The 56,752-nt window shown below is 33.9% G+C and carries 64 protein-coding genes and 1 other annotated feature (1 of these 65 cut by a window edge); of the genes, 41 read left to right on the top strand and 23 right to left on the bottom strand.

Annotation, left to right across the window (positions count from 1 at the left end):
• Both FYJ58_RS02985 and spoIIID read left to right on the top strand, forming a co-directional pair.
• Nucleotides 1-940, top strand: partial view of a type I restriction endonuclease subunit R gene (locus FYJ58_RS02985; RefSeq protein WP_331464139.1) — the 3' portion only. It extends 1,445 nt beyond the left edge of the window; the window shows 940 of its 2,385 coding nt (coding positions 1,446-2,385); its start codon lies off the left edge, out of view; its stop codon occupies nt 938-940.
• A 96-nt stretch (nt 941-1,036) separates the two neighbouring features.
• On the top strand, nt 1,037-1,303 hold the full coding sequence (spoIIID, locus tag FYJ58_RS02980) for a sporulation transcriptional regulator SpoIIID (protein WP_154517026.1): 267 nt from the start codon (nt 1,037-1,039) through the stop codon (nt 1,301-1,303).
• Between the two features lie 103 nt (nt 1,304-1,406).
• On the opposite strand, the gene FYJ58_RS02975 is transcribed toward spoIIID, so the two are convergent.
• Together FYJ58_RS02975 and FYJ58_RS02970 are read right to left on the bottom strand one after the other, a co-directional pair.
• The gene (locus tag FYJ58_RS02975) at nt 1,407-2,000 is read right to left on the bottom strand and encodes a CHAP domain-containing protein (RefSeq protein ID WP_205839135.1); all 594 of its coding nucleotides are present in this window, start codon (nt 1,998-2,000) and stop codon (nt 1,407-1,409) included.
• 121 nt (nt 2,001-2,121) lie between these two features.
• Complete coding sequence (locus tag FYJ58_RS02970; RefSeq protein WP_154517020.1) at nt 2,122-2,709, bottom strand: restriction endonuclease; 588 nt, start codon at nt 2,707-2,709, stop codon at nt 2,122-2,124.
• 171 nt (nt 2,710-2,880) lie between these two features.
• On the opposite strand from FYJ58_RS02970, the gene FYJ58_RS02965 reads away from it, so the two are divergent.
• From FYJ58_RS02965 to FYJ58_RS02955, 3 genes are read left to right on the top strand one after another with little or no spacing between them, the layout of a single operon-like run.
• A complete protein-coding gene (locus tag FYJ58_RS02965) occupies nt 2,881-3,246 on the top strand; it encodes a NusG domain II-containing protein (protein WP_154517017.1) in 366 nt (121 codons plus the stop codon).
• Between the two features lie 48 nt (nt 3,247-3,294).
• Nucleotides 3,295-3,786: a Gx transporter family protein gene (locus FYJ58_RS02960; protein ID WP_154517014.1), complete on the top strand. Its 492-nt coding sequence runs from the start codon at nt 3,295-3,297 to the stop codon at nt 3,784-3,786.
• Nucleotides 3,787-3,807: 21 nt separating this feature from the next.
• A complete protein-coding gene (locus FYJ58_RS02955) occupies nt 3,808-5,394 on the top strand; it encodes a response regulator transcription factor (protein WP_154517011.1) in 1,587 nt (528 codons plus the stop codon).
• Nucleotides 5,395-5,479: 85 nt separating this feature from the next.
• Here FYJ58_RS02955 and FYJ58_RS02950 read toward each other — a convergent pair whose 3' ends face one another.
• From FYJ58_RS02950 to FYJ58_RS02935, 4 genes are all read right to left on the bottom strand, one after another.
• A complete protein-coding gene (locus FYJ58_RS02950) occupies nt 5,480-6,757 on the bottom strand; it encodes a hypothetical protein (protein ID WP_154517008.1) in 1,278 nt (425 codons plus the stop codon).
• Between the two features lie 203 nt (nt 6,758-6,960).
• Nucleotides 6,961-8,250 carry a leucine-rich repeat protein gene (locus tag FYJ58_RS02945; protein WP_154517005.1) on the bottom strand — a complete coding sequence of 430 codons (1,290 nt, stop codon included), beginning with the start codon at nt 8,248-8,250 and terminating at the stop codon, nt 6,961-6,963.
• 90 nt (nt 8,251-8,340) lie between these two features.
• On the bottom strand, nt 8,341-9,225 hold the full coding sequence (locus tag FYJ58_RS02940; RefSeq protein WP_154517002.1) for a hypothetical protein: 885 nt from the start codon (nt 9,223-9,225) through the stop codon (nt 8,341-8,343).
• Nucleotides 9,226-9,314: 89 nt separating this feature from the next.
• Nucleotides 9,315-9,662: a phage holin family protein gene (locus FYJ58_RS02935; RefSeq protein ID WP_154516999.1), complete on the bottom strand. Its 348-nt coding sequence runs from the start codon at nt 9,660-9,662 to the stop codon at nt 9,315-9,317.
• A 145-nt stretch (nt 9,663-9,807) separates the two neighbouring features.
• On the opposite strand from FYJ58_RS02935, the gene FYJ58_RS02930 reads away from it, so the two are divergent.
• Nucleotides 9,808-9,990 (top strand): hypothetical protein, encoded by a 183-nt coding sequence (locus FYJ58_RS02930; protein WP_154516996.1) that lies wholly within the window; start codon nt 9,808-9,810, stop codon nt 9,988-9,990.
• 196 nt (nt 9,991-10,186) lie between these two features.
• Here FYJ58_RS02930 and FYJ58_RS02925 read toward each other — a convergent pair whose 3' ends face one another.
• From FYJ58_RS02925 to FYJ58_RS02915, 3 genes are all read right to left on the bottom strand, one after another.
• The gene (locus tag FYJ58_RS02925; RefSeq protein WP_154516994.1) at nt 10,187-11,482 is read right to left on the bottom strand and encodes a leucine-rich repeat protein; all 1,296 of its coding nucleotides are present in this window, start codon (nt 11,480-11,482) and stop codon (nt 10,187-10,189) included.
• A gap of 284 nt (nt 11,483-11,766) precedes the next feature.
• The gene (locus FYJ58_RS02920) at nt 11,767-13,053 is read right to left on the bottom strand and encodes a leucine-rich repeat protein (RefSeq protein WP_154516991.1); all 1,287 of its coding nucleotides are present in this window, start codon (nt 13,051-13,053) and stop codon (nt 11,767-11,769) included.
• Between the two features lie 121 nt (nt 13,054-13,174).
• Nucleotides 13,175-14,470, bottom strand: a complete 1,296-nt coding sequence (locus tag FYJ58_RS02915) for a leucine-rich repeat protein (RefSeq protein WP_154516988.1) — start codon at nt 14,468-14,470, stop codon at nt 13,175-13,177.
• Nucleotides 14,471-14,755: 285 nt separating this feature from the next.
• On the opposite strand from FYJ58_RS02915, the gene FYJ58_RS02910 reads away from it, so the two are divergent.
• The 10 genes from FYJ58_RS02910 to FYJ58_RS02865 all read left to right on the top strand — a co-directional run bounded on the left by FYJ58_RS02910 (nt 14,756) and on the right by FYJ58_RS02865 (nt 20,959).
• Entirely contained in the window at nt 14,756-15,349 is a 594-nt protein-coding gene (locus tag FYJ58_RS02910) for a GNAT family N-acetyltransferase (protein ID WP_154516985.1), read from the top strand.
• Between the two features lie 357 nt (nt 15,350-15,706).
• On the top strand, nt 15,707-15,856 hold the full coding sequence (gene rpmG, locus FYJ58_RS02905; RefSeq protein WP_328597782.1) for a 50S ribosomal protein L33: 150 nt from the start codon (nt 15,707-15,709) through the stop codon (nt 15,854-15,856).
• Between the two features lie 33 nt (nt 15,857-15,889).
• A complete protein-coding gene (gene secE, locus FYJ58_RS02900; protein ID WP_154516979.1) occupies nt 15,890-16,105 on the top strand; it encodes a preprotein translocase subunit SecE in 216 nt (71 codons plus the stop codon).
• Between the two features lie 10 nt (nt 16,106-16,115).
• Nucleotides 16,116-16,631 carry a transcription termination/antitermination protein NusG gene (nusG, locus tag FYJ58_RS02895; RefSeq protein ID WP_154516976.1) on the top strand — a complete coding sequence of 172 codons (516 nt, stop codon included), beginning with the start codon at nt 16,116-16,118 and terminating at the stop codon, nt 16,629-16,631.
• A 69-nt stretch (nt 16,632-16,700) separates the two neighbouring features.
• Nucleotides 16,701-17,126, top strand: a complete 426-nt coding sequence (gene rplK / locus FYJ58_RS02890) for a 50S ribosomal protein L11 (RefSeq protein WP_154516974.1) — start codon at nt 16,701-16,703, stop codon at nt 17,124-17,126.
• 164 nt (nt 17,127-17,290) lie between these two features.
• On the top strand, nt 17,291-17,983 hold the full coding sequence (gene rplA, locus FYJ58_RS02885) for a 50S ribosomal protein L1 (RefSeq protein WP_154516971.1): 693 nt from the start codon (nt 17,291-17,293) through the stop codon (nt 17,981-17,983).
• Between the two features lie 131 nt (nt 17,984-18,114).
• The gene (locus FYJ58_RS02880) at nt 18,115-18,717 is read left to right on the top strand and encodes a hypothetical protein (RefSeq protein ID WP_154516968.1); all 603 of its coding nucleotides are present in this window, start codon (nt 18,115-18,117) and stop codon (nt 18,715-18,717) included.
• 268 nt (nt 18,718-18,985) lie between these two features.
• Nucleotides 18,986-19,115: a sequence feature (ribosomal protein L10 leader region), on the top strand.
• An 80-nt stretch (nt 19,116-19,195) separates the two neighbouring features.
• Nucleotides 19,196-19,696 (top strand): 50S ribosomal protein L10, encoded by a 501-nt coding sequence (gene rplJ, locus FYJ58_RS02875; protein WP_154516965.1) that lies wholly within the window; start codon nt 19,196-19,198, stop codon nt 19,694-19,696.
• Between the two features lie 119 nt (nt 19,697-19,815).
• On the top strand, nt 19,816-20,181 hold the full coding sequence (gene rplL, locus FYJ58_RS02870; RefSeq protein WP_154516962.1) for a 50S ribosomal protein L7/L12: 366 nt from the start codon (nt 19,816-19,818) through the stop codon (nt 20,179-20,181).
• A 412-nt stretch (nt 20,182-20,593) separates the two neighbouring features.
• Nucleotides 20,594-20,959, top strand: a complete 366-nt coding sequence (locus FYJ58_RS02865; RefSeq protein ID WP_154516959.1) for a hypothetical protein — start codon at nt 20,594-20,596, stop codon at nt 20,957-20,959.
• Nucleotides 20,960-21,169: 210 nt separating this feature from the next.
• On the opposite strand, the gene FYJ58_RS02860 is transcribed toward FYJ58_RS02865, so the two are convergent.
• Nucleotides 21,170-21,427 (bottom strand): YjfB family protein, encoded by a 258-nt coding sequence (locus FYJ58_RS02860; RefSeq protein WP_235912537.1) that lies wholly within the window; start codon nt 21,425-21,427, stop codon nt 21,170-21,172.
• Nucleotides 21,417-22,154 (bottom strand): DUF2089 domain-containing protein, encoded by a 738-nt coding sequence (locus FYJ58_RS02855; RefSeq protein ID WP_154516957.1) that lies wholly within the window; start codon nt 22,152-22,154, stop codon nt 21,417-21,419. The genes FYJ58_RS02860 and FYJ58_RS02855 overlap by 11 nt, the downstream gene beginning before the upstream one ends.
• 489 nt (nt 22,155-22,643) lie before the next feature.
• On the opposite strand from FYJ58_RS02855, the gene rpoB reads away from it, so the two are divergent.
• Both rpoB and rpoC read left to right on the top strand, forming a co-directional pair.
• A complete protein-coding gene (rpoB, locus tag FYJ58_RS02850; RefSeq protein WP_154516954.1) occupies nt 22,644-26,558 on the top strand; it encodes a DNA-directed RNA polymerase subunit beta in 3,915 nt (1,304 codons plus the stop codon).
• 20 nt (nt 26,559-26,578) lie between these two features.
• The gene (rpoC, locus tag FYJ58_RS02845; protein ID WP_154516951.1) at nt 26,579-30,238 is read left to right on the top strand and encodes a DNA-directed RNA polymerase subunit beta'; all 3,660 of its coding nucleotides are present in this window, start codon (nt 26,579-26,581) and stop codon (nt 30,236-30,238) included.
• 341 nt (nt 30,239-30,579) lie between these two features.
• On the opposite strand, the gene FYJ58_RS15345 is transcribed toward rpoC, so the two are convergent.
• From FYJ58_RS15345 to FYJ58_RS02830, 3 genes are all read right to left on the bottom strand, one after another.
• Nucleotides 30,580-30,876: a DUF2752 domain-containing protein gene (locus FYJ58_RS15345; RefSeq protein WP_408647361.1), complete on the bottom strand. Its 297-nt coding sequence runs from the start codon at nt 30,874-30,876 to the stop codon at nt 30,580-30,582.
• Between the two features lie 177 nt (nt 30,877-31,053).
• Nucleotides 31,054-31,407, bottom strand: a complete 354-nt coding sequence (locus FYJ58_RS02835; RefSeq protein ID WP_154516945.1) for a DUF4234 domain-containing protein — start codon at nt 31,405-31,407, stop codon at nt 31,054-31,056.
• Between the two features lie 39 nt (nt 31,408-31,446).
• Nucleotides 31,447-32,286, bottom strand: coding sequence for a DUF6612 family protein (locus tag FYJ58_RS02830; RefSeq protein ID WP_154516942.1), 840 nt, complete (start codon nt 32,284-32,286; stop codon nt 31,447-31,449).
• A gap of 275 nt (nt 32,287-32,561) precedes the next feature.
• On the opposite strand from FYJ58_RS02830, the gene FYJ58_RS02825 reads away from it, so the two are divergent.
• The 4 genes from FYJ58_RS02825 to FYJ58_RS02810 all read left to right on the top strand — a co-directional run bounded on the left by FYJ58_RS02825 (nt 32,562) and on the right by FYJ58_RS02810 (nt 35,813).
• Nucleotides 32,562-33,317 (top strand): hypothetical protein, encoded by a 756-nt coding sequence (locus FYJ58_RS02825; protein ID WP_154516939.1) that lies wholly within the window; start codon nt 32,562-32,564, stop codon nt 33,315-33,317.
• A gap of 190 nt (nt 33,318-33,507) precedes the next feature.
• Entirely contained in the window at nt 33,508-34,782 is a 1,275-nt protein-coding gene (locus FYJ58_RS02820; RefSeq protein WP_154516936.1) for a double-cubane-cluster-containing anaerobic reductase, read from the top strand.
• 1 nt (nt 34,783) lies between these two features.
• The gene (locus FYJ58_RS02815; protein ID WP_154516933.1) at nt 34,784-35,041 is read left to right on the top strand and encodes a DUF3343 domain-containing protein; all 258 of its coding nucleotides are present in this window, start codon (nt 34,784-34,786) and stop codon (nt 35,039-35,041) included.
• 16 nt (nt 35,042-35,057) lie between these two features.
• Nucleotides 35,058-35,813 carry an acyl-CoA dehydratase activase gene (locus FYJ58_RS02810; RefSeq protein WP_154516930.1) on the top strand — a complete coding sequence of 252 codons (756 nt, stop codon included), beginning with the start codon at nt 35,058-35,060 and terminating at the stop codon, nt 35,811-35,813.
• A 28-nt stretch (nt 35,814-35,841) separates the two neighbouring features.
• On the opposite strand, the gene FYJ58_RS02805 is transcribed toward FYJ58_RS02810, so the two are convergent.
• On the bottom strand, nt 35,842-36,114 hold the full coding sequence (locus FYJ58_RS02805) for a hypothetical protein (RefSeq protein ID WP_154516927.1): 273 nt from the start codon (nt 36,112-36,114) through the stop codon (nt 35,842-35,844).
• Nucleotides 36,115-36,657: 543 nt separating this feature from the next.
• Here FYJ58_RS02805 and rpsL point away from each other — a divergent pair.
• The 9 genes from rpsL to FYJ58_RS02760 all read left to right on the top strand — a co-directional run bounded on the left by rpsL (nt 36,658) and on the right by FYJ58_RS02760 (nt 43,658).
• Nucleotides 36,658-37,077, top strand: coding sequence for a 30S ribosomal protein S12 (gene rpsL / locus FYJ58_RS02800; protein WP_154516924.1), 420 nt, complete (start codon nt 36,658-36,660; stop codon nt 37,075-37,077).
• A 169-nt stretch (nt 37,078-37,246) separates the two neighbouring features.
• On the top strand, nt 37,247-37,717 hold the full coding sequence (rpsG, locus tag FYJ58_RS02795; protein ID WP_328597781.1) for a 30S ribosomal protein S7: 471 nt from the start codon (nt 37,247-37,249) through the stop codon (nt 37,715-37,717).
• Nucleotides 37,718-37,899: 182 nt separating this feature from the next.
• Nucleotides 37,900-40,017, top strand: a complete 2,118-nt coding sequence (fusA, locus tag FYJ58_RS02790; protein ID WP_154516918.1) for an elongation factor G — start codon at nt 37,900-37,902, stop codon at nt 40,015-40,017.
• Between the two features lie 173 nt (nt 40,018-40,190).
• Nucleotides 40,191-41,384, top strand: coding sequence for an elongation factor Tu (gene tuf / locus FYJ58_RS02785; protein WP_154516915.1), 1,194 nt, complete (start codon nt 40,191-40,193; stop codon nt 41,382-41,384).
• 304 nt (nt 41,385-41,688) lie between these two features.
• Nucleotides 41,689-42,258, top strand: coding sequence for a recombinase family protein (locus FYJ58_RS02780; protein ID WP_154516912.1), 570 nt, complete (start codon nt 41,689-41,691; stop codon nt 42,256-42,258).
• Nucleotides 42,259-42,446: 188 nt separating this feature from the next.
• Nucleotides 42,447-42,929, top strand: coding sequence for a J domain-containing protein (locus FYJ58_RS02775; protein ID WP_154516909.1), 483 nt, complete (start codon nt 42,447-42,449; stop codon nt 42,927-42,929).
• A gap of 16 nt (nt 42,930-42,945) precedes the next feature.
• Nucleotides 42,946-43,140, top strand: coding sequence for a hypothetical protein (locus FYJ58_RS02770; protein WP_154516906.1), 195 nt, complete (start codon nt 42,946-42,948; stop codon nt 43,138-43,140).
• Complete coding sequence (locus tag FYJ58_RS02765; protein WP_154516903.1) at nt 43,137-43,403, top strand: hypothetical protein; 267 nt, start codon at nt 43,137-43,139, stop codon at nt 43,401-43,403. The genes FYJ58_RS02770 and FYJ58_RS02765 overlap by 4 nt, the downstream gene beginning before the upstream one ends.
• A 3-nt stretch (nt 43,404-43,406) precedes the next feature.
• Nucleotides 43,407-43,658, top strand: a complete 252-nt coding sequence (locus FYJ58_RS02760) for a hypothetical protein (protein WP_154516901.1) — start codon at nt 43,407-43,409, stop codon at nt 43,656-43,658.
• Here the strand turns inward: FYJ58_RS02760 and FYJ58_RS02755 are convergent.
• Complete coding sequence (locus tag FYJ58_RS02755) at nt 43,653-43,973, bottom strand: helix-turn-helix domain-containing protein (RefSeq protein WP_154516898.1); 321 nt, start codon at nt 43,971-43,973, stop codon at nt 43,653-43,655. The two genes, FYJ58_RS02760 and FYJ58_RS02755, sit on opposite strands and share 6 nt — an antisense overlap.
• A gap of 138 nt (nt 43,974-44,111) precedes the next feature.
• Here FYJ58_RS02755 and FYJ58_RS02750 point away from each other — a divergent pair, with 138 nt between their 5' ends.
• From FYJ58_RS02750 to FYJ58_RS02740, 3 genes are read left to right on the top strand one after another with little or no spacing between them, the layout of a single operon-like run.
• The gene (locus tag FYJ58_RS02750; RefSeq protein ID WP_154516895.1) at nt 44,112-44,495 is read left to right on the top strand and encodes a hypothetical protein; all 384 of its coding nucleotides are present in this window, start codon (nt 44,112-44,114) and stop codon (nt 44,493-44,495) included.
• A 38-nt stretch (nt 44,496-44,533) separates the two neighbouring features.
• Complete coding sequence (locus FYJ58_RS02745; protein WP_154516892.1) at nt 44,534-45,532, top strand: hypothetical protein; 999 nt, start codon at nt 44,534-44,536, stop codon at nt 45,530-45,532.
• Nucleotides 45,533-45,562: 30 nt separating this feature from the next.
• On the top strand, nt 45,563-45,892 hold the full coding sequence (locus FYJ58_RS02740) for a hypothetical protein (RefSeq protein WP_154516889.1): 330 nt from the start codon (nt 45,563-45,565) through the stop codon (nt 45,890-45,892).
• A 203-nt stretch (nt 45,893-46,095) separates the two neighbouring features.
• Here the strand turns inward: FYJ58_RS02740 and FYJ58_RS02735 are convergent, their stop codons facing one another.
• Nucleotides 46,096-47,106, bottom strand: a complete 1,011-nt coding sequence (locus tag FYJ58_RS02735; RefSeq protein ID WP_154516886.1) for a hypothetical protein — start codon at nt 47,104-47,106, stop codon at nt 46,096-46,098.
• A gap of 143 nt (nt 47,107-47,249) precedes the next feature.
• Here FYJ58_RS02735 and FYJ58_RS02730 point away from each other — a divergent pair, with 143 nt between their 5' ends.
• The 6 genes from FYJ58_RS02730 (at nt 47,250) to FYJ58_RS15340 (ending at nt 50,832) form a co-directional block, all read left to right on the top strand.
• Nucleotides 47,250-47,441 (top strand): hypothetical protein, encoded by a 192-nt coding sequence (locus FYJ58_RS02730; protein ID WP_154516883.1) that lies wholly within the window; start codon nt 47,250-47,252, stop codon nt 47,439-47,441.
• A 176-nt stretch (nt 47,442-47,617) separates the two neighbouring features.
• Nucleotides 47,618-48,688 (top strand): hypothetical protein, encoded by a 1,071-nt coding sequence (locus FYJ58_RS02725; protein WP_154516880.1) that lies wholly within the window; start codon nt 47,618-47,620, stop codon nt 48,686-48,688.
• Nucleotides 48,689-48,698: 10 nt separating this feature from the next.
• Complete coding sequence (locus FYJ58_RS02720; RefSeq protein WP_154516877.1) at nt 48,699-48,902, top strand: hypothetical protein; 204 nt, start codon at nt 48,699-48,701, stop codon at nt 48,900-48,902.
• 177 nt (nt 48,903-49,079) lie between these two features.
• Nucleotides 49,080-49,289 (top strand): ICEBs1 excisionase, encoded by a 210-nt coding sequence (locus FYJ58_RS02715; RefSeq protein ID WP_154516874.1) that lies wholly within the window; start codon nt 49,080-49,082, stop codon nt 49,287-49,289.
• Nucleotides 49,290-49,322: 33 nt separating this feature from the next.
• Nucleotides 49,323-50,375, top strand: coding sequence for a site-specific integrase (locus tag FYJ58_RS02710; protein ID WP_154516870.1), 1,053 nt, complete (start codon nt 49,323-49,325; stop codon nt 50,373-50,375).
• 301 nt (nt 50,376-50,676) lie between these two features.
• Nucleotides 50,677-50,832: an Eco47II family restriction endonuclease gene (locus FYJ58_RS15340; RefSeq protein WP_408647360.1), complete on the top strand. Its 156-nt coding sequence runs from the start codon at nt 50,677-50,679 to the stop codon at nt 50,830-50,832.
• Between the two features lie 338 nt (nt 50,833-51,170).
• On the opposite strand, the gene FYJ58_RS02700 is transcribed toward FYJ58_RS15340, so the two are convergent.
• Both FYJ58_RS02700 and FYJ58_RS02695 read right to left on the bottom strand, forming a co-directional pair.
• Entirely contained in the window at nt 51,171-51,743 is a 573-nt protein-coding gene (locus tag FYJ58_RS02700) for a chromate transporter (protein WP_154516867.1), read from the bottom strand.
• Nucleotides 51,740-52,330: a chromate transporter gene (locus FYJ58_RS02695; RefSeq protein WP_154516864.1), complete on the bottom strand. Its 591-nt coding sequence runs from the start codon at nt 52,328-52,330 to the stop codon at nt 51,740-51,742. The genes FYJ58_RS02700 and FYJ58_RS02695 overlap by 4 nt, the downstream gene beginning before the upstream one ends.
• A 191-nt stretch (nt 52,331-52,521) precedes the next feature.
• On the opposite strand from FYJ58_RS02695, the gene FYJ58_RS02690 reads away from it, so the two are divergent.
• A complete protein-coding gene (locus FYJ58_RS02690) occupies nt 52,522-53,397 on the top strand; it encodes a LysR family transcriptional regulator (protein ID WP_154516861.1) in 876 nt (291 codons plus the stop codon).
• Nucleotides 53,398-53,451: 54 nt separating this feature from the next.
• On the opposite strand, the gene FYJ58_RS02685 is transcribed toward FYJ58_RS02690, so the two are convergent.
• The 4 genes from FYJ58_RS02685 to FYJ58_RS02670 form a co-directional block, all read right to left on the bottom strand.
• Entirely contained in the window at nt 53,452-54,030 is a 579-nt protein-coding gene (locus tag FYJ58_RS02685) for an ATP-binding cassette domain-containing protein (RefSeq protein ID WP_154516858.1), read from the bottom strand.
• Between the two features lie 2 nt (nt 54,031-54,032).
• Nucleotides 54,033-54,824, bottom strand: a complete 792-nt coding sequence (locus FYJ58_RS02680) for an ABC transporter permease (RefSeq protein ID WP_154516855.1) — start codon at nt 54,822-54,824, stop codon at nt 54,033-54,035.
• Nucleotides 54,802-55,860 (bottom strand): ABC transporter substrate-binding protein, encoded by a 1,059-nt coding sequence (locus FYJ58_RS02675; protein ID WP_154516852.1) that lies wholly within the window; start codon nt 55,858-55,860, stop codon nt 54,802-54,804. The genes FYJ58_RS02680 and FYJ58_RS02675 overlap by 23 nt, the downstream gene beginning before the upstream one ends.
• A gap of 92 nt (nt 55,861-55,952) precedes the next feature.
• Nucleotides 55,953-56,615: a Crp/Fnr family transcriptional regulator gene (locus FYJ58_RS02670; protein WP_154516850.1), complete on the bottom strand. Its 663-nt coding sequence runs from the start codon at nt 56,613-56,615 to the stop codon at nt 55,953-55,955.
• Nucleotides 56,616-56,752 lie beyond the last annotated feature (137 nt).

Here is a 56,752-nt window from a genome sequence, read left to right as displayed (position 1 = left end):
TGTAAAAGGGCATCTGCGATTTGTTGAAAAATATAAAGAATTATCTTCTTGGGACAATTTAGAATCTATTGAAATTGCAGAAATAAAAGAACATATTTCCCCACTTGTTACACCGGCAAAAGAGGATGAGTTAGTTCGAAGATTTGATTACTTAATTTATAGTGTGAGCTTAGCAATTTTACAGGGAAATAATGCTTCGCTGACGATAAACAGAATTATTAAAACAGCAGAAGAGCTGTCAAAACTTTATAATATTTCAGAGGTAAAGGAACAAAGGAATATCATCGAAAAAGTAATGACAGAAGAGTTTTGGGAGAATGTGAATCCATTAAACCTCGATTTCGTAAGAAAAGCACTCCGGGATTTGTTGAAGTTTATAGAAAAAGAAAGACAAAGAATCTACTATACGGATTTTAATGATGAAATTGTTGCCAGTTTGGAAGGAACACCATTAAAATTGGAAAATGATTTGAAAAATTATCGTAAAAAGGTAGAATTTTATTTAAAAGAGCATCAAGATAATCTTGCAGTTTATAAAATAAGAAATAATAAGCGATTGTCAGAAAGCGATTTAAAAGAATTAGAAAAAATTTTATGGAAAGAGTTGGGAACCCGAGAAGATTACGTGAAAGAATATGGCGATACACCAATTGGGGCGTTAATCAGAAAAATAGTTGGGGTCGACCGAACGGCAGTTAATGAGGCATTTAGCAAATTCCTTTCGGAGGAGAGGCTGAATAGTAATCAGATAAAATTTGTCCGTTTGATAATTGATTATATTGTAGCAAATGGAAATGTAGATGATAATGCAGTGTTTATGCAAGAACCATTTCGAAGTGTAGGAAGTATTACTTCATTATTTAAAAACGATTTGGGAACGGCAAAAGAAATTATGTTAGTTGTTGGTGAAATTAAGAAAAATTCAGAAGAAATTGCATAGCACTAGGATGACAAAGTCCAAAATTTTGATTATAGCTAATTCATATAAATCCGGGTTTGTGCATAAGATGTAAAAAACATATTTCGAGGGGATTTTTTGAAGGCATATATCGAAGAGCGGGCAGTTAGTATTGCTAATTATATTATTGAAAATAATGCTACTGTAAGGCAGACAGCAAAGCAATTTGGAATTAGCAAAAGTACTGTACATAAGGATGTTACAGAACGTTTATCCGTTATAAATCCTGCATTAGCAAAGAAGGCCAGAGCCGTGCTTGACTTAAACAAATCGGAACGTCATATTCGCGGGGGGTTGGCCACCAAGGAAAAATATCTTCACCAGAATACAATTCATGTTCCATAAGGAAAGAGAAGTTTACCAAAATGAAAAGGGAGGTATGCAAAAAAGGTAGCATCCTCCCTGGGTAAAATCGAATTCAAAATTGATTTTCTGTATAATTTATGTACTATTGATTTAAACGATAAAACTTTGCGCTTGCAACAGAAATACTGCGGTTAATTTTGCATAAAGTCTGACCGCCTTGGGACCATTTCCAATTCTGTTCGATTAGTGTAACCGTGTTATTATTATTAATTTTTTTTACAACAGCCCAATGGTTTGAACCGCTTGTACTAGAGCAGGCTACAACATCACCAACCTGAGGTTTTTTGACAGAACGAAAGTTTCCTTTGGAAGCGTTTGGTGTTCTTCCACCAAAAAGATTGTTGACAGAAACACCAAAATTTTCTTTATAGTAACGTTTAATATAAGCTGCACAAGAATAGGTTGCATTGCTTCCGTCGTTACCACCGGTGCGGTAAAGTGCCTCAACGCCGTTTAGTGTATCGGCTACAAAATTACTTCCTTTTATCGTAATTATTTGAGTTTTTAACAATTTATTATCTGAATCTCTATTATTCTCATCAATTTCTTTAACGGATTCTTGTTTTTTATCATCTTCTTCTGAAGCAGCATAAGCATGTATAGCTGGCATACTTCCAACTAAAAATGTAAAAGCCATTAATAAGATAGCAAGTTGCCGTCTCCCTCTATGTAACATTATGTATACCCCTCCTAAAACATTTTCCATTTACTAATATAGCAAAAAATTAATGAAAACGCAATAAAAAGTAATAAAAATGTAATAATTCGGAGAAGTTGACAAATTATTCTTAATAATGTTATAAAAATTCACTAAGATATCCGGTCATATTTTCGTGATTCATCATTTGAATTAAAACATCCCTATCCCATAAAATTACATTATTTGCAAAAGCCAGTTCTTCTGCATTTTTGCTGTAATAAGAATTCGTGACGACCAGACCACAGTCGGTATTATAATAAGCCATGGAGCCAATTACCTCTTGAACCGCTTTTACGCCAATGGTTCCCTGGTAGCGTTTTGCCTGAACGGATATTTTCCTCTTTTTATATTCTAGAATCAAATCTGCACCATAGTCATTTGAAGCTTTTGTCGTTTGGGCTTCACAGCCTAGAGATTTAAAATAGGTGAGTAAAAAATTTTCAAATTCAATTCCTGTCATTTTGTCTACTTTTTTTATAGAAAAGTGTAGAATTCGGAAGCGATTCCATTTTTTTATTTGAATTTTTATAATTAGAACAAGACAGAAGGAAATAATAAGAAGAACTATAATCCAATTTTGATTAATTGAAAGTGTTGTTTTAAGCAATAGGAAAGAAAGAATCACCAGAAATAATACAATGGATTCTATGAAAAAATAACTTAATTTTTTTATATAGTTTAACATAATGTACCTCTTGGACTATTTTTGTAAAAATATATTATGATACCAGTATTATAGGTAGAGGAGTAAAGAGCTGTCAAGAAAATTCGTCTATTTTTTACATGTTTCTATGCGTTTTATGTTATACTATATGAAATGGTATATTTTAAATCGTAAAAAAAGGAGAAAACGAATTTGAATCGAAATGATAAAATTTTAATTATAGTGTTATTAATAATTTCTATTTTCTCCCTTGGACTGCAAAAATGGATTGAGGAGCCGGGAAAACAAATTTTGGTTACAGTGAATGGAAAAAAGTATGGGCAGTATTCTTTAGATGAAAACCAGAGGATTATAATTCATTCAGCAAAAGAAAACGAAAATATTATTGTAATCAAAGATCATAGCGCGTATATGGAAGAGGCTTCCTGTCAGGATTTGGTCTGTGTTCATCAAAGGAAAGTTGGAAAGACAGGCGAAACGATTGTTTGTCTGCCGAATAAAGTCGTTGTTGAGGTTATTGGCGGGCAGGATGAAGAGGTTGATATAATAACAGGGTGATAGCTTTTGCTTCAAAAAAATAAATACAAAGAGAATGGAGAAAAAGAGATGACAGGAAGAATTGCACGAAATGGTATGATGATAGCATTGGCATTTATTTTTAGTTATATTGAGGCAATTATTCCATTTCATATAGGGATACCAGGTGTAAAATTGGGAATTGCCAATTTGGTAGTTGTTACCGCATTGTATCTTTTAGGAGAAAAAGAAGCATTTTACATTTCGATTGTTAGGATTGTTTTAGTAGGATTTACATTTAGCAATTTATTTAGTATGCTTTATAGTATAGCGGGTGGAATGTTAAGTTTTGGCGCGATGCTGCTAGGAAAAAGAATGAAAAAATTTTCTGTTATTGGAGTCAGTGTACTTGGAGGATTTTTTCATAATGTGGGGCAAATTGTAGTGGCTGGTTTCCTTGTTGGAACAGCACGAATTATATATTATTTTCCAATTCTTGCGATTTCAGGGATTGGAACCGGAATTATAATAGGTTATTTAGGAAAAGTGATAATCGAACGGATTAATAGGTCAGTTGAATAAAATTAGGGAAAGGAATTTAGTATGGAACGGATTATTATTGCAGATAATGATAAAGAGCATGCAAAAATAATTGAACAGATGATTAAAAAAAGGATAAAAGGAGTACATACGGTAATTTATGAAGATCATTTTTCTGGAATGATTGAATCCATTTATAAAGAAAAAGTAGCTGTTGTGATTATGGCTGTTAATGTATCTGGGATTAATGGTTTAGAGCTTGGAAAACAAATTCGGGGATTTTCTCCATTTACTCAATTTATTTTTATATCATCTTGTGATTATTTTGAGTTTGTTCGAGAGGCACTTCAGCTTTTAGCTGTAGATTATTTATTAAAACCTGTTAATGAAAATAGTTTAGTGGCAGCAATTGAGAGGGCAATGAGGCGGCACCGTTTGATTACAAGAGAGCAGGAAGTTGTAAAAGAACAGGGGATGCGGATTGACGAGGCAAATAAATATGTGGAGTATAGCTTCATTTATTCTACATTATTTAATAGTGATTTTAGTGGTTTAATGAATCGTTATCGTGATTTACTTGGTCTTGGCGATTCGGGTTATATTTTAAATATTGAGATTGATTCCCAAGAATCGAATAGTCCAATTAATTTAAAACGGGATGACGATATTTTATATCGGCATTTAAAAGAGATTATATCGCAACATAATGTATGTGTTGTCGGACCTAGGATTATTAACCGGATTTTAGTTTTAGTAAGCAATGATAAAGAAGAACTTTCGGAATCTTCCATGTCAGATATTAAATTGGCAGCACACATTATTGTTTCTTTAAAAGATACGTTTATGATTAACGTGTCAATTGGTGTTGGAAGTCAGCAAAAATTAAGAAATATTCATCATTCTTATGAAGAGGCTGTCCGGTGCTTGAGATATAAGGGTGTACATAATGTTGTCCGAATCCGGGATATTGAGCATGTTGATATTTCCCATGAAGAGTATATTAAGCTGGAAACAGAGGTGCTAAAAAATGTACGATTTGGAAATGCGAGTGCGGTTGATACATTTGCTGAGCTTTTAGACATGCTTCGTCCATTACAGGAGGAGGTGAGAAGAAATCGTATTTTTGAGCTTATTGTGCTGGCGGGACATGAAGCAAAGGTGGACGGAAGGGATTCTATCGATTACATCAATTATGGGAAAACATTTGAAGAGGTTAAAACGATTTCGCTTGATAAAATTGAGATGTGGGCATATCAGAAGTTTGAATTTATTATTAATTCTGTCCATTCCAATCGTATTGGGAAAAAATCCGAGGGTGTTCGAAATGCAATCCGATATATGGAAGAATACTATATGGAACCAATTAGCCTAGAGGAAATTTCAAGTTATGTTGGAGTGACACCACAGCATTTTAGTAAGGTTTTTAAAGAAGAAACAGGAAAAAATTATATCGAATGGCTGACCAATTACCGTATGGATGTGGCTAAGGGACTTCTTATGGAAGGAAAGCAGACGATTAAGGAAGTGTGCTTTAAGGTCGGTTATAATGATCCAAATTATTTTAGCCGAATTTTTAAGAAGATAGAGGGGTATTCCCCAAGTGAATTTTTGAATGTGGGAAAAAAAGAAAAGAAGAAAACGGACAAGTAAAGTTATCAGAAATAAATAAGACATAGGAATTTGTTTTATTTGAAATTCCTATGTCTTATCTTATGATTTTTAAATAACAAAAAAGTTAACAGTAATAATTAAATAATAATCCGCCGTAGATAGAAGAAGCATATGGGTGATTGATTCCGGGCTTTTGAAAGTTCGGATAAGTAATTAATGTTTTATCTACATAATCGATCGGATTAATTGTAATATAAGCCGATTTTTTCATTAATGATGAAACGAGGGAGGAGGCTTTAGAAAAAAGCTTCTGCATATCTCCTTCTTCAATCGCCTGTCTTGCTAAAGACTTATCAATTGTAAGTTGATTTTTTTCGTTCCATTCAATACCACAGGATTCTAAATCATTTTTGAATGGTGTAAGACTATGCTTTATTTCCTGAATCAATTTTCTGGACATTCCCTGGTGTGATGGATATTCCCTTGCAAGTTGAATGATATGATTGTATGTATCGGTAAATTGTTCTACCGAAGAAAGTATCTTTTTGCTGTCTGGAATATAACCAATTTTAACTGGTTCATCGGTTGGTGCAGAAAGATTAAGTTTTAGACAGCGATTTAATATGAGCTGGTTGTTTGTGGCTTCTTTTTTCTCACCATTAATTGAAAAAGAAGCATTTGAAGAATTCTGAACTATGTTATTTAATCCATAGTATTCTACAAGCCCAATTTGATTTGCAGGAGAATCCGTATCTCGTAACTCAAATAATTTTTCTCCCCAATCACCAGTTTCGTTTGAAGTTATATGAAGTTCTATGTGGGAGGAATCAACCTCGTGGATAAAAGAACTTAAACCGATGTCTGCTTTATTTATTAAATCTGATAAATTTGCAAGAATCTTTTGGTTATCATCATCGGGAGTTGCTTTAAATTGAAATTCATATTGTTCATCGTCTATTTTGGCAATAAAACGATAGGAACCAGACTTTGGCCGATAACCTTTTATTGGTACTTCAATACTGGAATTAATCTGGGATTTTGCCAGGTTAGCAATTTCCAATGTAAAAGATTCAGGTAAATTCTCGGTGTCGTCATTTAGCAGACTGACAGAGGCTATTTCAGGATTACTTGAGTGTGCATTGATTGCATCAAATGGGTTATTGTCAGGTTGTATGAAAGAAGACAGTACGTTATTTAACTCCATGGATGCTTCTTTTAGACCAATTGCAAATAGCTGACTATCATCAGACATGCTAATACGGTACAAAGGTGCATTTTTATTCACCTTAATTATATGATTATAAATTCTTCTGAGTTCGCTCCGTTTGTGTGTATTGTTCGAAGCAGCTGTCTGCTTTGGTGAATAGCAAGTAAGCAAATGATTATAAACAGCTTGTATCATGAAAAAACCTCCTTTCCTGATAATGACCTTAATACTAAAAAAAATTACAATATTCTATTCTCATTATATCGCAAGTGTTAAATCTTGTCGATAGGAAAAAAGGCGAGAAAATTTTTACAATTATCGTTTGCAAGGAATATTGTAACGTTTGTGGATTCAGAGGCTGTTGCACGAAGTACTTCGTGCAACAGCCCCTGAAAAAATTAAAATTTCTTATTTGTATCGACACTAATTGGGAACGATCCAATTTCATTTTTTGTTTTCCCCTTTTTCTCAGTAACAACAAAGACAGCATTCCCTTGTTTTTTTGCAGTTACTTTTAATGTTCCATTTTCTATTTTTGCGGTAGCAATAGAAGAATCGCTGCTTTCGATTTGGTAAGTTGCTTTTTCATTTCGATTGTACAACATAGCATCAACATTAAATTCTGTTGTACCTTTTTCCAACTGGTAAAGAGAAAAGTATGGATTTAAAGCAATTTCTCCTTTTTTTACGGTTACTTTTACTTGCTTTTCAAGATGACTTCCGTCTGTTGTCATAACGGTAATGGTAGTTTCACCTTTTTTCTTTCCATCAACTTTTCCGTTTTGATTCACTTCTGCAATGGAAGGGTCATCACTGATATAGGCTAGTTTTTGGTTGGTTGCATAAAATGGTTCTATAAATGGGAACAAAAGATAAGATTCGTGAGTCTCTACCGTAATTGATTTTGGCAGATTTGTAATTTGTGTTGCTTTTACTGTTTTGTTGGAAAGCAATTTTGTTTTTATTTTGTTTCTCTTCGCATACTTGTATGCATAGGAATCTTTTTCGCAATAGATGGTTAGTTTATCACAACCTGTAAAAACATTTTTTTCAATTGTTTTTACACTAGCAGGCAGGTATATTTTTGTAAGGTTTTTGCAATTTTTAAAAGCATTCTTTTGTATTGTTTTTACTTTATTTGGGATTTTTATTTCTTTCAAACTTGTACAAAGAATAAAAGCATCTTGACAAATTGTTTTAATATTGCTTGGAAGTTGGATTTGACTTAAATTTTCACAAAACCTAAAAGCGCCTTTTGAAATCATAGTTAGAGCATTTGATAAATAGATATTTTGAAATTGTGCTGATTCAAAAACGGTTATTTCTAAGTTTGTAACACTATCTGGAACATAGAATCCTTTACTTGGTACCGTATAGAACGATGGATCGTCTACAAGATAAAATAATCCGGTAACTGGTTTTCCAAAGATAGAATCTTCAATAATGAGAAAATCTTGCGATTTTTGACTGGAGGATGACTCTAAAAAACAATAAAAAGAGTCGTTTTCTGGGCGATATTCATAACGTCCGATTCCATTCACAGAAATTCTGCCCTGCTCGGTATCTCCGTACCACGTGTTGGAAGTATTGCCATCATACCAACCGCCCCAGTCTGCTTTCGCAATCGCTGGAACGGTTAGTATAAGGGTTAGTAATAATGCAAGTTTGGTTTTTACGCTTTTTTTCATTTTCTTGTTTACTCCTTTTCTATTATTTGTAATTAATAGTATAACAAATATGGTTGTTTATTACAAATAATAGAAAAGAAAGAGTAATTTCTACATTGCTGTCTTTTTTGTAACTTTTAAGATAGAATCATGATCTCCGTTTCCAACAATATTTGCCGCTACAATCATGTTTCCGTTGGAGTCAAAATCAAGAGATTCTAACTCATAACTAGTATGAGTTTTTTTCTTGACAACAAGAATTTCCTGTGGGTAAAAGTATTCCGGGTAAGAATCCTTAGCTATGTTTCCTTCCAACCCTTTTGTGACAGTATGTCTATTGCTTAAATCGACAACTAAAATAGCATTTTCTTTAATTGGAGATTTTGGGTCATTTGGATTCTCTCTTTTTCCTAAAATAATATACAGATTTCCATTGTGATAGCAGATATCTTGAGGAACTCTAAATAAGTTATCATACTTCGGATTAATTACTTTGATAGGTTTAGTACCATCAAAAGAATATTTTTTGTCTTTACCAAATGTAATTACTTTATATTCGATATATTTTTCGCCATTATAATTACCGCTACCCGTTTTAACAATAAATGTATCATCATGAAAGTGTGTTATTCCAGATACACTGACATCACCAGAAGAGGGAGCAAACGTATATCGTTTATAATTATCATTTAAATCAATTTTTACGATATTTTTCGTTCTAGTGGCAACCCATAAAGCATTGTTATAATAAGCAACACCATTTCCATGACCCAGTTTATTTTTAATTACTACTTGTTTAGGACTTACCTTTGTATTGGAATAATCTGAATAATAAAATAAATCGCTGCTTGTATTTGCTGTGTTTGTTTTAATACAGTATGCCTTCTTTCCATTGATTGCAATACAACCAAAGTTTGTTTCCTGTCCAACTTTTGTATCTCCCACATCTCTAATCTTTTGTAAAGTAAGTGTATATTGCTTAAATTTTTTATCCATTTTAAAAATCTCCTTTGTGTTTTGATTTCATTTGTTTTATATTCGCTAGCGTGCTTATAATATATCATAATGATATCACTATGTCAATACTATTTTTGTAACTTTTTTTTGATTTCTTCCAAAATAGAATTAGGAATCGTCACTCCAATTTTGTTTAAATTCTCGAAAATACTCAAAATCTCATTGATACTGAAGAAAAGTAAAATCACGGATCGAGTACAGATATCCCCATCATATAAGCGTAAAGAATCAATTTGACTGGATACAGCAATACAAAGTAACATTCCAACTTTTTTTATAATTCCTTTGTATCCAATATTGGAACGAAATTCTTTTTTATAGAGTGCAGTTAAAACACCGGATACATAGTCAAACACCATCAAAAGAAGTAAGATTTGAAACGAATTGTCCCATTCTCCAAATAATATGAGTTTCATAGAAGTCTCCTTTCGTTTTTTTGTTAATGATATATTAATGATATCACTAAAATATTACCAATGCAACCATTTTCTTCTTGACATAAAAACATATGTTCTATATAATGGTAGTACAATAAAATACATTTGGGAGGCTATAGGAAATATGATGAACATATTAAGTACAAAGGAGAAACAAGTGATTCAAGGATATATTAGGGAAATGTTAGAGTTGTTTCAGGAAGAAGATATGCTAAAAGAAGAGGATTCGATTTATTTGCCAATGGGGGAATTGAGCGTTAATAAAAATGAATTGCGCTTGTTAGAAAAAAAGGTGCAAAAATTGTAACGACAGACCTGTTCAGTTCATTTGCAAGTGAATTATCATCGGGTAGTCTTGAAAAAGCAGAGTCCAAAAAACTTTTAGTTTTTTGGACTCTGTTTTTAAAATAAGATATAGCCATGATAATGAACAAAAGTTTTGGAATCAATGTGGATTCAGGGGCTGTTGCATGAATTACTTCGTGCAACAGCCCCTGAAAAAATTAAAATTTCTTATTTGTATCGACACTAATTGGGAACGATCCAATTTCATTTTTTGTTTTCCCCTTTTTCTCAGTAACCACAAAGACAGCATTCCCTTGTTTTTTTGCAGTTACTTTTAATGTTCCTTTTTCTATTTTTGCAGTAGCAATCTTAGAATCACTACTTTCAATTTGGTAAGTTGCCTTCGGATTTCTATTATACAACATAGCATCTACATTAAACTCTGTTGTCCCTTTTTCCAACTGATAAAGAGAGAAGTATGGATTTAAGGCAATTTCTCCTTTTTTTACCGTTACTTTTACTTTCTTTTCAAGATGACTTCCGTCTGTTGTCATAACGGTAATGGTAGTTTCTCCTTTTTTCTTTCCCTCTACCTTTCCATTTTGATTTACTTCTGCAATCGAAGGATCTTCACTGATATAAGCAAGGTTCTGATTTGTTGCATAAAAGGGCTCTACAAATGGGAACAAAAGATATGTTTCCTGAGTCCCTACCGTAATTGATTTTGGAAGATTTGTAATTTGTGTTGCTTTTACTGTTTTGTTGGAAAGTAGTTTTGTTTTTATTTTGTTTTTCTTCGCATACTTGTATGCATAGGAATCTTTTTGGCAATAGATGGTTAGTTTATCACAACCTTTAAATGCATTCTTTTCAATTGTTTTTACACTAGCAGGCAGGTATATTTTTGTAAGGTTTTTGCAATTTTCAAATGCTTTTTTTTCGATTATGGTTACCTTCTCTGGTATTTTTATTTGTTTTAAATTTGTGCAGTAACTAAATGCTCCTTCATTTATTTTTTTAAGTTTATCTGGAAGTTGAAGCTGTTTTACATTTTTACATCCTGCAAAAGCATATTTAGGAATTTTAGTAAGTGCTTTTGATAAATAGACATTTTGAAAATCAGCCCACTGAAAAACAAGTGAATCCAAATCTGTGACACTATCCGGGACATAGAATCCTTTGCTTGATACGGCATAGAACGGATCATCGTCCGCCATTATAAGATAAAACAATTTAGTAACAGGTTTTCCCCAAATAGAATCTTCAATACTGAAAAAATCTTGCGATTTGGGGTTGGAGGATGACTCTAAAAAACAGTAAAAAGAGTCGTTTTCTGGTTGATATCCATAACGTCCGATTCCATTCACAGGAATTCCTGCCTGATAGGTATCTCCGTACCACGTGTTGGAAGTATTGCCATCATACCAACCGCCCCAGTCTGCTTTCGCAATCGCTGGAACGGTTAGTATAAGGGTTAGTAATAATGCAAGTTTGGTTTTTACGCTTTTTTTCATTTTCTTGTTTACTCCTTTTCTATTATTTGTAATGAATAGTATAACAAATATGGTTGTTTATTACAAATAATAGAAAAGAAAGAGTAATTTTTACATTGCTGTCTTTTTTGTAACTTTTAAGATAGAATCATGATTTCCGTTTCCAACAATATTTGCCGCTACAATCATGTTTCCGTTGAAGTCAAAATCAAGAGATTCTAACTCATAACTAGTTTTTTAAAATCATCTTTGGTTAAAATGATGTATAATTTTTGATTATGATAACAAATTAGTGTAGAGAGCTTTTATTTGCTTTCTACACTAATTGGAAACGAACCAATTTCAATTTTATTCTTACCATTTAGCTCATTTACTGTAAATATAGCGTTCCCGGTTTTTTTAGCAGTTACCTTTAAAGTTCCATCTACAATTTTAGCCGTTGCGATTGCTGAATTATTGCTTTCGATTTGATAAGTTGCTTTTTCATTTCGATTGTACAACATAGCATCAACATTAAATTCTGTTGTTCCCTTTAGCAATTGATAGAGGGAAAAATAAGGATTTATCGACGTTTTTCCCTGGTTTACGGTTACTTTTACTTTTTCTTGGAGATGACTGCCATCCGTAGTCATAACGGTGATCGTTGTGGTACCCTTTTTCTTTCCATCAACTTTTCCATTTTGATTGACTTCTGCAATGGAAGGGTCATCACTGATATAGGCTAGTTTTTGGTTGGTTGCATAAAATGGTTCTATAAATGGGAACAAAAGATAAGATTCGTGAGTCCCTACCGTAATTGATTTTGGCAGATTTGTAATTTGTGTTGCTTTTACTGTTTTGTTGGAAAGTAGTTTTGTTTTTATTTTGTTTTTCTTCGCATACTTGTATGCATATGAATCTTTTTCGCAATAGATGGTTAGTTTATCACAACCTTTAAATGCATTCTTTTCAATTTTTGTTACACTCACAGGTAAATATATTTTTGTAAGGTTTTTGCAATTTTCAAATGCTTTTTTTTCGATTATGGTTACCTTCTCTGGTATTTTTATTTGTTTTAAATTTGTGCAGTAAGCAAATGCTTTTTCATCTATTCTTTTAAGTTTATCTGGAAGTTGAAGTTGTTTTACATTTTCACATTCTATAAAAGCACATTTAGGAATTTTAGTAAGTGCTTTTGATAAATAGACATTTTGAAAATCAGCCCACCGAAAAACAAGTGAATCCAAATCTGTGACACTATCCGGGACATAGAATCCTTTGCTTGATACGGCATAGAACGGATCATCGGCCGCCATTATAAGATAAAGCAGTTTAGTAACAGGTTTTCCCCAAATAGAATCTTCAATACTGAAAAAATCTTGCGATTTGGGGTTGGAGGATGACTCTAAAAAACAGTAAAAAGAGTCGTTTTCTGGTTGATATCCATAACGTCCGATTCCATTCACAGGAATTCCTGCCTGATAGGTATCTCCGTACCACGTGTTGGAAGTATTGCCATCATACCAACCGCCCCAGTCTGCTTTCGCAATCGCTGGAACGGTTAGTATAAGGGTTAGTAATAATGCAAGTTTGGTTTTTACGCTTTTTTTCATTTTCTTGTTTACTCCTTTTCTATTATTTGTAATTAATAGTATAACAGGTATGGTTATTTATACAAATAGTGGATTCAGGGGCTGTTGCACGAATTACTTCGTGCAACAGCCCCTGAAAAAATTAAAATTTCTTATTTGTATCGACACTAATTGGGAACGATCCAATTTCATTTTTTGTTTTTCCCTTTTTCTCAGTAACAACAAAGACAGCATTTCCTTGTTTTTTTGCAGTTACTTTTAATGTTCCATTTTCTATTTTTGCGGTAGCAATAGAAGAATCGCTGCTTTCGATTTGATAAGTTGCTTTTTCATTTCGATTGTACAACATAGCATCAACATTAAATTCTGTTGTTCCCTTTAGCAATTGGTAGAGGGAAAAATAAGGATTTATCGACGTTTTTCCCTGGTTTACGGTTACTTTTACTTTTTCTTGGAGATGACTTCCGTCTGTTGTCATAACGGTAATGGTAGTCGTACCTTTTTTCTTTCCTTCTACTTTTCCATTTTGATTGACTTCTGCAATGGAAGGGTCATCACTGATATAGGCTAGTTTTTGGTTGGTTGCATAAAATGGTTCTATAAATGGGAACAAAAGATAAGATTCGTGAGTCCCTACCGTAATTGATTTTGGCAGATTTGTAATTTGTGTTGCTTTTACTGTTTTGTTGGAAAGCAATTTTGTTTTTATTTTGTTTTTCTTCGCATACTTGTATGCATATGAATCTTTTTCGCAATAGATGGTTAGTTTATCACAACTTGTAAAAACATTTTTTTCAATTGTTTTTACACTAGCAGGCAGGTATATTTTTGTAAGGTTTTTGCAATTTTCAAATGCTTTTTTTTCGATTATGGTTACCTTCTCTGGTATTTTTATTTGTTTTAAATTTGTGCAGTAACTAAATGCTTCTTCATTTATTTTTTTAAGTTTATCTGGAAGTTGAAGCTGTTTTACATTTTTACATCCTGTAAAAGCACATTTGGGGATTTTAGTAAGTGCTTTTGATAAATAGACATTTTGAAAATCAGCGTCCCAAAAAACAAATAAATCCAAATCTGTGACACTATCCGGGACATAGAATCCTTTGCTTGACACGGTATAGAACGGATCATCATCCATCATAATATAAAGCAGTTCAGTAACAGGTTTCCCTAAAATAGAATCTTCAATAATAACAAAATCTTGCGATTTTTGACTGGAGGATGACTCTAAAAAACAATAAAAAGAGTCGTTTTCTGGGCGATATTCATAACGTCCGATTCCATCCGCGGTAATTTTTCCTTGATAGGCGTCATCTCCGTACCACGTGTTGGAAGTATTGCCATCATACCAACCGCCCCAGTCTGCTTTCGCAATCGCTGGAACGGTTAGTATAAGGGTTAGTAATAATGCAAGTTTGGTTTTTACGCTTTTTTTCATTTTATTGTTTACTCCTTTTCTATTATTTGTAATGAATAGTATAACAGGTATGGTTGTTTATTACAAATAATAGAAAAGAAAGAGTAATTTTTACATTGCTGTCTTTTTTGTAATTTGTTATAAATATATGTTAGGGATAATAGAATTCGGTTCCTGAAATTGATGGAATTGTAATAATCAAACGCATTTTTTTGAAAGTGAAAAAAGTATAGAATTAAAAAAAGGAGAAAAATTAAATTGTTGCAACATAAACAAAATGGAAGATAAGGATTGGAAGGAGATTATATGAAAGAAAAAAGAAATATGGACAATATGAATTTAAAAGAGCGATTAGAAGGTATATTTCCTATCAGATATGAAAATGTTTATGTTGATAAAGTAAATGGGGAACAATTATTAGAATTTAAGAAGAATTGTAAGATATATGATAATTCAGAAATTACATGTAGACCATTAATAAAAAGAACCGATGAAGAAACTTTGGATTTATTCAATAATATGTTGATGAATGAAAACACTTTTTTACTTGGTATATATGAAGTAGACGAAGAAAATAATCGAAGTGATAGGATTATTGGACGTATATCATTATATGATTTTAATGTAAGAAATAGAAGTGTAGAGATAGGCTATTATATGGATAGTATCTATAGAAGTAAAGGGATTATGAAGAGAGTAATGAGAGAAGTATGTTTTATATTGATTAATGTAGCAAAAATTAATAAAGTTTATGCTCAAACAGCTAGTTTTAATATAAAGTCAATAGGTTTACTATTATCAATTGGATTTAAATTGGATGCTAGATTGCGAGAACATCATGAATTAAAAGGAAAATTATATGACGATTACATCTTTAGTATAATTGCTAGTGATTTCTAAAATTAATAATAGAATGAGAATAATAAATGGAAATTTTATTAAATTTTTATAATGATCTTGTTTGTAGAGAGCTTAGTAAATAGCTACAGTGATGATAGATGCGTATGATAAAAATTAAAAGCATAGCATGTATCCATATATTTCACAAGTTAATTTCTATGATTGGATTGAAGACAATAAAAAATCAGATTTTTAAATAAATTTTTGTAAATTTTTACATAATTTATCGCTGCAAAACATCTTGACGAAACTTTAATTCTATGTTATAGTAGACAAGCGAGATGAAATAGGTCTTTTTTTTATGCCTAAAAATTCGTGTAAAACTGAAATCATAATAATCAATTGGAGGTGGCAATCGTGCGTGTAAAAATCACATTAGCATGTACAGAGTGCAAGCAACGTAACTACAACATGACAAAGGAAAAGAAAACTCATCCTGACAGAATGGAAACAAAGAAGTATTGCAAATTCTGCAGAACACATACATTACACAAAGAAACTAAATAATTGTTCTGTAATGCATGAAAGGAAAGTGAAAATATGGGAGATACTGCAAAGACTAACGAAACAGCCCAGAAGAATAGCTTTTTTAAAGGTTTGAAGTCTGAATTCAAGAAAATTATATGGCCTGACAAAGAAGCCCTTACAAAACAGACTGCTGGCGTTGTTGTTGTTACTGTAGCGTTGGGCATTATAATTTCTATCATTGATTTAGGAATTAAATTCGGTTTTGATAAAATTCTTCAATTAGGATAAGGGTGATTATATGTCAGAAGCAAAATGGTATGTGGTTCATACTTATTCCGGTTATGAGAATAAAGTAAAAGCCAACATAGAAAAAACAATTGAAAATAGAAAACTTCAGGATCAGATATTAGAAGTATCCGTTCCAATGCAGAATGTTGTTGAAGTAAAAAATGGTGCTAAGAAACAGGTTCAGAAAAAGATGTTTCCAGCTTATGTACTCATTAACATGATTATGAATGATGATACATGGTATGTTGTTCGTAATACAAGAGGTGTTACGGGATTCGTAGGACCAGGGTCAAAACCAGTTCCACTTACAGAAGAGGAAATGCTTAGCATGGGTCTTCGTGAGGAAAAAATGGAAGGCGGGTTTGAAGTTGGAGATTCTGTTGTTGTTACTTCCGGTGTATGGGAGAATACAACAGGTATTATTACAGAAGTGAATAACCAAAGACAGTTTGTTACAATTAACATTGATATGTTTGGTCGTGAAACTCCTGTTGAAATTGGTTTCTTAGATATTAAAAAAGTATGATTAAGATAATAGAATTAAAATTGATATCTAGATAGTGGATTATGCCACAAACTTAGGAGGTATGCTATAATGGCAAAGAAAGTTGAAGGTTATATTAAATTACAAATCCCTGCTGGAAAGGCTACACCAGCTCCACCAGTTGGTCCAGCTCTTGGTCAGCACGGTGTTAATATTGTTCAGTTTACAAAAGAATTTAACGCAAGAACAGCAAATCAGGATGGAATGATTATTCCAGTTGTTATTACTGTATATGCAGACAGAAGTTTTAGCTTTGTTACTAAGACTCCACCAGCTGCAGTATTATTAAAGAAAGCATGTAACATCCAGTCCGGTTCTGGTGTTCCAAACAAAAACAAAGTAGCAACAATCAAAAAAGAAGAAATTCAGAAAATTGCTGAATTAAAAATGCCTGACTTAAATGCAGGAAGCCTTGAAGCAGCTATGAGCATGATCGCTGGTACTGCTAGAAGTATGGGTATTACAGTAGAAGAATAATTAAGATTGTAACGAGAAGACAATATTCAGTTTTATATTATAAATTTTCGCATATTAAAAAGGATTTATTTCAAGAGATCGTTTTAGTGGGAGGAATATCTCACTATGTGAGATTTTGAAAGCGAAAGCTTTATATCCCGATAATACCACAGGAGGTTAAAGAAATGAAAAGAGGAAAGAAATATACTGAAGCTGCTAAGCTTGTTGACAGAGCAGTTCAATATGATACAGAAGAAGCTATCAGCTTAGTTAAGAAAACAGCTGTTGCAAAATTCGATGAAACAGTAGAAGCACATATTAGACTTGGTGTAGACGGACGTCACGCAGATCAGCAGGTTCGTGGTGCGGTTGTATTACCACACGGAACAGGTAAAACAGTTCGTGTACTTGTATTTGCAAAAGGCGAAAAATTAGATGAAGCAAAAGCTGCTGGTGCAGACTTCGTAGGTGGAGATGAATTAATTCCAAGAATCCAGAACGAAGGCTGGTTTGATTTTGACGTTGTAGTAGCAACTCCAGATATGATGGGCGTTGTTGGTCGTTTAGGACGTGTGCTTGGACCAAAAGGCTTAATGCCAAACCCAAAAGCTGGTACTGTAACAATGGATGTTACAAAAGCTGTTCAAGATATTAAAGCAGGTAAGATCGAATATAGATTAGATAAAACAAATATTATCCATGTTCCAGTTGGAAAGGCTTCTTTCTCTGAAGAACAATTAAAGGATAACTTTACAACACTTATGGATGCAATTGTAAAAGCTAGACCAGCTGCTGCAAAAGGTCAGTATTTAAAGAGTGTAACTCTTACTAATACAATGGGACCTGGTATCCGTATTAATACAACTAAATTTGCTTAAGAATTAAGAATTGCTAATTAAGCAGGGTTATTTTTAAGCATTGAAATAAAAGTGGAATTTTCGTTTGAAAATTCCACTTTTTTGGTTTTTACAATATTCATTGAAAAATAAACTGATGGGGAGAAAAACAGATGAAAGCGTTTGAGTATAAAATGGATATAGAAGATTCTTTTAATGAAAACAGGTATGATGATTTTGAAAATAAGGATTTTGAGTCTGTAAAACTTTCTGAACTTATAAAACTTTGTGATTCGTATTGTTTTTATTTTACTTTAACAGAGCAGACAGTATTTTTATATAATGGTTTACAGTATAAAAAGTTAATGGAAAGATTAGAGCCATATTTAGTAACATCATTTTTAACAAAAGAGTGGTATTCCTATTTTACTTCGGATGAAAATAAATTGAAAATATCAGTATACTATTTAAATGAACAGACAAAGGATATACTTTTGAATATGTTTTATGATATGTTTATGAAGCCGAAATTAGGATTTAATAATCCAAATGAATCTTTACCCGAGGATCTTTGCTTTTTCAGAAAAGATAAATCTTTATTTTTTGGAAGTGTATCCCATGAATCCATAGCACGCTTTTATGTAACAGAAGCAGAGCTGGAAAGCTGTGAAATCCCAGGAACATTTAAAGAACTTCCTTATGAGACAATTTCTACTTATAGTGGGGAAAAATTATGTTTATGGAATAACTATGATGTTACTTTTTCAGATAAATAAAATAAAAGGGAACGCAATCAGTAATTTTAGTCTTTATAAAATGTAGTCGATATCCTTTTTTAAAGCTTTTTATAGTGTGTTAATCTGATTTAAAATCATCGGTAGATGTTTTATATAAGAATAAACCTTCACTTGCTATTATACCTCTTTTTTAAAATATTGGCTATTTTTGTAAACAACAATTACTGAAATTTTATTGTGACGGGTATTGACAAGTACTGACGCATATGTTATAATTCAATAGTTCTGTGTAAAAGTGATTTTGGACAGAACTTTTAAATAGCTGCCGAAGACAGTAGGTGTCTTTTCGAAGACGTAAGTTGATCGCCTACCGAGGAAGAGTATAGAATGACTTTTCGCCCTCGCTGTCTTGCAGTGGGGGCTTTTCGGTATTATAAAGAGCAGAATGCTCGAACCGGAGTTAGCTGGGAATCGTATCTTAGCTATTCGGGAAAATCTATAAGGAGGTAAATCAGAAATGGCAAAGGTAGAAATCAAACAACCTATCGTTGATGAAATCAAAGGATATGTTGCAGATGCAAAATCAGCAGTATTAGTTGATTACCGTGGATTAACAGTTGCAGAAGATACTGCACTTCGTAAAGAGTTAAGAGAAGCTGGTGTTGTATACAAAGTATACAAAAACACACTTATGAAACGTGCTTTCGAAGGAACAGATTATGAGCAGTTATTCCAGCACTTAGATGGTCCTACAGCAGTTGCATTCGGTATTGAAGATGCTACAGCACCTGCAAGAATTTTAGCAAAACATGCAAAAACAGTAGAAGCTTTAGAATTCAAAGGTGCAGTTGTAGAAGGTACTTACTACGACGTAGATGGAGTAAAGGTAATCGCTTCTATTCCATCCAGGGAAGAACTTATTTCCAAATTACTTGGAAGTTTACAGTCCCCTATTACAAACCTTGCTCGTGTGCTTAACCAGATCGCTGAAAAAGGCGGAAATGAAGCAGCTGAGTAATTAGAATCAGGCATAGCTTGACGACAAAAAAGATGATCTGTGATTTATAAATTATATGAATCAGGTGAAATCTTTTATACAAAGATAAACGAAAATAAAAATTTATGGAGGTATTTAAAATGACAACTCAAGAATTTATCGATGCTATCAAAGGCATGACAGTTTTAGAATTAAATGATTTAGTAAAAGCATGTGAAGAAGAATTTGGTGTATCTGCAGCAGCTGGTGTTGTAGTTGCAGCAGCTGGAGCTGGTGAAGCAGCTGGAGAAGAAAAATCTGAATTCGATGTTGAATTAACAGATGTTGGTGCTAACAAAGTTAAAGTTATCAAAGTAGTTCGTGAAGTTACAGGCTTAGGCTTAAAAGAAGCTAAAGAAGTAGTTGACGGAGCTCCTAAGGTAGTTAAAGAAGGCGCTAGCAAAGAAGAAGCTGAAGACATCAAAGCTAAATTAGAAGCTGAAGGTGCTAAAGTTACATTAAAATAATTATTTCTGATTTATCATCTCCCAAGTGTTTTTAAACATTTGGGAGATTTTAAATTTGAGTGAAAGAACGCAGAAAGACGCTTGTATGCAGAAGTTCGAATTGCTGTATGTAGGCGTTTTTTGTGTATAAATTATTAAAATAATAAATAATTATGCAAAGCATGCCAAAAAATGACCAACTATGCCAACTTTATTGACAGAAAGGAATTGGAATGATACGGTAAAAGAGATGATTGTAAAACATATTTATACAGGTGCCAATTAATCCTTTTCATACAGAAGTGATTAAAAAAGTATGGTTGTAAACTTAAAAAAATCTGACAACTTTGATTTTACGAGTCAATGATGGTATTATGAAACCATCTAATCCAGTTTACATACCAGGAGATTGAATTATGAAAGGAGACTATATATGTTTTTCAGCTTTATGACCTTAGACGAATTAGTAAAAATTTTGGATATTACTGCCCATAAATGGGATTTGGTGCTAAATAAAGAGTCAGTACATATAGATCATCCGTTTGGAACAACAAAAGAAGGATATATTTTACAAAATACGGAAGGAATGTTAGACCCTGTACAAAAAGTATTATGCAATGTTTTTGAGAATGATAAGAAGATAGACTTTCTTAAAGTTGTTCATGACGGTGTACATGGTACTTTGTCAGTTCAAGCGTTTGGAATTGGATCAAAAGTCTTATTAGATTATTATATATGTGCGAGTGAAACAGAAGAGGAAAATGAGATAAAGAAATTTATTGACATGATAATCGCATGAAGGTTCCTCTTTTCTGTTAAATTTTATTTTAATCCTTTTTTAAGAAAAGTCTGTGAAGTTTTAAAGGGATTAAATTTTGATATGTCAGGGAGTAGTTCTTCTACGTGGTATGCACGTAAACCAGTAAGAGGTGGTTTGGTAATCAGGTTTATTAAAGGGCTGTTGCAAATTTATTCACAATTTGCAACAGCCCTGCTTCTTGGTCAAATACTATAAACGAATATCAATATTTGTTCCAAGGTTTGGAGTTACGGATTGCTCCATCATTTGAATCATACTTTCACTGATTGCTTCAGTAGTATCCATTGACTTTGCCAACATAGCTGTGCTGAAATCATTCATTACTTTTGTCTGGGCAAGTGCCATCGATAATCCGGCAATATCCATACTAATTCCTCCATTCCAAATTGTATTATGTAAGATATCATTTATTATATCGACGATTGCATTAATTTTTTTAATGTTCAATCAATTCAATATATCCATAGCCATTGATACAGAGTCCGGTCCATTCTAAAATTGCTGCTACAGTGGAAATCATTCTAAGACATGAATCTCCTTTTTGTGCGTGGTAAGTATTTGCAGCGATATAACCTTCAACGGAATCGAATGGAAGGTCATTGCTTCCTAATTTCCCTTTCATGGCATTTCCTTTTATAGCACGACCGTTTTTTTGCTGTAACAGGGTAATTGTCTGGTCAAAAACACTCCAATGCAGAATTCGGTTAGAAGGAAGGTTGGTGGCACAAAGACCATTTCCATATTCTTCATAATAAATATAAAAGTCTGTTCCTTTAGGAAGTGTCAGTTTAACAAGACCATTAGCCATATTTAACTGACTTTTGATTTTTTGTATAACAAGACTATCATTTTTATAAATTGGAAGTTCGCGTATTGCCGGTTCCGGAAGATTAGGTGTATCCACTGGTGGTTTTAATCCTAGAGTGACTTGAATTACATGAAGTCTCTTTTTAACAGCAGGATAGGAAAGTTTTAGTTGCTTTTGGAGTTCTTTTAAATTGCCATTATATTGAATAAATAACTCAATAAAAAGTAAATCTTCTTCTTTTAAAAAGGAAAATTTGTTTAAAGAAAATTCATTTGATAATTCTAATCCACATGTTCGGCAGGAAAGCTTTGTAGCGATGAGCTTTTCATTGCAGACCGGACAATATCCGATAATATGTTGAGCCATAAATACCTCCGTATATATATCTGTAAAAATAATTTATTTTACCTTATTGTAACGGAGCTTAGAATAAAAAGTCAATGAAGTGATACCTTTTTATATAGAAGAAATGCAAAAAAAATTAAAAAACTAAAAATTAATAATTTAAAAAACTAAAAAAGATAGAATTAAATTTTTTAAAAGGAATTTTAATTAGTAGGAAAGAAAAATAATTACTAAGTTTAAAAAAAAGGAAATATAAAAAAGATTTGTCAAGAAAATAAAATTGGACAACAAAAAAACACCCCGAAATAGTGGTTGACATCTGGGATATGTTATGATAAGATGAAAAATGCACTATTGTGGTGTTGTATGCTCAAATTCAATATCTAAAGAGATTATAGCATATAAAAATCACATAGTAAAGAACTTTTCATAAATTTTGTAAATCTGTATAAGATTTTTAAGAATGATAAAAATCTTATACTTAAATAAAATAAAGGGGTGAAAACATCAATGGAAAAAAACAGAATTCGACCAGTAAAAGTTGGTAACGGTGTAAGAATGAGTTTTTCTCGCCAAAAAGAAGTTTTAGAGATGCCAAATCTGATTGAAGTTCAGACAGATTCTTACAAATGGTTCTTAGAAGAAGGACTTAATGAAGTTTTCAGAGACATTTCTCCAATTGAAGATTATAGTGAGCACCTAAGCTTAGAATTTGTAAGCTTTGTATTGTGTGAGGATGATGTAAAGTATTCAATTGAAGAATGTAAGGAACGAGATGCTACTTATGCAGCTCCATTGAAGGTTAAGGTAAGACTTCGCAACAAAGAAACAGAAGAAATTACTGAGCATGATATTTTCATGGGTGACCTTCCATTAATGACCGCTACAGGAACATTTATTATCAATGGTGCAGAACGTGTTATCGTTAGCCAGTTGGTACGTTCTCCTGGTATTTACTATGCAATTGGTCATGATAAAATCGGTAAGAAATTATATTCCTCAACGGTTATTCCAAACCGTGGTGCCTGGTTAGAATATGAAACAGATTCCAATGATGTTTTCTTTGTACGTGTAGATAGAAACAGAAAGGTGCCTGTTACAGTTTTAATCCGTGCATTGGATCACAGTGTATATGATTATAGTGCAGACCCTAATAAAGGCTGGAATATTGACGAAGAAATCCGTAGTGCGACAAACAGTCAGATTACAGAGTTCTTTGGTGAAGAACCAAAGATTTTAGCAAGTATTCAAAAAGACTCTTCTGACAATTATCAAGATGGTCTTCTTGAATTATATAAAAAGCTTCGTCCGGGTGAACCACTTTCTGTAGATAGTGCTGAAAGTTTAATCCGCAGCATGTTCTTTGATGCAAGAAGATATGACCTTGCTAAGGTTGGAAGATACAAATTTAATAAGAAATTGGCCTTAAAGAATCGTATTGCAGGTTTCCGTCTTGCAGAAGATGTTATTGATATGGAAACCGGAGAAGTTGTAGCAGAAGAAGGCACTATGATATCAGAAGAACTTGCTACAAAGATTCAGAATACAGGTACTGCTTTTGTGTGGATTGAAACAGAAGATAGAAAAGTAAAAGTTGTTTCAAACCGTATGGTAGATATCGAAAGCTTTATGGATGTAAAGAGAGAAGAACTCGGTATTACAGAAGATGTTTATTACTTTGCATTAAAATATATTTTAGATAACTATGCTACACTAGAAGAGCAGAAAGAAGCAGTTAAGCAGAATATTAATAAGTTAATTCCAAAGCATATTACAACTTGGGACATTTTTGCTTCCATTAATTATAATATGCATTTAGAATACGGAGTTGGTTTTGATGATGATATTGACCACTTAGGAAACAGAAGAATTCGTGCAGTTGGTGAATTATTACAAAATCAATATAGAATCGGTCTTTCCAGAATGGAACGTGTTGTACGTGAGCGTATGACAACACAGGATATCGAGGGTATTTCTCCTCAATCCTTGATTAATATTAAGCCGGTTACAGCTGCGGTAAAGGAATTCTTTGGAAGTTCCCAGTTATCTCAGTTCATGGATCAGAACAACCCTCTTAGTGAATTGACACATAAGAGACGTTTATCTGCATTGGGACCAGGTGGTTTGTCCAGAGATAGAGCCGGATTCGAGGTTCGTGACGTACATTATTCTCACTATGGAAGAATGTGTCCGGTAGAAACTCCTGAAGGTCCTAACATCGGTCTTATTAACTCTTTAGCATCTTATGCAAGAATTAATGAATATGGATTTATTGAAGCACCTTATCGTACATTAGATAAGTCTGACCCATTAAATCCAAGGGTAACTGATGACGTCGTATATTTGACAGCAGATGAAGAAGATAAATATGTTGTAGCACAGGCCAATGAGCCTTTAGATGAGAGTGGATACTTTGTTCATACAAATGTATCCGGACGTTTTAGAGAAGAAACCTCCGAATTCGAGAAGAAGAAAATTGATTTAATGGACGTATCTCCTAAGATGGTATTCTCTGTTGCGACAGCGATGATTCCATTCCTTGAAAACGATGATGCGAACCGTGCGTTAATGGGTTCCAACATGCAGCGTCAGGCGGTACCTCTTCTTGTAACAGAAGCACCGGTTGTTGGTACAGGTATGGAGATGAAAGCGGCAGTTGACTCTGGTAACTGTGTGCTTGCAAAAGCAGATGGTGTTGTAGAGCGTTCTGCTTCTAACGAAATTATTATTAAGAATGAAGATGGTTCTAAGACTACTTATAAATTAGAGAAATTTGTAAGAAGTAACCAGGGAACATGTATGAACCAAAGACCAATTGTAATCCGTGGCGATAAGGTTAAGAAAGGTCAGGTAATCGCAGATGGACCTTCTACTTCCGGCGGTGAGATTGCACTTGGTAAAAACCCATTAATTGGATTTATGACATGGGAAGGTTATAACTACGAGGATGCTGTACTTCTTAGTGAACGTCTTGTTCAAGAAGACGTATATACATCTGTTCATATAAATGAATATGAAGCAGAAGCTCGTGATACAAAACTTGGACCAGAAGAAATTACAAGAGATGTTCCTGGTGTTGGCGATGACGCATTAAAGGATTTGGACGAAAGAGGTATTATCCGTATCGGAGCAGAAGTTCGTGCCGGTGATATTTTAGTTGGTAAAGTAACACCTAAGGGAGAAACAGAACTTACAGCAGAAGAACGTTTACTTCGTGCTATTTTCGGTGAAAAAGCCCGTGAAGTAAGAGATACTTCCCTTCGTGTACCTCATGGTGAATTTGGTATTATTGTAGATGCAAAAGTATTTACAAGAGAAAATGGAGATGAATTATCTCCGGGAGTAAATCAGTCTGTTCGTATTTATATTGCTCAGAAGAGAAAGATTCAAGTAGGAGATAAGATGGCTGGTCGTCATGGTAACAAGGGTGTTGTTTCCAGAGTTCTTCCAGTTGAAGATATGCCATTCCTTCCAAACGGAAGACCTTTGGATATCGTGCTTAACCCTCTGGGTGTACCTTCTCGTATGAACATTGGACAGGTACTTGAGATTCACCTTTCCTTAGCTTCTAAGGTATTAGGATTTAATGTTGCGACACCGGTATTTGACGGTGCAAATGAGTACGACATTATGGATACATTAGAGCTTGCAAATGATTATGTAAATACTCCATTAGAAGAGTTTGAAGCAAAATATAAAGATGTTCTTGATCCAGAGCTTATGAAATATTTATTGGAAAACCAAGAATACAGAAAACAATGGGAAGGCGTACCAATTAACCGTGATGGTAAGGTAAGACTTCGTGATGGTAGAACAGGAGAATATTTCGATGGTGCAGTAACAGTCGGCTTCATGCACTACTTGAAACTTCACCACTTAGTAGATGATAAGATTCATGCTCGTTCCACTGGTCCTTACTCCCTTGTAACACAACAGCCATTAGGTGGTAAAGCACAGTTCGGTGGTCAGCGTTTCGGAGAAATGGAAGTTTGGGCATTGGAAGCATATGGTGCTGCTTATACCCTTCAAGAAATTTTAACAGTAAAATCCGATGATGTTGTTGGACGTGTTAAAACTTACGAAGCAATTATTAAAGGTGATAACATTTCTGAACCTGGTATTCCGGAATCCTTCAAGGTATTATTGAAAGAGCTTCAATCTCTTGCATTAGATGTAACTGTTCTTGATGAAAATGGAGAAGAAATTCCAATGACAGAAAGCATTGATTACGGTGATGAAGAATTAACTCCATTAATTGAAGGTGATGACAACTTTGGATTTGGAAATGAATCCTTTGAAGGTGCTGGCTTTACAGAGAAAGCAGCAGAAGAATTAAATGATGAGCAAGTATTTGGCGGCTTTGAAGGTTTTGAAGATAGCGATGAGAATATAGAAATCGCAGAAGAAGCGGACGATTTTGAATAATATAGAAGGGAGCGCCTAAGATGTCAGAAATCAACAGTGTGAATGAAGAGCAAAATTTAACCTATGATGCAATTAGAATCAGACTGGCTTCCCCTGAAAAGATTAGAGAATGGTCTAGGGGTGAAGTAAAGAAGCCTGAAACTATCAACTATAGAACATTAAAACCTGAAAAAGACGGGCTTTTCTGTGAAAAGATTTTTGGACCACAAAAAGACTGGGAGTGTCATTGTGGTAAATATAAAAAAATTAGATATAAAGGTGTCGTTTGTGACCGATGTGGTGTCGAAGTAACAAAAGCAAGTGTTCGTCGTGAAAGAATGGGACACATTGAGCTTGCTGCTCCCGTTTCCCACATTTGGTATTTTAAAGGAATTCCTAGTAGAATGGGTCTGATTTTAGACCTTTCTCCTAGAACCTTGGAAAAAGTATTATATTTTGCTTCTTATATTGTATTGGATAAAGGGAATTCTGACCTTCAATACAAACAGGTATTAAATGAAAAAGAATACCAGGAAGCAAGAGAAAAATTCGGTGATGCATTTCGTGTAGGTATGGGTGCAGAGTCAATTCAAGAGTTATTGAAAAATATTGATCTTGAAAAAGAGTCAAGAGAATTAAAGAAGGAATTAAAAGATTCTACAGGCCAAAAGAGAGCAAGAATTATTAAACGTCTTGAAGTAGTAGAAGCATTTAGAGAATCAGGAAACCGTCCGGAGTGGATGATTCTTACGGTTGTTCCAGTAATTCCACCAGATATTCGTCCTATGGTTCAGTTAGACGGTGGTCGTTTTGCTACTTCGGATATGAATGATTTATATCGTAGAATCATCAACAGAAATAATCGTTTAAAACGTTTGTTAGATCTTGGTGCACCAGATATTATCGTTCGTAATGAAAAAAGAATGCTTCAGGAAGCTGTCGATGCATTAATCGATAACGGAAGAAGAGGAAGACCAGTTACAGGTCCTGGTAATCGTGCATTAAAATCTCTTTCTGATATGTTAAAAGGTAAACAGGGACGTTTCCGTCAGAACTTACTTGGTAAGCGTGTTGACTATTCCGGACGTTCTGTTATCGTAGTAGGACCAGAACTTAAGATTTACCAGTGTGGTCTTCCAAAAGAGATGGCAATTGAATTATTTAAGCCATTTGTTATGAAAGAATTAGTAGCAAAGGGAATTGCCCATAATATTAAATCTGCTAAGAAAATGGTAGAACGTCTTCAGTCAGAAGTATGGGATGTATTAGAAGAAGTAATCAGAGAACATCCTGTTATGTTAAACCGTGCTCCGACTCTTCACAGACTTGGTATTCAGGCATTTGAGCCAACATTAGTAGAGGGTAAAGCAATCAAGCTTCATCCACTTGTATGTACTGCATTTAATGCCGATTTCGATGGTGACCAGATGGCTGTCCATCTTCCACTTTCCGTTGAAGCACAGGCAGAGTGCCGTTTCTTACTTTTGTCACCAAATAACTTACTGAAACCATCTGATGGTGGTCCTGTAGCCGTTCCTTCACAGGATATGGTGCTTGGTATTTATTATTTAACACAGGAAAGACCGGGTGCAAAAGGAGAAGGACGTTACTTTAAGAATGTAAATGAAGCGATTCTTGCATATGAAAATGAAGGAATTACTTTGCATGCTAAAATTAAAGTAAGAAGATTTGGTATTAATGCAGACGGAGTAGAAGAGTCAAGAATTATCGAATCTACATTGGGACGTTTTATCTTTAATGAAATTATTAGTCAGGATTTAGGATTTGTCGACAGAAGCAATCCAGATAATTTCTTAAAACCTGAAATTGATTTCCATGTAGGTAAAAAACAATTAAAACAGATTTTGGAAAAATGCATCAATACACATGGAGCTACAAAAACAGCTGAAACATTAGATGCAATTAAATCCTTAGGATATAAATATTCCACAAGAGCTGCCATGACGGTATCTATTTCTGACATGACAGTACCACCAAGAAAGAAAGAAATTATTGCTGAAGCAGAAGCAACAGTAGCTAAGATTTCAAAAGATTTCCGCCGTGGTCTTACAACCGAAGAAGAGCGTTATAAGGCAGTTATTGAAACTTGGAAAGAAGCCGATGATGAAATCACAGAGGCACTTCTTACCGGTCTTGATAAATACAATAACATTTACATGATGGCTGACTCCGGAGCCCGTGGTTCTGACAAGCAGATTAAACAGCTTGCCGGTATGCGTGGTCTGATGGCGGATACATCAGGTAGAACAATCGAACTTCCTATTAAGTCAAACTTCCGTGAAGGTCTTGACGTACTGGAATACTTTATTTCTGCCCATGGTGCTCGTAAAGGTCTTTCTGATACAGCTCTTCGTACAGCCGATTCAGGTTACCTGACACGTCGTCTTGTTGATGTATCACAAGATTTGATTATTCGTGAAACAGACTGTACAGAGGGAACCGGTCGTGAAATTCCAGGTATGTGGATTAAAGCATTTACAGATGGAAAAGAAATGATTGAAAGCCTGGAAGAAAGAATGACAGGAAGATATTCCTGTGAAACAATTTATGATGACAATGGTGAGATTATCGTTAAAGCAAATCATATGATTACACCAAAACGTGCTGCAAGAATTGTTAATACAAAAGCATTTATTGAAGCAGGTGACAAGGCTAAGATTAAGATTCGTACAATTCTTACATGTCGTTCCCATATTGGTGTATGTGCAAAATGTTATGGTGCGAACATGGCTACAGGTGAGGCAGTACAGGTTGGTGAAGCAGTTGGTATCATCGCTGCCCAGTCTATCGGTGAACCAGGTACACAGCTTACAATGCGTACATTCCATACAGGTGGTGTAGCCGGTGACGATATCACACAAGGTCTTCCTCGTGTCGAAGAGCTTTTTGAAGCAAGAAAACCAAAGGGTCTTGCTATTATCGCAGAGTTCGGTGGAACAGTAACAATTAATGATACAAAGAAAAAACGTGAAGTTATTGTAACAAATAAAGAAACAGCAGAATCGAAAGCTTATTTAATTCCTTATGGATCCAGAATTAAAGTATTAGATGGTCAGGAATTAGAAGCTGGTGATGAACTGACAGAAGGTAGTGTAAATCCACATGATATCTTGAAGATTAAAGGTGTTCGTGCAGTACAGGATTACATGATTCAAGAAGTTCAAAGAGTTTATCGCCTTCAAGGTGTAGAAATCAATGATAAGCATATCGAAGTAATTGTACGTCAGATGCTTAAGAAAATCCGTATTGAAAATAATGGAGATTCTGAGTTCTTACCGGGAACACTAGTAGATACACTTGAATTTGATGACGAAGTAGAACGTTTGGAAGCAGAAGGAAAACAGGTGCCAGAAGGTAAACAGGTAATGCTTGGTATTACAAAGGCATCCTTAGCAACAAACTCATTCTTGTCTGCCGCTTCTTTCCAGGAAACTACAAAAGTTCTTACAGAAGCAGCAATTAAAGGAAAAGTTGACCCATTGATTGGTCTGAAAGAAAATGTAATTATCGGTAAATTAATTCCAGCTGGTACTGGTATGAAGAGATATCGCAATATTCAGTTGAATACAGATGCTCATGAAGAAATTACAATTTCAGAAGAAGATATCAATGAGAATGCTAATAGCGAAGCTACTTCTCAAGAAGAAGGACAGCAAATTACTGTAGATACAGAAGAATAAGAAGATAAATAAAGAACGGGGTTGTCGCTTCGAACGAATGAAATTTCGTGAGGCGGCATCCTCGTTTTTTCGAATATAATAGGTATTATAAAAGTTTTTGAGTTGCACGAATGAAGGTAAAGTTGTCTTCTAAGTAATTCAGTTATCATACAAAATTCCATCTATTACTTTTATTTGTTTTAAGTTGGAGCTTTTGAGGCATTTCCCATTTTGAACAGTTAGAGTTCACAATATAAACAGAGCCGTCAGAATGTTGGTAGATTTGTGTTTCTTTAACAGGTTAATTATATCTAGATATTTACAATCCTTTCAAGGGATGTTTTTGGCAATTTTAGTAGATCTTAGCTATAAATTGGTGCTAAAAAAGAAAATGACGGAAGATTTCTTAAAATTCCGAAAATAATTAAAAAGATTATAAATAGAATAAAACAATTGTTCATTTTTTTATTAACGTCCATTGTACCTTTTTTTACATATTGAATCATTAAAATGACAATGAAAACAGTGAGAATTGGTATAAGAAAAAAAAGGAGACGATTATAGTAAAATGCAGATTTAATATTTCCATGGAGTAGTTGGATTAGCATTCTTGTCATACCACAGCCGGGGCAGTATAGACCTGTGATTTTATAGAACATGCATGGTAGATAAAGACCGGTTTGCTCTCCCCAGATGTAATAAAGTATTCCAACTACAAGAATAAAAAGACTGAGATAACAAATTTCTTTTAAGCGTTTTTTCATTTTATTGTTCACTTCTTTTCAAAAAAGCGGGTATAAAATTAGTTTACACTTTTTTATTCCCGCTTCATTATATTAATAATTTACTTGTTCGTTTGAAAATTTATTTAGCTCATTTTGGATGACGGCAAATGAGATGATTGCACCAAAAAGGTATAGGATTAGGTATAATATACCACTGTTGCCTGATGGATAACCCTGGCGTAATTTAACGTTATCTAATTTCTCACCGCATTTGTATGCCCAATAGAGTCCGTAAATTCCACAAGTGATTATTGTTAGGATAAGTGCTAAGCCACCAGATGGACCAGGTTCTTTTGATATTGTATTTACATCATCGGTCAGACAAACAAACCAATATAAACTGTAAATGCCACAAGTAATAATTGAAAAAATAATACAAAGTGCAATATTTCTTTGTTTTAGCATAAATTTTTCCCTCCTTCAACTTTTATAAAAATGAATTATCTATTGCTGTAATTCTTGTGCGTCTTTTGCTTCTTTAGGAAGTTCAAAGTTTTCAGCATTGTTATAACCAGTATATGTTATATTCATAGTACAGTTGTCAATGGAAATCTTCTGAGATTCGTTACCGGAATCTTTTGTAGTTTCTTTTAGCATCTTGTTCATCATATCTTTCATATCTAATGATATTTTGTAAACATGATAGCTGTCTTTCTCAATAAAAGAAACAATTTTTAAATCTCCCAAATTATCATAGACGGATACATCTGTTCCGGTAGCAGAAAGCTGATCCTTTAAATTGGTGGAGTCAATTAATTTCTTCATTGCGTCTCCAGTGATTGTTCCTTCTACTTTATAATAGCTTTTTCCATCTTCTTTTGTTTCTTCAAATTGAAGTTTGTCTTTACATTCCAGTAAAGCGTCTGTATAAGCGGAATTATTATATCCGTTTATTGTCTGTTCAAAGATTTCTTTGTCTATACTTTGCTTGTACCATTCACCATCAATTTTTGTATAAGTGGCATAAGAGTTATTATCGCTCATTAAATAGAGTTCACTGTCTTGTTTCCCTAAATCCCCTAAGTCAAGTGACATATTAATTTTGGCTTTATAAGGGTTTGTAAATACAACCATATTCATCTCAGTATTCATGTCAACGGATTGTTCATTAGAAGACATTTTCATATTCATAGTTCCGGTTGCAGATACATTCTCTACTTTTTTGGCATTTTCTTGTGCTTTTGTCAGTACGCTAATAGCATTTTCCTTTTTTTGGCATCCTGCAAGTGCTAATATACAGATAAGTATTAGAGCAAAAGCGAATTGTTTTTTTCTTATTTTCATGTTAACTCCTCTCTTAATAATTTTCAGTTTTTTGCGTGCAAATTTACACACATTTACAATTATTATATCAGAGGAGAATGTGCATGACAATAAGAGAATATGCCTAAAATACGATAGGTACGAAAAAAATAATAAACAACAAAAGTAAAAAAAAACCAAACTGATGCAAAGTATGCCAAAAAAGTGCATACTATGCCAAACCTATTGATAAAAAATTGAATTTGGCTTAAAGTAAAGATAATAAAATGAGTAGTAAAAGGTGATGGGGAAAAATTATGATGTTGGAGAATTTAAGTAAGGTTTGGCGAACCGATTATCAAAAGCAAGATCTAGCTGGTCAAAGTAATTTAATAAGTGAGGATGAAGACTTTGAACTGCATCAAGAGATTAAAGATAACTTTGAAAGTATGGAATTGAAGATTGAAATTTCGAAGTTATTGTACAGGGAGCATTATGATATGGCAGCTTTAAAGTTAGAGCGGTTGCGGGAATTGATTGATTGCAGAGAAGGTGCGAATTATCAATATGTTATTTATACCAAAGCAATTATTGATTATTCAATGGGACGAATTAACCAGCAGGAATATTTGGCGGAATTATATTATGCAATACATATTTCAAATCCTTCTTATAAGCCGGAAAAAAGGTTAAAAGGAATATTAACAAGACAGGAAACTTTAATTATAATTAATATAGCACTTTATTACAGAAGAACAAGGCAGAAAGAGATGGCATTAAAAATTCTTTCTCAACTTGCATCTTATTATAGAAAGAACAGCATTAATTTTGAACAAAATGCGGCCGCATTGGTGTGGATTAATATGTCTGAGTTACTGGAAGAAATGGGAGAATATAAGATTGGAGCAAAGATAGCAGAAGAAGGAATTAATTTAGAGTTAAAATATGCAAAGGGAACTTTTTTAGACCGACTTCGGACAAATGTTCGAAATAATGTGAAATATTTGGAAAAGGGAATTAATATACAGGATAATAAAACAGTATGTTTAAAGCATTTGTATGAGATTTTGTAGCGTTTAACCTAGAAATCAATTCTAAATAGAAGATTTCTAGGTTTTTTGCGTTGTCAGAAAAGAAATTAGTGTAGTTATTTAGAATGTGAATGAATCAAACAGGATTATTTGAAATAGAAATGAATGGTGTGTCTTTTTTATGATAGGATAGAGAGGTAAATAATACAATTAGAGAAGAAGGAGTTTTAATATGGCTGATTATAATGAGATGTGGAAAGAACTGGGGATGAATTTGGAGGAGCATGATAAGCTTTGTGAAGTGCTTCCGCAAGCATTTGGAGATGTATTTTTAACGCAGGAGAATCGTCCTGAAGCAATGGATTATTATAATTTTGTGATTGCAGAAATACATGGAGTGCGGCCAAAGGAATTAATCGAGCATAAAAAAAACGGGGGAAAAGTGTTTGGAACATTTTGCATCTATGTTCCAGATGAAATTATATTTGCAGCGGATGCAATTGCTACCGGATTATGCGGTGGTTCTCAATTCTGGGTTCCGGGAGGCGAAAAAGTGTTGCCGGTGAATACCTGTCCACTGATTAAGGCTTCCGTAGGGGCAAGACTTGATAAAACTTGTCCATTTTTTAGAATTGCTGATATGTATATTGGAGAAACGACTTGTGACGGAAAGAAAAAGGCATGGGAGATTCTTGCAGAAGATGTGCCTTTTTATGTAATGGATCTTCCTCAAATGAAAAGGAGAAAGGATGTCACAGCGTGGAAAGAAGAGATAGAAGACTTAAAGAAGAAAGTAGAGGAATTTACAGGAAACAGGATAACGGAAGAATCTTTAAAAAAGGCTATTTCGCTAATAAATGAAAAGAGAAAAGCACTAATGAGATTGTATAATTGCAGAAAACAAAAAGTGCTTCCAATTAGTGGAAGAGATGCATTGGTTATTATGCAGATTGCTTTTTATGATGATCCGGAACGATTCACACAGATGACAAATAAATTATGTGACGAGTTAGAACAGCGGATTGAACAGGGAATTTCTGTAGTAAAAGAAGGAACAAAAAGAATACTTGTTACGGGAACGCCGCTTGCTGTACCTAATTGGAAGCTTCATAATATTATTGAAACAAGCGGAGGTGTTGTTGTCTGTGAAGAAATGTGTACAGGAACAAGATATTTTGAACAGCTTGTGGATGAAACGAAGGTTACATTAGATGAACAGATTGAAGCACTTGCTAATCGCTATATGCAGATTAATTGTGCATGTTTTACACCAAATGAAGCAAGAATTGATGATATCATTCGCCTTGCAAAGGAATATAAGGCAGATGGAATTATTAACCTTAATTTAAAATTCTGCAACTTATATGCAACGGAAACATATAAAGTAGAACGGGAACTTAGAAAAGAAGGAATTCCGGTACTTAGTATAGAAACGGATTATACAGACTCTGATTCCGAACAGTTAAGAACAAGAATTGGAGCTTTCATCGAAATGTTGGGAGAGTAATATGGAGCTTGATTGGTATGTACTTTTTCCAAATCATGAGAATGGTTTAAAGCTTTATAATATTTTAAAAGAACATCAAATCTATGCAGTTATTGCTCCGACACCACGTGCATTAAGTAAAAGCTGTGGTATTTCTTTAAAAATTAAAGAAGCTGAAAAAGAAATTGTAGAACAGTATGCAAATCAGCAACAGGTTCGTTATATTGGAATTGAGTGTTTAAAAAAGAAAGAAAATTCGAGAAGAGACAAATATTGTTAGGAAAGTAGGAAAAAGTATGAATTACGTTGGAATTGATATAGGATCAACAGCCTCTAAAGTAGTTGTTTTGGGGGACAGGTCGACTTCTTTTACAATTCCTACCGGCTGGAGCAGCATAGAAACGGCAAGACTAATCCGGGAGCAGTTAGAACAAAGAGATATTTCCTTAGATAAAAATCAGACAAAAGTAGCCGCAACCGGTTATGGGAGAATAGCGGTTTCTTATGCGGATAAGGTTATTACTGAGATAACTTGTCACGGGAGGGGTGGGAGAGAACTTGCCGGTGATGATTGCATTGTTATTGATGTAGGAGGGCAGGATACAAAAGTTATCTTTGCAAATAATAATGGGGTGTCCGATTTTTTAATGAACGATAAATGTTCTGCAGGTACTGGAAAATTTGTAGAGATAATGGCAAATCGATTGGAAGTGACAATTGATGGACTATTTGACTTAGCAAAGAAAGGAACAGCGGTGCCAATTAGCTCATTATGTACCGTGTTTGCAGAATCAGAGATTATAAATTATATTGGCGAGGGGAGAAAAAAAGAGGATATTGCAGCCGGAATTATAGAATCGGTTGCGGTAAAAGTTTCTCAGCTGTGTCAAAAAAGGGAGTTGAAAGGTAAAATTATTTTGACCGGAGGATTGAGCCATATTGATTATTTTGCGGAAACACTGTCTAAACTGTTAAAAACCACAGTGACCCCATTAAAAGACGGACGATATGCAGGAGCATTAGGTGCTGCACTATTGATAAAAGAACGCTAATATAATTTGCAGCACCCTTTAAATAGGATTAAAATAAATTTCGAAGTTCATCAATCGAAGGTCTTTTTTTGGAATTTTGTCTTATTACGATTTGGTCATCAAAAGATTTGATTTGTAATTCTTCCTGCGTCAATGCATTGTATTGTTGGAGTAATTGGTTTAGCTGTGCTACTTCATTGTTTATTTTCAGAATTAAAGCCTTTTCTTCGTTTGATGTAGAACCCTTTGTCTTTTTTTCAAATTCAAGACACTCTTTGGCAGAATCAAAGGAGTGGCTGAGATCATTTGTACAATATTTCATGCAGAAAAACCGCCTTTCATGGATGTATTTGCCATTAAAATAAGTATAATGTTACCATAGCACAATTTATTTTTGAAATCAATATATAGGTATATTTTACTATAAAAAAATGAAATTTTGGAATAAATCCACAAAAAAAGAAAACGTTGGTAATGTGTATTTTGGCAGTATCTGGTACAAAAGCACAAGAAGCGAAAAAATTATATACTAATCACTGATTATGGGGTTCTCGTTAAGTGTACAGGGATCCATTCTAAAATAACCATTCCTAAGATGGTTACTTATGTTTGTCAAAATGTATTTAAAAATAATTTGACACTTCGGACGATAATACAGTACTGTCCAATATAGTATTAGTTTGATATGGTACTTTCAGAGCCTGTAGTAATTTATCAAAAATAAATTTTTATATATGACATAAAAAACAATTGACAAGTAAAAGATACAACGATATAATAACAGATGCGTGCATTTTAATAAATGTATGCGATGTGTATAGCAGATACATTGAAAATGTAAATTAATTTCAGGAGGTGAAAATTAATGCCAACTTTTAACCAATTAGTAAGAAAAGGTAGAAAGAGTGTAGAAAAGAAATCTAATTCTCCAGCTCTTCAAAAAGGATTTAACTCTCTTAACAAAAAAGCAACAAATGCTTCTTCACCACAGAAGAGAGGTGTTTGTACTGCAGTAAGAACAGCGACTCCTAAGAAGCCTAACTCAGCTCTTCGTAAGATCGCCAGAGTTCGTCTTTCTAACGGTATCGAAGTAACAAGCTATATCCCAGGTGAAGGACATAACTTACAGGAACATAGCGTAGTTCTTATCCGTGGTGGTAGAGTAAAAGACTTACCAGGTACTCGTTACCACATCGTTAGAGGTACACTTGATACAGCAGGTGTTGCTAACAGAAGACAAGCTCGTTCTAAATATGGTGCTAAGAGACCAAAAGACAAAAAATAATTTTTGAAAACAGAAAACTATTTTTTAAAAGAAGAATTTTCACTAATTAAAGAAAGTGCCGGATTAATTTTCGCTTTAAACGATTTTAGAGATAGATAATATAATTCTGGCGCGAACACTTTATAAAGTGAGTACCTATGAATTAATTATTATTAAGGAGGGAAGCAACGTGCCACGTAAAGGACATATACAGAAAAGAGATGTATTAGCAGATCCAGTTTACAACAGCAAGGTTGTAACAAAACTTATCAATAACATCATGTTAGATGGTAAGAAAGGTGTTGCTCAGAAAATTGTATACGGTGCGTTTGAAAGAGTTGCTGAAAAGACTGGCAAAGATGCAGTTGAAGCTTTTGAAGAAGCTATGAACAATGTAATGCCTGTTCTTGAAGTAAAAGCAAGACGTATCGGTGGTGCAACATACCAAGTACCAATCGATGTTAGACCAGATAGAAGACAAGCGTTAGCTCTTCGTTGGATTACACTTTATTCTCGTAAAAGAGGAGAAAAGACAATGGAAGAAAGATTAGCAAATGAAATCTTAGACGCTATTAACAATACTGGTGCATCTGTTAAGAAAAAAGAAGATATGCACAAAATGGCAGAAGCAAACAAAGCATTTGCACATTACCGTTGGTAATCGCTATAAAGCTTATTTCTGTCTATTATATGAATACTTATCAAAGGATTTTGCCCTCTTTCGAAGGCAGAATCCTATTGGTAATATAGGAAAAGTTTATTTACCTGATTTATAGATTCAGATTAAATGATAATAGAGAACAGGTAACAGTTTTTATAGAAGAAATTAAGGAGGAATTATCCTTGGCTGGAAGAGAATATCCATTAGATAGAACTAGAAACATTGGTATTATGGCTCATATCGATGCTGGTAAGACTACAACAACAGAACGTATTCTTTACTATACCGGTGTTAACTATAAAATTGGTGATACACATGATGGTACAGCTACTATGGACTGGATGGAACAGGAGCAGGAACGTGGTATCACAATCACATCAGCCGCTACAACATGTCATTGGACATTACAGGAGCAAAACAAACCTAAAAAAGGTGCGTTAGAGCATCGTATCAATATTATTGATACTCCTGGACACGTTGACTTTACAGTTGAAGTTGAGCGTTCCCTTCGTGTACTTGATGGTGCTGTAGGTGTATTCTGCGCTAAAGGTGGTGTAGAACCTCAATCTGAAAACGTATGGCGTCAGGCTGATACTTACAACGTACCTAGAATGGCATTTATCAACAAAATGGACATTTTAGGAGCTGACTTCTACGGAGCAGTAGACCAAATTAAGACTCGTTTAGGTAAAAATGCAATTTGTCTTCAATTACCAATTGGTAAAGAAGATGAATTTAAAGGAATTATTGACTTATTTGAAATGCAGGCTTATATCTACAATGATGATAAAGGCGATGACATTTCTATCGTTGAGATTCCAGAAGATATGAAAGAAGATGCAGAATTATATCATACAGAATTAGTCGAGAAAATCTGCGAATTAGATGACGATTTAATGATGGAATATTTAGAAGGCAACGAGCCATCTATTGATGCTTTAAAAGCTGCTTTAAGAAAAGCAACATGTAATTGTGAAGCAATTCCAGTATGCTGTGGTACTGCTTATCGAAATAAAGGTGTTCAGAAATTATTGGATGCAATTATTGAATTTATGCCATCTCCATTAGATATACCAGCAATTAAAGGTGTTGATATGGATGGTAACGAAGTAGAGAGACATTCTTCTGATGAAGAGCCTTTCTCAGCATTAGCATTTAAGATTATGGCTGACCCATTTGTTGGTAAGTTAGCATTCTTCCGTGTTTATTCCGGAACAATGAACTCTGGTTCTTATGTATTAAACGCTACTAAGAATAAGAAAGAACGTGTTGGTCGTATCCTTCAGATGCATGCTAATAAGAGAGAAGAATTAGACAAAGTATATTCTGGAGATATCGCTGCTGCTGTAGGTTTCAAATTTACAGGAACAGGTGATACAATCTGTGATGAACAGAACCCAGTTATCTTAGAGTCTATGGAATTCCCTGAACCAGTTATTGAGTTGGCAATTGAGCCTAAGACAAAAGCTGGTCAAGGTAAGTTAGGGGAAGCTTTAGCAAAACTTGCTGAAGAAGATCCAACATTCCGTGCTCATACCGATCAGGAAACTGGTCAGACAATTATCGCAGGTATGGGTGAGCTTCACCTTGAAATTATCGTAGACAGACTTCTTCGTGAATTCAAAGTAGAAGCAAATGTAGGTGCACCTCAGGTTGCTTACAAAGAAACATTTACAAAAGCAGTTGAAGTTGATTCTAAGTACGCAAAACAGTCTGGTGGACGTGGTCAGTACGGTCACTGTAAAGTTAAATTCGAGCCAATGGATGCGAATGCAGAAGAAACATTCAAATTCGAATCTACAGTTGTTGGTGGTGCTATTCCTAAGGAATACATTCCAGCAGTTGGTGAAGGTATCGAAGAAGCAGCTCAGGCTGGTATCCTTGGTGGATTCCCAGTACTTGGTGTTCATGCTACTGTATACGATGGTTCTTACCATGAAGTCGATTCATCTGAAATGGCATTCCACATTGCTGGTTCCATGGCGTTCAAAGATGCTATGCAAAAAGCAGGTGCTGTATTACTTGAGCCAATCATGAGAGTTGAAGTAACTATGCCAGAAGAATACATGGGAGACGTTATTGGTGACATTAACGCTCGTCGTGGTCGTATCGAAGGTATGGAAGATATCGGTGGCGGTAAGATGGTTAAAGGATTTGTTCCATTGTCCGAAATGTTCGGATATGCAACAGACCTTCGTTCCAGAACACAGGGACGTGGTAACTACTCTATGTTCTTTGAAAAATATGAGCCAGTACCAAAATCTGTTCAAGAAAAAATTCTTGCTAACCGCAACAAATAATTGAATTAATAACAGTTACAACGCAATTATAAAAATTGCTTGAAAAATATTCTAATTTGCAATATAATTAGGCATATACGGCGGAAAGCCGCTGCGGAATAATGTAACAAATACCTCAGAGAGAGGAAATATATTGCCCATTAGGGGTGTAATTAAAAGGAGGACTTTTTAAAATGGCTAAAGCTAAGTTTGAAAGAACGAAACCACATTGTAACATTGGTACAATCGGACACGTTGACCATGGTAAAACAACTACAACAGCTGCTATTACAAAAGTATTAGCTGAAAGAGTTCCAGGAAATCAAAAAGTAGATTTCGAGAACATTGATAAAGCTCCAGAAGAAAGAGAACGTGGTATCACAATTTCTACAGCTCACGTTGAATATGAAACAGAAAACAGACACTACGCTCACGTTGACTGCCCAGGACATGCTGACTACGTTAAGAACATGATTACTGGTGCTGCTCAGATGGATGGTGCTATCCTTATCGTAGCTGCTACAGATGGTGTTATGGCTCAGACAAGAGAACATATCTTACTTTCTCGTCAGGTAGGTGTTCCTTATATTGTAGTATTCATGAACAAATGTGATATGGTTGATGATCCAGAATTACTTGAATTAGTAGAAATGGAAATCAGAGACTTATTAACAGAATATGAATTCCCTGGTGATGACACACCAGTTATCCAAGGTTCCGCTCTTAAAGCTCTTGAAGATCCAAACGGAGAATGGGGCGATAAAATCATGGAACTTATGGATGCAGTTGACAGCTGGATTCCAGATCCACAACGTGCTACAGATCAACCATTCTTAATGCCTGTAGAAGACGTATTCTCTATCACAGGTCGTGGTACAGTTGCTACTGGTAGAGTAGAACGTGGTGTACTTCACGTATCTGATGAAGTTGAAATCGTTGGTGTTAAAGAAGAATCCCGTAAAGTAGTTGTAACAGGAATCGAAATGTTCCGTAAACTTCTTGATGAAGCTCAAGCTGGTGATAACATCGGTGCACTTCTTCGTGGTGTTCAGAGAACAGAAATCGTTAGAGGACAGGTTCTTTCTGCTCCAGGTAGCGTAAAATGCCACAAGAAATTTACAGCTCAGGTTTACGTATTAACAAAAGACGAAGGTGGACGTCATACTCCATTCTTCAACAACTACAGACCACAGTTCTACTTCAGAACAACAGATATCACAGGTGTTGTAAATCTTCCAGAAGGAACAGAAATGTGCATGCCTGGTGATAACGTAGAAATGACAATCGAATTAATTCACCCAATCGCTATGGAACAAGGTTTAACTTTCGCTATTCGTGAAGGTGGTAGAACAGTAGGTTCTGGTCGTGTTGCTACTATCATTGAGTAATCTATAAAAACGTTGATTTTATGGGGCTTTCCAATAATGGAGAGCCTCTTTTTTTATGCGTAAAAATAGAATAACATGGACTTGTGACGCTATTTTGACGTTATTATTTGGAATGTGACCTTATTTGTGAGAAAAGATTATCCATATTTAAGCAAGAAAGATATATTGAATTGAATTTAATATTTGTAACCAAAACTTTTAAGATTTGACACCGTTTTAAGGTCTGCGTAAATGCAGGCTTTGAGCGGTGTCATTTCTTATGGTCAAAAGTAAATATCAAATATAGTAAAGGAGTGTAATCAAAATGAAATATGGATATGCAAGAGTAAGTACAAAAGGGCAATTAGATGGTAACAGTATTGAAGAACAGACCACAGCAATTAAAAATCTGTATTCCGATGCTGAAATTGTTGTTGAAAGTTATTCGGGAGCAAAGGAAAGACCGTTGTTTAATCAAATACTGGAAAAAGCACAGCAAGATGATTATGTGATTGTAACCAAATTAGACCGTTTTTGTCGTTCTACAAAAGAGGGATTAGAGTATATAGACCTGTTGATGAATAAGGGTGTTAAAATCCATATTCTGAACATGGGATTGATTGAAAATACCCCAATGGGAAGATTGATTGTTACAAATCTGTTAGCATTTGCGGAGTTTGAAAGAGCTATGATTATTGAACGTACACAAGGCGGTAAGCAGATAGCTAAGCAAAGAGCAGACTTTAAAGAGGGCAGACCTAAAAAGTATAATGCAAAGAAAATAGCTCATGCATTAGAATTATTGCAATCCTATTCTTATCGGCAGGTAGAGGAAATGACAGGTATTAGCAAATCAACGCTTGTCAGAGCAAAAAGAAATCAATCTATATTATAAATCCCCATTAGTGGGGAAAAATATATAAAATTTTGAGAGCCAGTCGGTCAATGGTTCTTGAAAATAAAATGAAGTTGCGAACCCAGCCGTCCTATATATAAGGTTCAAACTTCACGACCTAGACAAGTCGTTAAACTATCTTTTTTTGTTGCCTAAAAATATGTGCTGATGAAAGGAGAAGATGAAGCATGAGAAAATGGTTTAAAGATGTAGCAACGATTGAGCAATTACGAAAGAGGTACAGAGAGCTATTGAAGTCGTACCACCCTGACAATGAAAACGGAAGTGTTGAAATTACGCAGGAAATCAATGCGGAATATGACCTTGTATTTTCGATTTTGAGCACAGAAGAACATTCAGACAGTCAATCTTATACACAAGAAGAAAGAGCCGAAAATGAAGCATTTAAAGAGGTTATAAAGAAGATTATTCATATTAACGCAGACATTGAAATTGTTGGTGAATGGATATGGATTGAAAAAGGTGCTTATGAATACAGAGAGTTATTAAAGTCTGTTGGTTTCCGTTATGCTCCACGTAAAAAAGCGTGGTATTGGCATTTTGGAGAATTTCGAAAAAGAAGTAATAAGGAAATCAGCTTAGATGAAATTAAGGAGAAATACGGCTGTCAAAAAGTAAATCATAGAACTAAACAATATGCTTTGGATTAGAAAAGGAGTGTTTATTATGTGTTATTTTCAAGGGCAGGCAGTAGGGGAATATTGCTCCTGTTGTCGTGAATGTAATTGTTATTTATCTGTATGTGTTCCAGTGGTAGCTTATGGCGGTTATGTATCGGCAGAGTGTGATTTCAATTTCTGCGATTACTGCCCACATTATTCAGAATGTAAAGAAATATGGGGAAAGGCGGTGTCAGAATGAAGTTATTGAATTATGACAGTAAATACTTAATTTTGAGTAATCTTCGTACTGTCGACAATCAGCCAATGCCAAGCAGTCACACCAAAGCACAATATGAAATATTATGCAATTTGATTATTCGGAAGAAAATTTCCCGAAAGTTCTTTGAGTTTATAGTATTTGAATTGTTTGGAGTAAATGACTGGAAACAACTGGATTATGCACAGACATATCAATTAATCCACGTTCTGACATTTTATAATTATGCGAAAGTGAGGGAATGATATATGAATGAATTGTTAAAGAAAATCTATGAAAAAGTTATAAGCCAAGAAGAAGATATTTTTCAGATGGATAAGCGTATCAATGATTGCATGGAAGAATACATATCACGCTACAAAGAAGATTTTTCAGAAAAGGATATGGAACGTATACGGGATTGTGTGTATTATGCGGTTTTGACAAGCCAAATAGAAGCATTTCAAATGGGAATGAAGTATACAGTTAAAACGCTGTTATCTATATTGGCAGATTTATAAAATTTCAATCATTTTTAAAATTTTTTCTTTCTTTTCGCTATCGCAGGTTCTTAGTGCCCGTAATACCTCATTATCCAGTGCCAACGAGGAATTTTCGTACTGGTCAGATAAAAGGTAATCTATTGAGGTATTGAGGGCATTAGCGATAGCCAGTAAAACGTTTAAACTAACTTTTGTATGATTATTCTCGATATTGGAGATATGCGAAGTGTTACAGCTAACCATTTCGGCTAAGGTATCTTGTGTAAGACCCCTGCTAATGCGTATCTCTTTTATTTTTAATCCAAGTTTTTTGTAATTGATTTCCTGTTGCAATTAGAACACTCCTTTGCCTATATAAGTACTTTTATGCTCTAATTGTAATGTCTACTGTTTTATGATAGAATAATCTATAAAAGTTAAAAATACTCATATAGACAATATAAAGAAATGAGGTAGAAAGGTGGAATAGATATGGATTATGACCCAAGAGATGGTGTTTTTCATCAAAAGTTAAGAGAAGATTTTGAAATGCCTTGTAAAAGGTGCGGAGCAACTATTGTTGAAGCTGACCCTCAATGCTGGAAATGTGGTATTAAATTTCCGGGAATATATAGTGCATGTCCAGAGTGTCAGTCTACAAATTTTGAAATCAAAAGAAAAGGGGCAAATTTAGTAAGGGGTGTTGCGAGTGGTTTATTTTTGGGTCCAGTTGGTTTTTTAATAGGCTCATGCTTAGGGAGTGCGGATATCGAATGTGTATGTCTGAATTGTGGTCAGGGGTGGCTGCCATTTCACCCTGCTGTGGGCGGAAGTAGAATGAGTGAAACAAAGAAATATAAGTTAGATGATATTTAAAAACATGATAGAAATTTATAGGGAGAAGTGATGTACATATGAGTTATTTTAATAATCCCCAAACGGAAGAAGAATTAAAAAATCAGTATCGAAGATTGCTTATTAAATATGATTATCGTTCTGATAAAAATATAAAAATAATCGAAGAAATCAGACGGGAATACAATTTACTCCAAATGCAGATAAAACGTGCTAATGGGTATCGGACTCCGACAGAAAAAATATATGACGAAGTAAAAGCATTTACGAAAGAAGTTGGAGAAGCACACCGAGCAGAGGAGCAAAGAATTAACCAACTGAAAAACCATACTTACACAAAAGCGGAAATACAGAGTCTTATTGAAAAAACAAAATCTTGTGTTGATAAAATCGTGTACAGTATCGTTAAAAAGCAGTTAGTGCCATATGTGTCATTGCATAATGTAGTGGCTAGGTGTGACAGCGAACAGATATGCAGATGGTTTAATACACACGCAGTAAGTGCAGTACCTGTCAATCTCCATACAGAATATGACGAGGTAAGAGAAAAGCTAGAGTACGCTTTAAAAAGCAGAAGTAACGATAAAAAATCACAAGAAGCATTTATGGTACAAATGGAAAAGATGATTGGAAATCATATTGCATTGGTTTTTAGAAAATATGAAGATGAACTCATAGACCCTATTGTAATTGCAGAACAGGATATGCGGAAATATGAGGAAAAACGAAGCAGTCAAAAAGGCTATGATTTTGCAAGGATAGTCTTTGTCGGACTTTGGATTGTGATTGTTCTATACGCTTTATTTGAGGGATTAACAAATAAGCATGTTTCTATGAGTACAAGTCTTATTTTAATTGCCATTTCGACTGTTGGTGTATATCTGATGTATTTTTTGATGATAAAGATACCAAGAAAAGTAAATCAAGCCTTTGAAAAGAAAACATATGCAGGTATCGGAAACAGAAAGCATAATAGTCGTATGTCGGAGAAGAAACAATATCAGTCAGATAGAGCAAAGAACAGCCTTATTCAGTTCATTACGAGGTTTTTCGGCTAAAGAAAATGTGAAAGAGAGGAGATGTTTGTTGTGATAATTTTATACATATTGATAGCGGTTGTTGGTGGTGTTATTGCAACTGTTACAGGATTTTTTCAAGACCCAAGTAATAATCCTGTTGGAGCATTGGGAATGATTGTTTTCTGCATTGGATTTTATGGTGCAGTCATTCATTTATGGTTTAAATTATTGAAAGTGTTTTATCCAAAAGCCAGTACAGGCAGACTTTGGGGAATTACAGGATATATTTTATGGATAATCGTTGTTGTCTGTTTGTGTTTCACTGGTATCGGGGCAATATCATTAGTTACAATAAAACATCCGATTAGAGGTTTGATACCAACAAGTGCAGATAAGTAAAATATATGCTATTCGGGCAGAGTACCACCTTAAGTTATAGGGATAATGGTATTCTGTCCTTTTTTGTAACAAAATGTTCTGATTACTGGTTGTTATTTTACGTCTTAATTTTGACAAATTATATTAAATTATGCAATAGCTGTACTAATATACACCGCAGAATCAAAATCTGTTGTATGCTTTATGATTTTTGTGCAAGTATATCACTTTTTGTTACTATATTCTTGAAAGCGTTTTTCCAATTCATTTGCGGTAAATTTGGTATCGTCCACCCACTTTTGAAATCCCTTAAAATCATCCAGTTCTTTGAAATAAATATGGTGCTGTCTACATTCGGTTGACCATTCTTCATAAAGAGAGGGAAGAAAATCGGGGGTTTTATTATATTTTTGCTGTGTACTGGAATTGTAACAACGACTATGCTGATAACCTCTTGCTCTTCTTGCAAGTTTTGCGAAATCATCATCTGTACTATGTTGCATTTTAATATTACACGTTTTAGAGCCGTCTGCATGTTTATATCTGCAATAAATTTCTGATTTTCTGTAATTCGGATAAAACAGTTTATGGCAGTTATGGCATTCAACTACACGTTTTTTTGATAAAAAATATTTCTGTAAATCAAGTACTAAATAGGATAATGTATTTTCTATTTCATATACAGTTACCGGAGTACCATCATCTAATGTCATAATAGACATTGGGATATTTAATTGATTGATTTCATTTTGCAAGTCACTGGTAAAAGCGGAAGTATTTGTTAATAACATTTTTCTGATATGCTGATGTACTTCATCAGACACAAAAATCAGAGGTATATAATTTATAAGATGATTCAAGTCTATTTGCTTATCATTCATAAAATTATATTTGAGTTCATGGAGCAGTAATCGGCTTATTGCCATTGCCTGTTGGGGAGATATATCATCTTTTGCTAATAATTGTGTTGTTGGAGCATATAAGTCTTTGAATATTAAATCTATTACATCTTCACCTATCAAGCGTGGTAATATGGATTTCTTCTGTAATTGTTGAGCCATTTCAAGATAATGATTATGTGTTATAAAGTCTGAAAACAGCTTATACATATCATTGCAACTGGAATTGGCAAGAGAAATTGCAAACTGTCCATATTTTATTTCAACACGCATATTTGAACTTACAATAATAAATCCTGTATCAACATCTATTAGTTTCACATAATTATCTGCCATATATAATCTCCTTTTTGTATATCCATTTAAAATTAAATTTAAAAAGCATATATATAGATTTTAATTTATATTATAAGGATTTATGATGATTATGCAACCACTAATTATGCAACTTCTGTTAACAGAAAGAAAGGAAAGATGTTATGAGCAATGATGAAATCAAACAGTTACTAAAAAAAGAAAATATTTATATGTGGCAGATAGCAAAGGTATTAAACATCCATGAAACAACCTTTGGAAAATGGTTTAGAGAGCCAGTGTCAAAAGAACGTCAAATGCAGATATTATCAGCAGTTGAGAGCATTAAACTATCACGAGTAAAAGAAGAAAAATAGCAAGACAAATAAAGATTACTTAATCAAATATCTGTCTTGATAGTAAGATAACCGAATGACTATTCATGGTGTCAGAGATACAAATAATTCTGATGAATTATTGTATTCTGACATCAGATAGAAGTGTTTTTCGTTAAGTGAGACAGATTATATAAGTCTTGCGGAAAGGAGTAACAATGCACACATTTGAAATCAAATGTAGCATATCTTCTTCCATGTTCCAACAGCTAATGAAACTCCCCAGCCTTGTAAAAGTTTCAAACAGGGTATATCGGACAAATTATTATATGAAAAAGGGGATTACACAGATTGAGATAAGAATATATCGGTACACCTCAAAGACTACAGGCGATACAATTGAACAATTCTATCTGCTGTTACGCTGTAATGCAGGAATGATTATGGGAGAAAATCCTGTACTTGCTTTAGATATGAATAAATACACGAAAGATGAAATAATTGAGAGATTACAAAAAAGGATATATGAAATCAATGAACTTAGATTTTTGAATATCCATAAGTGCGATATGGTCTGTTGGAAAACAGACAGGGTTGATATTACCAAAGATATTGTGTGTACGGATATTAACCCCACACTTGAAATAATTATGTGTAATCTCTCATTTCCATATAAACATTACAACATGAAACCAGTAAAAATAAAAAAAGACAGATACCTGCTAATGACTGAAAGCTGTTATTTCCGCAGTAAATCCCGAACAGTAAATATCTATTTTAAGTTAGTGGAAATAAATAACAATCACAAAATTATTGATGAAGATACTTTAGAGAAAATCGAACATATGATAAGGATTGAAATACAGATAAATAAAAAGGGGATTTATAACCTAAATAGAAGCAAACAGGATAAACGCTCTTTAGAAAATTTTTTGGATAATAACTTCTGTTATTCGTATTTGGAAAAAGAAATATTATCTATTTTCGGAGCAGAAAAGTATGTAAATACTGCTACTGCTAAAAAGCTGATAGACCAAAGCAGATACAGCACATATGATAAGACCGTGTTATTTTCCGTAATTCAGATGATACATAGATATGGCGGATTATATGAACTGGAAAAAGCAATTGTTGATGTAAATACATTTACACCGACAGAATATGGAAATCTTCGGCAATTTCGAGAAAAGTGGCTGAGAAAGATACGTCTATTAGGGATAAACCCTGTTACTATTCCAGACCACTTCGGGGTTACAGAACTTCCAAGTATTTATACATTAATGAAATAGGAGTGATGATATGAAAGGTTCAACTGGAATAAATACAGGAACAATTATTTATGTAAAGAAAAAGAGGACAAGAAAATCAAGATTTTGTAGTTGTAAGAAATGCAAATATGCGAGGGTGGTAGATAATATTGCAAATTGCACGTTGACAGGGGAAATAGCTGTTAATAAGAAAGTTTGTCAGCACTATTTTAAAAGCAAGTGTATTGATAAATAAAAGCAGATATGAAAGGAAGTGGTAGTATGATTGGCTATTGGTGCAAAACAAAAGGTTAAGAGCCACCGACCAAAGTAAACCCTTAACCCTAGAAATATAAGGAATATTCCTGTTAGAAAATTATAACATACAGAGAGTATTCCTTCTACAGTAAATTTATGAAAGGAGTAAAACATCATGAATGAAATTCAAAAAATTTACTATTCTGCAAAAGATATAGCCGAAATGTTGGATGTATCAAAAGCAAAAGCATATGAGATTATCCGAAATCTCAATGACGAATTAAATGCGTCTGGATTTATTACTTTGCAAGGAAAAGTACCAAAAGCCTATTTTAATAAAAAGTGGTACGGATTAAATGAAACACAGTTGGTGGAGGGTGCATAATGCACTCTCTTTTTAGAAATGGAGGTAATGATTATGCCAGCATATAAAGATAAGGAAAGAAACACATGGTATTGTAAATTTTATTATGAAACATGGGATGGTCAAAAGAAACATACCACAAAAAGAGGTTTTCAAACAAAGAAAGCCGCTATCGAATGGGAAAATGAATTTAAAGCGTCTGTAAAGGCTGAAATGACAATGACAGTAGCTTCCTTTGTGAAAATCTATTTCAATGATAAAAAAGGAGAGTTAAAAGAACGTAGTATTAGAAATAAAGAATATATGATGAATGTTCATATTATCCCATATTTTGGAGAAAGAAAAATGAATGAGATAACACCGTCTGATATTATCCAATGGCAAAATGTTATAAGGGAAAAGAACTACTCTGAAACATATTTGCGAATGATACAAAATCAAATGACAGCATTGTTTACTCATGCCTATAATATTTACGGCTTGAAAAGTAATCCATGTAAAAAGATTAAGAAAATGGGAAAATCAGATGCTAACAGACTAGATTTTTGGACAAAAGATGAATATGATAAATTTATTGCTACAATAGACCATGATGATAGATATTATACATTATTTGAAATCTTGTTTTGGACTGGTTGTAGAGTTGGAGAGCTTCTTGCATTAACAAAGAGTGATATTGATTTTCAAAATAACCAAATTCATATATCAAAAACCTATTATCGAATGAATGGTGAAGATGTAATTACCACACCTAAAACGGAACAGTCTATAAGAACGGTTGATATTCCAGAATTTCTGAAAAATGAAATAAAGGATTATGTCAGTAGAATTTACGAGTGTAAAGATAATCAAAGATTGTTTCCTATGGTTTTAGAAGCAGTACAGCATAAAATGAAAAGAAACATTGAAAAGGCAGGAGTGAAGAAAATTCGTGTACACGATTTAAGACATTCGCACGTTGCTTATTTGATACATCAAGGAGTACAGCCATTGATTATTAAGGAACGTTTAGGACACAGGGATATAAAAATAACGCTAAATACATACGGACATTTGTACCCAAGTGAACAAAAGAAAGTGGCAGAGTTATTGAATTGTCAGAAGTAGATTTGTGACCCTATAATGACGTTAAAAAACTGAAAAGACTTATTTTTTACAGAAATAATAGTAGTGAAAAGGGTTCAAAACTGCATAAAATCAACATATCTTTCTTTGAAATACATTCCATAGAAAACGTGAAGGTGGACGTACTGTAGGATCAGGTCGTGTTGCTACAATTATTGAGTAATTAATAGAATTGGTTTAAACGCATAAAATAAAGGACATTCCTTGAATGGAGTGTCCTTTTTTTGTGCGCTTTGCGGTGTACGTCGCTAAAGGAGGAAAGTTCCTAAAAATGTAAGGGCAGATTTTAGAAGATGATGCTTGTGCCTGTCTGCTGGTTGAGGGTATTGCAAAGAAGTTACAGAATATTAAATGGTCGACAAAGGTTGACGGAAAGAATGTGCAGCATTATATGGAGAAGATAGAGACGGAATGCTTAAGAGAATTTACGAATATGTAAAAAGATTGAAATAAAATCTAGAGTTAACTTATAAAAATATATAATATACAAAGGAAGAATTATGGATAAAGAGGACAAACAACCACCTCAGGCAAGTGGGAAAGCAATAAAAAAGTTTATGGAGACATATGAAAACTATTTAAAAGAAGATTTGCAAGGTGAGATAACATCATGATAACGAAAATAAAAAAATAACTGCGCCTATCGTGACGGACGTTTTGGGCAGTTATTTTTCTTTATTAGTGATATTTTTAAACTTTCAGTCTGCTCGAAAAACATTTTTTCTAGTTTTTTAAATTCATTCACGCAAATAGAATAAAGCTTTCTAAATATTCTTTTTAAATCATACCGGCTATTAAGTAAATACAAGTACCAACAACGCCACTCCCTAAAATAATTGTAATTGCATTTGCTTTGAATTTTCTAAGTAAGAAAAAGCACCCTACAAATAGTACAAATTCAATTATCTTAAAATTAGAAAATTGTAAATTATGAAAATCTGTTTGAAATAATGCCAACATAAGGATTGAAATACCAGCGGAACCAATTAAGGCAACGACAGCAGGGCGGAGTGCAGAGAGGACAATTTGGACTCCGGAGAAACTACGATATTTGTAATAAAAATGAGCAAGGGTCAGACAGATTATAAAAGATGGAATAATAACGCCGAGCGTACAAATAATGGCACCGATTACTCCACTTAATCTTGTACCTACAAATGTAGATGAATTAATAGAAATTGGTCCGGGGGTCATTTCGGCAATTGTAATTAAATCAGTAAATTCTTCTATTGTCATCATCTGATGAACATTTACAATTTGGTCTTGAATTAAAGGGATTGCAGCGTAACCGCCGCCTACACTGAATAAGCCTACTTGTAAAAAGCTAAAAAATAATTTTAAAATTGTCATTTGATTGTCACTCCTTTTTTATTTTGCTTGTTTAAGTGAATTAATAAATCTGTAATTCCAATACCCAGACATACTAAGATTATTATCATTGCACTAATTCCAAAGAAATAGGTAGCAATAAATGAAACAATCATCATTCCAATATATAAAGCACGTCTTGTTTTACACACGTTTGTTGCTAAATTATAGACAACATCTAATATAACAGCTGCAACACCGGCACGCATTACTTGAAGAGCAATTGCAATATAAGTATTTGTGCGGAATTGTGTATAGAATAAACAAATCACAGAGATGATAACCATAGGAGGAATAATAGTTCCTAAGATTGCTGTGAGAGCGCCTATGATACCGCCCATACGATAACCGATTATGACAGAAGCATTAACGGGAAGCGGTCCTGGGGAAGATTGGGTAATTGCAGTAATGTCAAGCATTTCGTCTTCTTCTATCCATTTTAGTTCTTCTACAAATTTCTTTTTCATAAGAGATACGATAACAAATCCTCCGCCGAATGTACAAGCACTTAATACAAACATGGATTGGAATAGTTTCCATAATATTTTTTTGTCTACGTTTTTTTTCATACGTTTAAATCACTCCTTCGTTTTAGTTTTCTAATATTTTAGTTTTTGCCATTGACATACTTTTTATTGTAGAATAATTATAGTTATATGTAAAATATATTAACCTTATAAAGTTGATAGGTAATAATTATAATCTAATGAGAAAGGAGATTATGAATGTATTTTCGTGTAAATACATCATATAAGGGAAAATGACAATTCGACATTTAAAAATATTTGTAACAGTTGCAGAAATGGGAAAAATGAGATCTGCTGCAGAACAGCTTCATATTTCTCAGCCCTCAGTAAGTCAGGCAATCCGGGAAATGGAAGACTATTATGGAGTACAACTTTTTGAAAGACTGGCTCAGAGAATTTATATAACAGAAAATGGGAAAAATTTATTGTCTTACGCAAGACATGTAGTAGAATCTTTTGAACAATTTGAAGAAAATGCCTTTTGTGAGGCGAAAAAGGAAATAATTCGAATTGGTGGAAGTGTATCTGTCGGAACGGTATTGCTTCCAAAGCTTTTAAAACAATTAAAATTTCAACAAAAAGAGGCTGAGATTCAAGTAACTGTAAACAATACAGCAGTAATCGAAAAAATGATTGAAAACAATGAGCTTGATATTGCGATTGTAGAAGGAATTGTGAAAAATAGCAGACTTGTGCAAAAGGAAATTATGGAAGATGAGTTGGTGCTGGTTGCGGGAAAAGCACATCCGTTTTTTAACCGGGCTAGTATTCAAATAGAAGAATTAGAAGGTCAGTCATTTGTTTCAAGGGAAAATGGAAGTGCGGAGCGTAACCAATTTGAACAATATTTATTAGAAAATCAAATTAAAATGAAATGTACGTGGGTTTGCAGTAATACGGAGGCAATCAAACAGGCTGTTTTAAATGGTGAGGGACTTGCAATCTTATCACGAATGTTAATAAAAAAGGAACTGAAAGAAGAACAGTTCCATGTTATATCGGTAGAGGGTATTAATATAAAACGTATTATTAAAATGATTTATTATGAAAATAAATATTTTAATTCGACTATGCAACGATTTGCAGAGATTTGTAAGAACTTTACTTAAAGATTTGACTCGCTGAAAAAATGCAATTGAACGATATTAAAATCCATGAGGGGCTTATAAAGTAAGTATTTGAGATGGATTCATAAGTGAAAGTTCCAGTTCATCGTGAGTTACAAATAGGATTGTTTTTCCCATACTTCTTTTCTTTGTATCCTTTATTACGATTTCTTTTGTAGCAGGGTCTAATCCCTTAAAAGGTTCGTCAAGAATTAGCAAGTCGTAGTCGGCAAGTAAAGCACGTAGAATTGCAATCCGACGTTTCATACCACCGGATAATTCATGCACAGGCTTTTGCCAACAGTCATACAGACCGATTTGTTCCATTGCTGATATGAGGTAAGATTTATTTTGTGAAATACTGGTGAGACGAATATTTGCTAATGCAGTTAGATTTTCGCATAAACGGTCTTCTTGAAAAACAGCACTTTTCTTTAAGTTTTTGAATCCATTTAGAACGCCATAATCGGGTTCTTCCAGTCCTAGAAGGATTCGAATTAAAGTTGTTTTACCAGAACCGGAAGGAGCCGTAATTGCAGTTACTTTTCCTTGCGGAATTTGACAGCATAAATCAGTTAAGACAGGCTGATTATGATAAGATTTATAAAGATGTTCAATATAAAGGGAGCGTTCCATATTTAAGATATCCTTTCTAAACGTTCTACAAGAAGATTTAATAATGTTGAAATCAGTTTTTCAAAAAAGATGCTTATAATAATAATTACGATGGTCCATGCAAATAAATCGGCAGTATCAATATAAATTTTTGCATTATATAGTTTTTCGCCGATTGAGTCTGCAGGAATTCCAATTACTTCTGCAGCAATTCCAGCTTTCCAGCATAAGCCAAGACTTAAGCTGCAGGCACTTTGAAAAAATGGAAGAATCTGCGAAAGATAGATATATCGTATTTTTTTCCAAGAAGACAGAGAAAATACCTGTGCCATTTCTAAAAGTTCTTTGTCTGTTGAAGCAATTCCACTAAATACATTTGTATATATTATAGGTAGAACCATGATAAAAGAAATTAAGATAGAAAGGTTTTTTGAAGAAACCCAGATTAAAACCAATATAATAAAAGAGGCAACAGGAATTGTTTTTGTTATCAGGATAAGTGGTGTTAATAATTCTAAAATATATTTGTAGCGGTAAGATAGTACTGCCAATAGAGAACCAGTGAGAACACCACAAAAAAATCCCGTTGCAATCCGTGAAAGTGAAAATAAAATGGAATACCAAAAAGAGCTGGTTAAAATAAGCTCAAACAATCGTTTTATTACCATAATGGGAGAAACTAAAAGAATCGGTTCTCCTATCCATTGACTTGCAATCTGCCAGATTGCAAGCCAAAGAAAAACAGCCCATGGTTTTATTTGAAATGGGATATTTAAATGTTGGTTCGATTGATTATTGTTCGTAGTAGAAATCATCTTTTGGAAGGGCACCTCCTATAGATGCAGGATTTTGTTCAAATAAAGTTTTTAGGTAACCAGAAAGCTTTTCTTTCATCTCTGTCCCACTCATATAAGTTATATTACAAGAAGGAATTGCTTTTTTTGCAACAGCAGAATCGACAATATTGTATTTGCCAATTAATTCGGCGCCTTCTTCTATATTTTTATTTACATATGATATGGACTTTTCATATTGCTTTAGAAAATCAGAAATAATTTCCGGATTTTTTTCTATAAAGTCTTTTTTGGCAACGACAACCCCTGTAATCAATGCCGAGGCATTCTTGCCATCTTTCTGTAATTTATTCCATTCTTTTGTAAGATCTAATGAAACATTTAATGTACTGATTTTGGCCTGAGCTGTTGTCACAAATGGTTGAGGAAGCATGGCAATTGAATTTTTTGAATCTGTAAGTGCAGCTAAGCATTCGGTATGTTCATTTTTCCATTCAATTGTAACATCTTTTTTTGGATCAACTCCATTGTTTGATAAAATATAATTTAAGGCATATTCGGGTGTTGCGCCTTTTCCACTGGCATAGATTGTTTTGCCCGTTAAGTCTTTTACAGATTGAATGGAGTTTCCATTTTCTACAATATAAAGAACTCCCAGTGTATTGACTGCCAATACTTCCATATTTCCTTTTGTATTATTATATAAAACAGAGGCTAAATTAGCAGGAACAGCAGCTATATCTGTTTTTCCCTGGATTAATGCAGGAGTTACTTCATCGACGGAAGCCGCAATGGAAAAGTTATAATTATAATTCATGGATTTATCGGAATCGGCATCATCCATGAATTTTACCATTCCCATAGCAGTAGGTCCTTTTAATGCCGTAACAGAAACATTAGTTTTTGTATCTGTATCTGTGTCAGTGGATTCATTTACTATTTCTTTCGGCTGTTTTGCTGTATTAGTGGCATTATCGGTATTGTTTTGACCAGAACAGCCGACAAGTATGGATAATAATAAAATAATAACTAATTGCATTGATATAAATTTTTTCATATAAACACTCTTTCCCTTGTATATATTTAGGTTAATAAAGGCAACCTATTATCCTTTTGTACTATTTTCAATGATAGTTTCATCATACCATATTATATTGCCTGATACAAAAAATTTTCAAGTTTAGATGTATCAGGAATCGTAATTATATTGCGAGCCTGTTTTAATAATCCATGATGGGTTAAAAGTGCAAACTCCCGAAACAAGGTTGCCCTGCTGATTCCAAGATGTCTGGCTAAATCTTCTCTTGTTCCATCTAGCATTACAATATTATTTTCATCTTTTTGGGTTAATAGATATTCAATCAATTTTCCACGGCAGGATTGCATTGTGAGTAGTTCAATTCTTTGAATCAAAAATTGTATTTTTTGGTTACAGTGCGTGGCGTAGCGAAGGGCAAATGACAGATTTTCTTTCATTGTATCTATTAACGCATTTTTTGAGATAAAAATCAGTTTTGCAGCAGTGCGGCAACATAGAACGGTTTCAAGTTCATTTGGAAGTAAAAGATTTGAGATACCAAAACACTCACCGGTCCTTAATGTATTAAGTTTAATTTCTCGCCCATCTAATGTGACAGAGTATACATCAATGCTTCCAGATGCGATGATACCTACCGATGCATAACCTTTTTCATAATCACGAATCATTTGCCCAGGCTGGAATTTTTTTATTGATAAAGCGTTAAAATCAATCGGGTAATCATAAAACAAAGTTGACTTTGCAAAGACCGATGAGATTTCTTGTTCTGTCATAGTAGACCTCCTAGTATAATAATGATGTAGTCAATTAAGACTACTTAATTAACAAGTTTCTATAAATCAGATAACAGAAGAAGGTGTTCTTCCTTCATCAGATGTTATCATAAATAATTATCATGTCTGACGGTTCC

This window comes from Velocimicrobium porci, assembly GCF_009696045.1.
Taxonomy (GTDB): domain Bacteria; phylum Bacillota; class Clostridia; order Lachnospirales; family Lachnospiraceae; genus Velocimicrobium; species Velocimicrobium porci.
Note: the sequence above shows the minus strand (reverse complement) of the source record. Positions and strands in the feature narration are given on the sequence as shown.

What these genes read in the sequence shown, in the direction of transcription:
- FYJ58_RS02970 (WP_154517020.1), bottom strand. Translation starts at nt 2,709, where the DNA reads ATGTTAAACTATATAAAAAAATTAAGTTATTTTTTCATAGAATCCATT.
- FYJ58_RS02910 (WP_154516985.1), top strand. Translation starts at nt 14,756, where the DNA reads ATGAAAGAAAAAAGAAATATGGACAATATGAATTTAAAAGAGCGATTA.
- rplL (WP_154516962.1), top strand. Translation starts at nt 19,816, where the DNA reads ATGACAACTCAAGAATTTATCGATGCTATCAAAGGCATGACAGTTTTA.
- FYJ58_RS02725 (WP_154516880.1), top strand. Translation starts at nt 47,618, where the DNA reads ATGCACACATTTGAAATCAAATGTAGCATATCTTCTTCCATGTTCCAA.
- FYJ58_RS02730 (WP_154516883.1), top strand. Translation starts at nt 47,250, where the DNA reads ATGAGCAATGATGAAATCAAACAGTTACTAAAAAAAGAAAATATTTAT.
- FYJ58_RS02680 (WP_154516855.1), bottom strand. Translation starts at nt 54,824, where the DNA reads ATGATTTCTACTACGAACAATAATCAATCGAACCAACATTTAAATATC.
- FYJ58_RS02825 (WP_154516939.1), top strand. Translation starts at nt 32,562, where the DNA reads ATGATGTTGGAGAATTTAAGTAAGGTTTGGCGAACCGATTATCAAAAG.
- FYJ58_RS02820 (WP_154516936.1), top strand. Translation starts at nt 33,508, where the DNA reads ATGGCTGATTATAATGAGATGTGGAAAGAACTGGGGATGAATTTGGAG.
- FYJ58_RS02715 (WP_154516874.1), top strand. Translation starts at nt 49,080, where the DNA reads ATGAATGAAATTCAAAAAATTTACTATTCTGCAAAAGATATAGCCGAA.
- FYJ58_RS02805 (WP_154516927.1), bottom strand. Translation starts at nt 36,114, where the DNA reads ATGAAATATTGTACAAATGATCTCAGCCACTCCTTTGATTCTGCCAAA.
- FYJ58_RS02935 (WP_154516999.1), bottom strand. Translation starts at nt 9,662, where the DNA reads ATGAAACTCATATTATTTGGAGAATGGGACAATTCGTTTCAAATCTTA.
- rplK (WP_154516974.1), top strand. Translation starts at nt 16,701, where the DNA reads ATGGCAAAGAAAGTTGAAGGTTATATTAAATTACAAATCCCTGCTGGA.
- FYJ58_RS02855 (WP_154516957.1), bottom strand. Translation starts at nt 22,154, where the DNA reads ATGGCTCAACATATTATCGGATATTGTCCGGTCTGCAATGAAAAGCTC.
- FYJ58_RS02695 (WP_154516864.1), bottom strand. Translation starts at nt 52,330, where the DNA reads ATGAAAAAAAACGTAGACAAAAAAATATTATGGAAACTATTCCAATCC.
- tuf (WP_154516915.1), top strand. Translation starts at nt 40,191, where the DNA reads ATGGCTAAAGCTAAGTTTGAAAGAACGAAACCACATTGTAACATTGGT.
- FYJ58_RS02760 (WP_154516901.1), top strand. Translation starts at nt 43,407, where the DNA reads ATGAATGAATTGTTAAAGAAAATCTATGAAAAAGTTATAAGCCAAGAA.
- FYJ58_RS02925 (WP_154516994.1), bottom strand. Translation starts at nt 11,482, where the DNA reads ATGAAAAAAAGCGTAAAAACCAAACTTGCATTATTACTAACCCTTATA.
- FYJ58_RS02710 (WP_154516870.1), top strand. Translation starts at nt 49,323, where the DNA reads ATGCCAGCATATAAAGATAAGGAAAGAAACACATGGTATTGTAAATTT.
- FYJ58_RS02815 (WP_154516933.1), top strand. Translation starts at nt 34,784, where the DNA reads ATGGAGCTTGATTGGTATGTACTTTTTCCAAATCATGAGAATGGTTTA.
- FYJ58_RS02700 (WP_154516867.1), bottom strand. Translation starts at nt 51,743, where the DNA reads ATGACAATTTTAAAATTATTTTTTAGCTTTTTACAAGTAGGCTTATTC.
- rplA (WP_154516971.1), top strand. Translation starts at nt 17,291, where the DNA reads ATGAAAAGAGGAAAGAAATATACTGAAGCTGCTAAGCTTGTTGACAGA.
- FYJ58_RS02770 (WP_154516906.1), top strand. Translation starts at nt 42,946, where the DNA reads ATGTGTTATTTTCAAGGGCAGGCAGTAGGGGAATATTGCTCCTGTTGT.
- FYJ58_RS02960 (WP_154517014.1), top strand. Translation starts at nt 3,295, where the DNA reads ATGACAGGAAGAATTGCACGAAATGGTATGATGATAGCATTGGCATTT.
- rpoB (WP_154516954.1), top strand. Translation starts at nt 22,644, where the DNA reads ATGGAAAAAAACAGAATTCGACCAGTAAAAGTTGGTAACGGTGTAAGA.
- FYJ58_RS02915 (WP_154516988.1), bottom strand. Translation starts at nt 14,470, where the DNA reads ATGAAAAAAAGCGTAAAAACCAAACTTGCATTATTACTAACCCTTATA.
- FYJ58_RS02675 (WP_154516852.1), bottom strand. Translation starts at nt 55,860, where the DNA reads ATGAAAAAATTTATATCAATGCAATTAGTTATTATTTTATTATTATCC.
- rplJ (WP_154516965.1), top strand. Translation starts at nt 19,196, where the DNA reads ATGGCAAAGGTAGAAATCAAACAACCTATCGTTGATGAAATCAAAGGA.
- FYJ58_RS02690 (WP_154516861.1), top strand. Translation starts at nt 52,522, where the DNA reads ATGACAATTCGACATTTAAAAATATTTGTAACAGTTGCAGAAATGGGA.
- FYJ58_RS02945 (WP_154517005.1), bottom strand. Translation starts at nt 8,250, where the DNA reads ATGAAAAAAAGCGTAAAAACCAAACTTGCATTATTACTAACCCTTATA.
- secE (WP_154516979.1), top strand. Translation starts at nt 15,890, where the DNA reads ATGGGAGATACTGCAAAGACTAACGAAACAGCCCAGAAGAATAGCTTT.
- FYJ58_RS02835 (WP_154516945.1), bottom strand. Translation starts at nt 31,407, where the DNA reads ATGCTAAAACAAAGAAATATTGCACTTTGTATTATTTTTTCAATTATT.
- FYJ58_RS02685 (WP_154516858.1), bottom strand. Translation starts at nt 54,030, where the DNA reads ATGGAACGCTCCCTTTATATTGAACATCTTTATAAATCTTATCATAAT.
- FYJ58_RS15345 (WP_408647361.1), bottom strand. Translation starts at nt 30,876, where the DNA reads ATGTTCTATAAAATCACAGGTCTATACTGCCCCGGCTGTGGTATGACA.
- FYJ58_RS02810 (WP_154516930.1), top strand. Translation starts at nt 35,058, where the DNA reads ATGAATTACGTTGGAATTGATATAGGATCAACAGCCTCTAAAGTAGTT.
- FYJ58_RS02745 (WP_154516892.1), top strand. Translation starts at nt 44,534, where the DNA reads ATGAGTTATTTTAATAATCCCCAAACGGAAGAAGAATTAAAAAATCAG.
- nusG (WP_154516976.1), top strand. Translation starts at nt 16,116, where the DNA reads ATGTCAGAAGCAAAATGGTATGTGGTTCATACTTATTCCGGTTATGAG.
- FYJ58_RS02735 (WP_154516886.1), bottom strand. Translation starts at nt 47,106, where the DNA reads ATGGCAGATAATTATGTGAAACTAATAGATGTTGATACAGGATTTATT.
- FYJ58_RS02920 (WP_154516991.1), bottom strand. Translation starts at nt 13,053, where the DNA reads ATGAAAAAAAGCGTAAAAACCAAACTTGCATTATTACTAACCCTTATA.
- FYJ58_RS02750 (WP_154516895.1), top strand. Translation starts at nt 44,112, where the DNA reads ATGGATTATGACCCAAGAGATGGTGTTTTTCATCAAAAGTTAAGAGAA.
- FYJ58_RS02830 (WP_154516942.1), bottom strand. Translation starts at nt 32,286, where the DNA reads ATGAAAATAAGAAAAAAACAATTCGCTTTTGCTCTAATACTTATCTGT.
- FYJ58_RS02765 (WP_154516903.1), top strand. Translation starts at nt 43,137, where the DNA reads ATGAAGTTATTGAATTATGACAGTAAATACTTAATTTTGAGTAATCTT.
- FYJ58_RS02720 (WP_154516877.1), top strand. Translation starts at nt 48,699, where the DNA reads ATGAAAGGTTCAACTGGAATAAATACAGGAACAATTATTTATGTAAAG.
- FYJ58_RS02670 (WP_154516850.1), bottom strand. Translation starts at nt 56,615, where the DNA reads ATGACAGAACAAGAAATCTCATCGGTCTTTGCAAAGTCAACTTTGTTT.
- rpsL (WP_154516924.1), top strand. Translation starts at nt 36,658, where the DNA reads ATGCCAACTTTTAACCAATTAGTAAGAAAAGGTAGAAAGAGTGTAGAA.
- FYJ58_RS02775 (WP_154516909.1), top strand. Translation starts at nt 42,447, where the DNA reads ATGAGAAAATGGTTTAAAGATGTAGCAACGATTGAGCAATTACGAAAG.
- rpoC (WP_154516951.1), top strand. Translation starts at nt 26,579, where the DNA reads ATGTCAGAAATCAACAGTGTGAATGAAGAGCAAAATTTAACCTATGAT.
- FYJ58_RS02880 (WP_154516968.1), top strand. Translation starts at nt 18,115, where the DNA reads ATGAAAGCGTTTGAGTATAAAATGGATATAGAAGATTCTTTTAATGAA.
- FYJ58_RS02780 (WP_154516912.1), top strand. Translation starts at nt 41,689, where the DNA reads ATGAAATATGGATATGCAAGAGTAAGTACAAAAGGGCAATTAGATGGT.
- FYJ58_RS02865 (WP_154516959.1), top strand. Translation starts at nt 20,594, where the DNA reads ATGTTTTTCAGCTTTATGACCTTAGACGAATTAGTAAAAATTTTGGAT.
- FYJ58_RS02975 (WP_205839135.1), bottom strand. Translation starts at nt 2,000, where the DNA reads ATGTTACATAGAGGGAGACGGCAACTTGCTATCTTATTAATGGCTTTT.
- FYJ58_RS02930 (WP_154516996.1), top strand. Translation starts at nt 9,808, where the DNA reads ATGATGAACATATTAAGTACAAAGGAGAAACAAGTGATTCAAGGATAT.
- FYJ58_RS02950 (WP_154517008.1), bottom strand. Translation starts at nt 6,757, where the DNA reads ATGATACAAGCTGTTTATAATCATTTGCTTACTTGCTATTCACCAAAG.
- FYJ58_RS02940 (WP_154517002.1), bottom strand. Translation starts at nt 9,225, where the DNA reads ATGGATAAAAAATTTAAGCAATATACACTTACTTTACAAAAGATTAGA.
- FYJ58_RS02955 (WP_154517011.1), top strand. Translation starts at nt 3,808, where the DNA reads ATGGAACGGATTATTATTGCAGATAATGATAAAGAGCATGCAAAAATA.